The sequence below is a fragment of the Acidobacteriota bacterium genome (assembly GCA_016716905.1).
In the GTDB taxonomy this organism is placed as follows: Bacteria; Acidobacteriota; Vicinamibacteria; order Vicinamibacterales; family SCN-69-37; genus SYFT01.
Map to the genome: position 1 here is coordinate 1 of JADJUS010000022.1, position 57,256 is coordinate 57,256.

53 protein-coding genes and 3 pseudogenes (1 of these 56 cut by a window edge) are annotated in these 57,256 nt (G+C 65.5%); 18 read left to right on the plus strand and 38 right to left on the minus strand.

Annotated elements, in window-relative coordinates:
- Positions 1-802: 802 nt before the first annotated feature.
- The 12 genes and pseudogenes from IPL75_16100 to IPL75_16155 all read right to left on the minus strand — a co-directional run bounded on the left by IPL75_16100 (position 803) and on the right by IPL75_16155 (position 9,617).
- Entirely contained in the window at positions 803-1,195 is a 393-nt protein-coding gene (locus IPL75_16100; protein ID MBK9241728.1) for a hypothetical protein, read from the minus strand.
- A gap of 1 nt (position 1,196) precedes the next feature.
- The gene (locus IPL75_16105; GenBank protein MBK9241729.1) at positions 1,197-2,642 is read right to left on the minus strand and encodes a hypothetical protein; all 1,446 of its coding nucleotides are present in this window, start codon (positions 2,640-2,642) and stop codon (positions 1,197-1,199) included.
- A 122-nt stretch (positions 2,643-2,764) separates the two neighbouring features.
- Positions 2,765-3,616 (minus strand): hypothetical protein, encoded by an 852-nt coding sequence (locus tag IPL75_16110; GenBank protein ID MBK9241730.1) that lies wholly within the window; start codon positions 3,614-3,616, stop codon positions 2,765-2,767.
- A gap of 233 nt (positions 3,617-3,849) precedes the next feature.
- Positions 3,850-4,005, minus strand: coding sequence for a hypothetical protein (locus tag IPL75_16115; protein ID MBK9241731.1), 156 nt, complete (start codon positions 4,003-4,005; stop codon positions 3,850-3,852).
- Between the two features lie 289 nt (positions 4,006-4,294).
- Complete coding sequence (locus IPL75_16120) at positions 4,295-4,660, minus strand: hypothetical protein (GenBank protein MBK9241732.1); 366 nt, start codon at positions 4,658-4,660, stop codon at positions 4,295-4,297.
- A gap of 16 nt (positions 4,661-4,676) precedes the next feature.
- Complete coding sequence (locus tag IPL75_16125) at positions 4,677-5,063, minus strand: hypothetical protein (GenBank protein MBK9241733.1); 387 nt, start codon at positions 5,061-5,063, stop codon at positions 4,677-4,679.
- A 78-nt stretch (positions 5,064-5,141) separates the two neighbouring features.
- The gene (locus IPL75_16130; GenBank protein MBK9241734.1) at positions 5,142-5,987 is read right to left on the minus strand and encodes a hypothetical protein; all 846 of its coding nucleotides are present in this window, start codon (positions 5,985-5,987) and stop codon (positions 5,142-5,144) included.
- Between the two features lie 45 nt (positions 5,988-6,032).
- The gene (locus tag IPL75_16135) at positions 6,033-6,347 is read right to left on the minus strand and encodes a hypothetical protein (protein ID MBK9241735.1); all 315 of its coding nucleotides are present in this window, start codon (positions 6,345-6,347) and stop codon (positions 6,033-6,035) included.
- On the minus strand, positions 6,277-6,729 hold the full coding sequence (locus tag IPL75_16140; protein MBK9241736.1) for a tetratricopeptide repeat protein: 453 nt from the start codon (positions 6,727-6,729) through the stop codon (positions 6,277-6,279). The genes IPL75_16135 and IPL75_16140 overlap by 71 nt, the downstream gene beginning before the upstream one ends.
- 136 nt (positions 6,730-6,865) lie before the next feature.
- A pseudogene (locus tag IPL75_16145) lies at positions 6,866-7,156 on the minus strand (tetratricopeptide repeat protein).
- 597 nt (positions 7,157-7,753) lie between these two features.
- A complete protein-coding gene (locus IPL75_16150) occupies positions 7,754-9,028 on the minus strand; it encodes a serine/threonine protein kinase (GenBank protein ID MBK9241737.1) in 1,275 nt (424 codons plus the stop codon).
- Position 9,029: 1 nt separating this feature from the next.
- Positions 9,030-9,617 (minus strand): sigma-70 family RNA polymerase sigma factor, encoded by a 588-nt coding sequence (locus IPL75_16155; protein ID MBK9241738.1) that lies wholly within the window; start codon positions 9,615-9,617, stop codon positions 9,030-9,032.
- Between the two features lie 112 nt (positions 9,618-9,729).
- Here IPL75_16155 and IPL75_16160 point away from each other — a divergent pair.
- Both IPL75_16160 and IPL75_16165 read left to right on the plus strand, forming a co-directional pair.
- A pseudogene (locus IPL75_16160) lies at positions 9,730-10,791 on the plus strand (glycoside hydrolase family 99-like domain-containing protein).
- Positions 10,792-10,944: 153 nt separating this feature from the next.
- Positions 10,945-12,333: a hypothetical protein gene (locus IPL75_16165; protein ID MBK9241739.1), complete on the plus strand. Its 1,389-nt coding sequence runs from the start codon at positions 10,945-10,947 to the stop codon at positions 12,331-12,333.
- 109 nt (positions 12,334-12,442) lie between these two features.
- Here IPL75_16165 and IPL75_16170 read toward each other — a convergent pair whose 3' ends face one another.
- Complete coding sequence (locus tag IPL75_16170) at positions 12,443-12,691, minus strand: hypothetical protein (protein MBK9241740.1); 249 nt, start codon at positions 12,689-12,691, stop codon at positions 12,443-12,445.
- A 21-nt stretch (positions 12,692-12,712) separates the two neighbouring features.
- Between IPL75_16170 and IPL75_16175 the strand changes: the two genes are divergently transcribed.
- Both IPL75_16175 and IPL75_16180 read left to right on the plus strand, forming a co-directional pair.
- The gene (locus IPL75_16175; GenBank protein ID MBK9241741.1) at positions 12,713-12,940 is read left to right on the plus strand and encodes a hypothetical protein; all 228 of its coding nucleotides are present in this window, start codon (positions 12,713-12,715) and stop codon (positions 12,938-12,940) included.
- Entirely contained in the window at positions 12,927-13,343 is a 417-nt protein-coding gene (locus tag IPL75_16180; GenBank protein ID MBK9241742.1) for a PIN domain-containing protein, read from the plus strand. The genes IPL75_16175 and IPL75_16180 overlap by 14 nt, the downstream gene beginning before the upstream one ends.
- A 12-nt stretch (positions 13,344-13,355) precedes the next feature.
- Here IPL75_16180 and IPL75_16185 read toward each other — a convergent pair whose 3' ends face one another.
- Complete coding sequence (locus IPL75_16185; GenBank protein ID MBK9241743.1) at positions 13,356-15,797, minus strand: ABC transporter permease; 2,442 nt, start codon at positions 15,795-15,797, stop codon at positions 13,356-13,358.
- 126 nt (positions 15,798-15,923) lie between these two features.
- On the opposite strand from IPL75_16185, the gene IPL75_16190 reads away from it, so the two are divergent.
- Complete coding sequence (locus tag IPL75_16190) at positions 15,924-16,139, plus strand: hypothetical protein (protein ID MBK9241744.1); 216 nt, start codon at positions 15,924-15,926, stop codon at positions 16,137-16,139.
- Between the two features lie 21 nt (positions 16,140-16,160).
- Here the strand turns inward: IPL75_16190 and IPL75_16195 are convergent, their stop codons facing one another.
- Positions 16,161-16,499, minus strand: a complete 339-nt coding sequence (locus tag IPL75_16195; protein ID MBK9241745.1) for an FKBP-type peptidyl-prolyl cis-trans isomerase — start codon at positions 16,497-16,499, stop codon at positions 16,161-16,163.
- An 87-nt stretch (positions 16,500-16,586) separates the two neighbouring features.
- Positions 16,587-17,486, minus strand: a complete 900-nt coding sequence (locus IPL75_16200) for a YihY/virulence factor BrkB family protein (GenBank protein MBK9241746.1) — start codon at positions 17,484-17,486, stop codon at positions 16,587-16,589.
- 83 nt (positions 17,487-17,569) lie between these two features.
- Between IPL75_16200 and IPL75_16205 the strand changes: the two genes are divergently transcribed.
- From IPL75_16205 to IPL75_16215, 3 genes are all read left to right on the plus strand, one after another.
- On the plus strand, positions 17,570-19,387 hold the full coding sequence (locus tag IPL75_16205; protein ID MBK9241747.1) for an AI-2E family transporter: 1,818 nt from the start codon (positions 17,570-17,572) through the stop codon (positions 19,385-19,387).
- A 1-nt stretch (position 19,388) separates the two neighbouring features.
- Positions 19,389-19,970, plus strand: coding sequence for a cation:proton antiporter (locus IPL75_16210; GenBank protein ID MBK9241748.1), 582 nt, complete (start codon positions 19,389-19,391; stop codon positions 19,968-19,970).
- Positions 19,971-20,070: 100 nt separating this feature from the next.
- Positions 20,071-22,953: a protein kinase gene (locus IPL75_16215; GenBank protein ID MBK9241749.1), complete on the plus strand. Its 2,883-nt coding sequence runs from the start codon at positions 20,071-20,073 to the stop codon at positions 22,951-22,953.
- 14 nt (positions 22,954-22,967) lie between these two features.
- On the opposite strand, the gene IPL75_16220 is transcribed toward IPL75_16215, so the two are convergent.
- The 7 genes and pseudogenes from IPL75_16220 to IPL75_16250 all read right to left on the minus strand — a co-directional run bounded on the left by IPL75_16220 (position 22,968) and on the right by IPL75_16250 (position 29,410).
- The gene (locus IPL75_16220; GenBank protein MBK9241750.1) at positions 22,968-23,408 is read right to left on the minus strand and encodes a hypothetical protein; all 441 of its coding nucleotides are present in this window, start codon (positions 23,406-23,408) and stop codon (positions 22,968-22,970) included.
- Positions 23,409-23,418: 10 nt separating this feature from the next.
- The gene (locus tag IPL75_16225) at positions 23,419-24,429 is read right to left on the minus strand and encodes a C1 family peptidase (protein ID MBK9241751.1); all 1,011 of its coding nucleotides are present in this window, start codon (positions 24,427-24,429) and stop codon (positions 23,419-23,421) included.
- 23 nt (positions 24,430-24,452) lie between these two features.
- A complete protein-coding gene (locus IPL75_16230) occupies positions 24,453-25,844 on the minus strand; it encodes a serine/threonine protein kinase (GenBank protein ID MBK9241752.1) in 1,392 nt (463 codons plus the stop codon).
- 54 nt (positions 25,845-25,898) lie between these two features.
- A pseudogene (locus IPL75_16235) lies at positions 25,899-25,964 on the minus strand (zinc-ribbon domain-containing protein).
- 13 nt (positions 25,965-25,977) lie between these two features.
- On the minus strand, positions 25,978-27,192 hold the full coding sequence (locus IPL75_16240) for a hypothetical protein (protein ID MBK9241753.1): 1,215 nt from the start codon (positions 27,190-27,192) through the stop codon (positions 25,978-25,980).
- A gap of 4 nt (positions 27,193-27,196) precedes the next feature.
- Positions 27,197-28,858, minus strand: coding sequence for a zinc ribbon domain-containing protein (locus IPL75_16245; protein MBK9241754.1), 1,662 nt, complete (start codon positions 28,856-28,858; stop codon positions 27,197-27,199).
- Between the two features lie 12 nt (positions 28,859-28,870).
- Complete coding sequence (locus IPL75_16250; GenBank protein ID MBK9241755.1) at positions 28,871-29,410, minus strand: hypothetical protein; 540 nt, start codon at positions 29,408-29,410, stop codon at positions 28,871-28,873.
- Between the two features lie 102 nt (positions 29,411-29,512).
- On the opposite strand from IPL75_16250, the gene IPL75_16255 reads away from it, so the two are divergent.
- Complete coding sequence (locus tag IPL75_16255; GenBank protein MBK9241756.1) at positions 29,513-30,271, plus strand: hypothetical protein; 759 nt, start codon at positions 29,513-29,515, stop codon at positions 30,269-30,271.
- The gene (locus IPL75_16260) at positions 30,268-31,041 is read left to right on the plus strand and encodes a PH domain-containing protein (GenBank protein ID MBK9241757.1); all 774 of its coding nucleotides are present in this window, start codon (positions 30,268-30,270) and stop codon (positions 31,039-31,041) included. Before IPL75_16255 ends, IPL75_16260 begins: the two co-directional genes overlap by 4 nt.
- A gap of 15 nt (positions 31,042-31,056) precedes the next feature.
- On the opposite strand, the gene IPL75_16265 is transcribed toward IPL75_16260, so the two are convergent.
- From IPL75_16265 to IPL75_16285, 5 genes are all read right to left on the minus strand, one after another.
- Positions 31,057-32,307 carry a hypothetical protein gene (locus tag IPL75_16265; GenBank protein MBK9241758.1) on the minus strand — a complete coding sequence of 417 codons (1,251 nt, stop codon included), beginning with the start codon at positions 32,305-32,307 and terminating at the stop codon, positions 31,057-31,059.
- Positions 32,308-32,412: 105 nt separating this feature from the next.
- Positions 32,413-33,096: a hypothetical protein gene (locus IPL75_16270; GenBank protein ID MBK9241759.1), complete on the minus strand. Its 684-nt coding sequence runs from the start codon at positions 33,094-33,096 to the stop codon at positions 32,413-32,415.
- Positions 33,097-33,107: 11 nt separating this feature from the next.
- The gene (locus tag IPL75_16275; GenBank protein ID MBK9241760.1) at positions 33,108-34,016 is read right to left on the minus strand and encodes a hypothetical protein; all 909 of its coding nucleotides are present in this window, start codon (positions 34,014-34,016) and stop codon (positions 33,108-33,110) included.
- 9 nt (positions 34,017-34,025) lie between these two features.
- The gene (locus tag IPL75_16280; GenBank protein ID MBK9241761.1) at positions 34,026-34,205 is read right to left on the minus strand and encodes a hypothetical protein; all 180 of its coding nucleotides are present in this window, start codon (positions 34,203-34,205) and stop codon (positions 34,026-34,028) included.
- The gene (locus IPL75_16285) at positions 34,192-34,650 is read right to left on the minus strand and encodes a hypothetical protein (protein ID MBK9241762.1); all 459 of its coding nucleotides are present in this window, start codon (positions 34,648-34,650) and stop codon (positions 34,192-34,194) included. Before IPL75_16285 ends, IPL75_16280 begins: the two co-directional genes overlap by 14 nt.
- Before the next feature lie 34 nt (positions 34,651-34,684).
- Between IPL75_16285 and IPL75_16290 the strand changes: the two genes are divergently transcribed.
- The 4 genes from IPL75_16290 to IPL75_16305 all read left to right on the plus strand — a co-directional run bounded on the left by IPL75_16290 (position 34,685) and on the right by IPL75_16305 (position 39,184).
- On the plus strand, positions 34,685-35,329 hold the full coding sequence (locus IPL75_16290; protein MBK9241763.1) for a cyclic nucleotide-binding domain-containing protein: 645 nt from the start codon (positions 34,685-34,687) through the stop codon (positions 35,327-35,329).
- A gap of 63 nt (positions 35,330-35,392) precedes the next feature.
- On the plus strand, positions 35,393-35,728 hold the full coding sequence (locus tag IPL75_16295; GenBank protein MBK9241764.1) for a PadR family transcriptional regulator: 336 nt from the start codon (positions 35,393-35,395) through the stop codon (positions 35,726-35,728).
- Positions 35,729-35,732: 4 nt separating this feature from the next.
- Positions 35,733-38,390: an ABC transporter permease gene (locus tag IPL75_16300; GenBank protein MBK9241765.1), complete on the plus strand. Its 2,658-nt coding sequence runs from the start codon at positions 35,733-35,735 to the stop codon at positions 38,388-38,390.
- A 50-nt stretch (positions 38,391-38,440) separates the two neighbouring features.
- Positions 38,441-39,184, plus strand: a complete 744-nt coding sequence (locus IPL75_16305; GenBank protein ID MBK9241766.1) for a hypothetical protein — start codon at positions 38,441-38,443, stop codon at positions 39,182-39,184.
- 76 nt (positions 39,185-39,260) lie between these two features.
- Here IPL75_16305 and IPL75_16310 read toward each other — a convergent pair whose 3' ends face one another.
- Positions 39,261-40,055: an FkbM family methyltransferase gene (locus tag IPL75_16310; GenBank protein MBK9241767.1), complete on the minus strand. Its 795-nt coding sequence runs from the start codon at positions 40,053-40,055 to the stop codon at positions 39,261-39,263.
- Positions 40,056-40,078: 23 nt separating this feature from the next.
- Here IPL75_16310 and IPL75_16315 point away from each other — a divergent pair, with 23 nt between their 5' ends.
- Genes IPL75_16315 through IPL75_16325 form a run of 3 tightly spaced genes read left to right on the plus strand, consistent with a single transcriptional unit; the run spans position 40,079 to position 43,981 of the window.
- Positions 40,079-41,242: a glycosyltransferase family 9 protein gene (locus IPL75_16315; protein ID MBK9241768.1), complete on the plus strand. Its 1,164-nt coding sequence runs from the start codon at positions 40,079-40,081 to the stop codon at positions 41,240-41,242.
- On the plus strand, positions 41,239-42,816 hold the full coding sequence (locus IPL75_16320) for a GMC family oxidoreductase (GenBank protein ID MBK9241769.1): 1,578 nt from the start codon (positions 41,239-41,241) through the stop codon (positions 42,814-42,816). The genes IPL75_16315 and IPL75_16320 overlap by 4 nt, the downstream gene beginning before the upstream one ends.
- A gap of 49 nt (positions 42,817-42,865) precedes the next feature.
- Positions 42,866-43,981, plus strand: coding sequence for a glycosyltransferase family 8 protein (locus tag IPL75_16325; protein ID MBK9241770.1), 1,116 nt, complete (start codon positions 42,866-42,868; stop codon positions 43,979-43,981).
- Here IPL75_16325 and IPL75_16330 read toward each other — a convergent pair.
- The 3 genes from IPL75_16330 to IPL75_16340 all read right to left on the minus strand — a co-directional run bounded on the left by IPL75_16330 (position 43,937) and on the right by IPL75_16340 (position 47,042).
- A complete protein-coding gene (locus tag IPL75_16330; GenBank protein MBK9241771.1) occupies positions 43,937-45,112 on the minus strand; it encodes a low temperature requirement protein A in 1,176 nt (391 codons plus the stop codon). The two genes, IPL75_16325 and IPL75_16330, sit on opposite strands and share 45 nt — an antisense overlap.
- Before the next feature lie 36 nt (positions 45,113-45,148).
- Positions 45,149-45,610, minus strand: a complete 462-nt coding sequence (locus IPL75_16335; GenBank protein MBK9241772.1) for a GNAT family N-acetyltransferase — start codon at positions 45,608-45,610, stop codon at positions 45,149-45,151.
- Between the two features lie 67 nt (positions 45,611-45,677).
- Positions 45,678-47,042 (minus strand): sodium:solute symporter, encoded by a 1,365-nt coding sequence (locus tag IPL75_16340; protein ID MBK9241773.1) that lies wholly within the window; start codon positions 47,040-47,042, stop codon positions 45,678-45,680.
- Between the two features lie 135 nt (positions 47,043-47,177).
- Between IPL75_16340 and IPL75_16345 the strand changes: the two genes are divergently transcribed.
- The gene (locus tag IPL75_16345; protein MBK9241774.1) at positions 47,178-47,843 is read left to right on the plus strand and encodes a DUF1080 domain-containing protein; all 666 of its coding nucleotides are present in this window, start codon (positions 47,178-47,180) and stop codon (positions 47,841-47,843) included.
- A gap of 14 nt (positions 47,844-47,857) precedes the next feature.
- Here IPL75_16345 and IPL75_16350 read toward each other — a convergent pair whose 3' ends face one another.
- The 6 genes from IPL75_16350 to rpoB form a co-directional block, all read right to left on the minus strand.
- Positions 47,858-48,223, minus strand: a complete 366-nt coding sequence (locus IPL75_16350) for a DUF2200 domain-containing protein (GenBank protein MBK9241775.1) — start codon at positions 48,221-48,223, stop codon at positions 47,858-47,860.
- Positions 48,223-50,448, minus strand: coding sequence for a metallophosphoesterase (locus IPL75_16355; GenBank protein ID MBK9241776.1), 2,226 nt, complete (start codon positions 50,446-50,448; stop codon positions 48,223-48,225). Before IPL75_16355 ends, IPL75_16350 begins: the two co-directional genes overlap by 1 nt.
- Positions 50,449-50,528: 80 nt before the next feature.
- On the minus strand, positions 50,529-50,948 hold the full coding sequence (locus IPL75_16360; GenBank protein ID MBK9241777.1) for a hypothetical protein: 420 nt from the start codon (positions 50,946-50,948) through the stop codon (positions 50,529-50,531).
- Positions 50,945-51,451, minus strand: coding sequence for a sigma-70 family RNA polymerase sigma factor (locus IPL75_16365; GenBank protein ID MBK9241778.1), 507 nt, complete (start codon positions 51,449-51,451; stop codon positions 50,945-50,947). The genes IPL75_16360 and IPL75_16365 overlap by 4 nt, the downstream gene beginning before the upstream one ends.
- A 341-nt stretch (positions 51,452-51,792) precedes the next feature.
- Positions 51,793-56,016, minus strand: coding sequence for a DNA-directed RNA polymerase subunit beta' (gene rpoC / locus IPL75_16370; GenBank protein MBK9241779.1), 4,224 nt, complete (start codon positions 56,014-56,016; stop codon positions 51,793-51,795).
- A 3-nt stretch (positions 56,017-56,019) separates the two neighbouring features.
- Positions 56,020-57,256: the end of a DNA-directed RNA polymerase subunit beta gene (rpoB, locus tag IPL75_16375; GenBank protein MBK9241780.1), read on the minus strand. The gene runs 3,080 nt beyond the window's last position; the window shows 1,237 of its 4,317 coding nt (coding positions 3,081-4,317); its start codon lies off the right edge, out of view — the gene reads right to left on this strand; the stop codon is at positions 56,020-56,022.

Consider the following 57,256-nt stretch of genomic DNA (forward strand, 5'->3'; position numbering starts at 1 on the left):
TGGTTTGATCGCGCCAGCCAGACGACGCACCGTCGCGGCAGCCGAGCTGTCGTCGGGCTCGACATCTACAGCCGCGATGATTGACGCTCCGGTGGTCGCGCGATTGCGTGCCTGAACGGCGTCCTCTGTCGTCAGGTCGGCGGGGACGCTTGTGACACGCGCGTCGGCTCGAGAACCTTAAGTTGATCGACCGCTGGTTGTGGAGTGCCTGCCATTTCTGATCGACGCACGCGGCCTGGCACGGCGGCGTCTGGGCAGCCGCGCCCCCGGCAGCTGCAGGCAGGACGAGGCGCAACGACGGAGGTCGTCAGGCGGGGCACCATCAACCTCCGCCGTCCCTGACGCGTTCAGCAGTCCTTCTTGCTGTCCGGCTCCAACAGGGTTCTCGAACCGCCGCCGTCATTGACGGTTGCCGTCGCTTTCAAGTCGGTGCGCGTGCCCTGGAACCGGATCACTGCAGCACGTGCGGGGCTGCGTCAGGCGAGCGCCAGCGCAGCACGAATCCGCCTCTCCGGCGCCCTTCAGTGGCCCGAAGTCCCGCTGGCGTCACCGTTATCGGTAAGGCTCGCCAAGGCCGCATGGCCACCTTCCCAGGCGAGCGTCGGCTCAATGTGTCAGTGGGTCCCTCTACGGTGAGCAGCGGTGCGAGCGGCCCAGCGGTTTCAACTTCTTTTGCTTCTTGTTCTTGTTCTTCTTCTTGGGCGCCATCGTTCTCCTCCAGGCCCCGCTTGCAGAAACTGAAGCGTCAATATAGACGGACGCGGCGATTCGTTTTCCAACATCGCTTTCTCCAGACGGCGCATCAGCCATGGAACCAGCTGGCGTCGGGAGTCGAGGCCAAAAGGGCCCGCCGTGAATCGCAGGAACCCGGTGGTTCGGGATGGGCGCGCCTGGCTCGGCGCCAGCCACGCCAGAACAACCAGAGGTTCACGGGCGGGCCACCGGTCGCGTCTTCACGTGACGTTCCAGTCAGGTCTCCCCACGAGGTGGGCGAACGGTCCAACTCCGTCAGCACTTTCGCAGGCACGACCGTGCCGGGGATGTCGGCCACAAGGCGGAGTGCCGACCGCAGCTGGCAGGACAACTGCCGCTGTCGCGCTTGGCCACGACCGCATCCCAGTCCAGCGTGTCGCCGGCCCGATGGAGCATCTTCGACCGCGTCGGCCACCCAAATACCGGCGTATCGCGGCTCCATCTCAGGCCGTGGATGCAGACGTGCAGCAGTTGATCGGCAGGCTCTGCACAAGCCAACGTGTCTGGTCGTCCTCGATGGACACCGTGCGTCGCCAGAGCCCCGCGTCCACTCCGGGCCATGTACCTTCGAGCACATGATGAATGTCAGGGCGCCGCCGTCTGGCGACGAGTAGCTGAAACTGTGCTGGCCTGGTCCGAGCCAATGCACCCGGTGTGTGGGGACACGTCCACCCCAGTTCGGCGAGGATCGGCCGCGCCGCATCGATCGACGTCGGTTCGATCAACGCGTCCACCGTCGCCAAACGGCCGCGCCCCGCGATCGGGGTACTGGCCAGGGTGAGAGCGCGGCGCCCTTTGAGCACGGTGCGGATGCGGCGCGATGGAGGGGTCAGCGCAGGCCCCGGCCGGTCAGAAGATGAGTTGGTTGCTGGCCCACGCCTCACGGCGCGCCCGTCGCAAGAGCTCGTCATTCGCCTCAGGTGCACCAAGTCTCGCGAGACGCGCGACCAGTGGCAGCCAACGCGCCTCGATTCCAGTGCGCGCGGCGGCAGCCCGGCGGCGTCGGACCATTGTCTCCACGCGCGAACGGCCTCATCGCCCTGCGCGAGCGAAGCCGTCATGAGCCAGTCGCGGACGACATCTGGACCACCCAGCACCTCCCGGACGTTCTTCATCGGACTATCGGCCGTCGAGCTCTTGCAGCAGCAGGGGCGCGACGACGTTCGCCTCACCGCGTTCGCTTTCGATTGCATGGGCGCCAAGCACAGCCGGCGCAGGATCGGCATGGTGGACTCAGGCTCGCGTTGCGCCGCAACGGCGTTGTCCATGCAGGCAAGCAGCGCGACCGCCGGCGAAAGCGGGAGCGGGCACCACGTGGCCGTGGGTGCATACCGCGTGACGACGATCAGCCCGAGCGGAAGTGGTCCGGTGCCGGCCTGCCCGCCCAGCGACTCGACCGGAGTCCGCACGCCGGGCTCGCCAGCAGTGCCCCGCACCGACAGCGGAACCGGATACGGGTGGACCTGCCCGGCCTTGTCCAGAACGGCGAATTCGTCGGAGTAGATACCGGCGCCCGCGCGCACCAGCGCGCTCACGAGGGTCGTCTTGCCGGTCATCGATCGACCGGGGATGATCAGTGCGCGCCCTCGCCAACCGACGACGCCGGCATGAAGAAACACGCAGTTCTGTGCGCGAAGAGCCGTCAGCAGTTCGGCGTGGCGGTGGAACGCGGTGAAAAGCGGGGCCAGATCGAACGAGCGCGCAATGAGTCCAGAGCCGCAATAGAGCAGGTTGAAATTGCGCTGTCCTCGTCGCGGACTCGGTGCGGCCACGCGAAGCGAGTACAGGATGTCCACCACCTCCATTGGACTGGACTGCCAGCCCAGTGGTGCGTGTCGTGTGGCCTCGGTCAGCGCCGATGGGTCGTTGCTGCGGAGACCAAAGCGCAAACCGAACGCCGAATAGGTGGTTCCTTCGGTCCAGCCGAGCCGGTCGACCTTCTCCTGGCAGACCGTGATCTGTGGCAGGGGTGGGCAAGGGCATCGACTCAGTCGCGTGCCTGCCGCTGACATCAGTAGGCAATACAGAGGACGCGTCGGTTGTTCACGCTGCAAGGCACGGTGAAATCGTTCATCCAGCCGGAAGTGGTCAACGTGCTGTTTCCACCGTCAGCACCAACGTCGACCGAGTTCGTCGTCCAACCGATGCAGTGGTTTGAGCTCAGCTGTCCGTTGGAGCTGCTCCCACTCCACCACCGCTGGTCGCCTGGAGAGACGCCTGCGGCGCTCAAGGTGGCGTCGATGCCGCCGTCGAGCAGGTTCGCCCAGTCGGAGGCGACCTGCGTGAAGCCCGGACCAGGTCCTGTGATCGGCAGGGTGGTCGGCACGCTGTAGTTCGCGGGCATGTCGCGGATTTCATCGGTCGCGCTCGTCGAGATGAACGCGCGGTAGTTGGGGTAGCCGGAAGGCTTGTTCGTGCTGTTGGCGCACAACGCGTCGGCACCCGCGCGGCCACCCAGGTTGCCGTCAAAACTTGCGCCGTCATTCGCCTGGTAGAGGATGATGCGCGTGCCGGCCGACTGCGCTGCCGCGGGAGTTGGCGCAACAATCGAGATGAGGACCGGCACCAACCCGGCGATCAACCCTGTCTTCATCACTTCCCGCCGTGACCACACCGCCTGGGCTGACGCCGGGGGCAACTCGCCTTGCAGCAGCTGCGCCGCGCCGAGTTGCGACAGGCCGCTCCACACCAGGGCGTCGGCCTCGTCAGCGCTGACCTCCGGTGCAAGGTCAACGCGCAGGCGGTCGGCCATGTCCGCCGGACTCGTCTGTCCATCGCACATGTCCCACACCCGCGCCAGAGAGGGATTGAGCGCGTGGGCGGTCCGGCGTGTCCGGTCGTGCAGACACAACTCGTCGTTCAACACTTCGGCGTAGACGTTGAGGATCGTTGCGGATGCTGCATAGGTGGAGCCTCGCTTTTCGCGGGCTAGGGCACCACAGTGGCCGGAGGTGGCGCGCTACGCGAGTGGCATCGCCGCTTCTGCGGCTGTCGCCTTCTGGAATCTCGGAAGCGGGGGCGGCCTGACACGGCCGGGTAATCCACCCCGCCACCACCGCTGGCCAGGGCCTGTCGGGCGCGCGGCTCCCCGCCTTCCTACTTCTTCGGCGTGCAGGGCAGCACGTTCTCCGTCGTGAAGTACACGTCGCTCAGCACGAAGATCGGGTCAAGAACGGGCGCCAGACCGGTCAGCACGAGGTGATAGCAGCCGTTCTTGTAGCGCAACGACACCCACTTGTTCTTGTCCCACACGGCGGCCTCGTATTCCGTGATGTCACAAGTGCAGCGGCAGCCGACGGGCCGAAGAGGGTGACATACGCCGCGCGCTGCTGCGCAGAGCATTTCGCCGGGGGCGCCGGCAGATTGGTGAGATTCGGTTCGAGCACCATCGGAAACGCGAGGCCCATCGCTGCCGATGGCGGCGGCAGCTTCGTGGGCAACTGCACGGACCGGCCGTGGTAGATCGGATCGCTGTCGCGGATGAGCGTCGGGCGCGAGGGCAGCGTGTCGAAGAGCTCAGTCGTACGCTGGATTCTGAGCGTCAGCACGGCTGGGTTGAAACGAATGTCGGGCACCAGCCACGGCGGGAGCTTCGGAATGCTGTGCGGCCGGCCCTGCATATCCTGCACGGCCTGCTTGATGAACTTCGGGCTTCGTCCGAAGCAACATCAGCAATGACACTCGGCACGCCGACCTGTGACGCCAGTTGCGCGGCGGCGTAATCGAACCCCTGGTCCATCAGTTGATCGAAGTTCGGAATCGACGGCGGTACGCCCATGGTGGCGAGCGCGACTTCAAGACCCATCTCGAGGGCGGCCTGGCACGGTGTCGGCGGACAGTTGACGCCCGGAATCACGTTCAGCCCGGCAGCCACCGCCTGCACGGCATAGTCCTGGATCTGCTCCACAGTTCGCTCGCGGAATTCACGAGCTTCGCGATCCGTCTACCAGGCCGGTCAACACGGCGCCGACCGTATTGGTGAACGATTCGAGCCAGCCATCATCATCGCTTGCGGCAGGCACGCAGAACATGTTGTTTGGAAACGTGGATGAGGCGGTCTGGCCGTAGCTCACACCAGACATGTGTGCATCGACCATCATGTCCCAGACCGTTCCGAATGATCCCGGGGTGGGTGGGACGACGTAATGGTCCTCAGTGACGCGATAGCAAGTCTCGCCCGCCTTCGGTCTGGCGCCAATGAACGGCTGTGCGTAGATGATCTCAGTGATCGCGAAGACAGGTCCCTCCGGTGGCGGAGCCTGGTTCTTCTTCTTCGGCGGTTTGGCGACCAGCACTTCCGCCGCACCCACGTTCGGGATCGCAGGGCATCGGCAGCACCCGGACGCAGGGACGGCCAAGCTCGAGGCGGGTCCGCATGTTGTCGTCGATCACCGGGCCAGGGCCGGTGTCACCATCATCCGGGTCGAGGCCTGCACCCGGCAGGTCCGTGCGGCCTCCACCTCCGACGATGGCTTCGAAGTCCACGGGGACGATGGCCCAGGCGCCGGGCTCGGAAGTGAAGTCCTGTTGATAGACGACCGCGGTTGGATCTGCCGAACATGGATTGAATGCCCGGCTGCCCACTCTCGGGAATGGCGCGGTCGACACCTGCAATCGCCCTTCGGCGACGTCGGATCGACCGAGCGCCACCGGAACCGGCGCATGGCGGTGGTCGGGTCGTCAAAGTCTACGAAATCAGCGGCCACCCAGGCGGCGCGGGATCGGCCCTCCTGCGCCGCGCCCCAGATCGCCAGTCTCGAGTTCACGACGTAGGCATCGAATGCCAGCGGCTCGGAGTCAGCTAGGACGAGCGGATCGCGGGACGCGTCCCACACCACCTGGTCGCAGCGCCTTGCGCTCCGGCCCATCAGCTTCACGCCCACGCGGTACGGCGTGAACGGGATCAGGCCCTGGAACGAGAACTCGAACTGGCCAGGCGCCGTGGCGCGCACTCTGACGACCTGCGAACCAACTCTCGCATCGTCGGGCTGGCGCAGACCGCCCGGCGCCACGGGATTGCGCGGAGAGACCCGCCGCGCCCGCACCATGAGGTCTTCGGGCGTCACGGTGCATCCGTGGACGGCAATGGTCCCCGAGAAACTCCCCGCCCCCCGGAGTTGCGGCATCGCGGTGCGCGCGGGTGCCGGCGCAGGCGCCGGCGCGGTGGCCAGCGTCGCTGATCCGAGACACGTGACCACAGCAACGCCGGCAAGTAGCACTTTTCGGATTCCCATTCCAGGCTTCATAGGTTCCTCCACCCCGAACACGTGACGGGTTGTTCAGTACGGAGAACGCAAACCGGCCGCGGGCGGGGCCATTGGAGCTTCGAGCCTGAGCGCCAGCCGGATGGACTGTGTCAGGTAATGGCGGGGGCCGAGGGCGGCTTCAACCTCCCCCAGGCTCTGTGTGAGCAGGCGGCGGCCCGCGGCCTCGCGGCCCACTTGAATGAGGCAAGCGCCTTCGGCCGCGCGTGCTTCCGCCGTCCGCCAGGCCGGCAGCGACGGCTGGCGGCTGAGAGAGCTCTCAGCCGCGCGAATGAGCGCCAGCGCTTCCTCGGCCGTCGCCGGTGTGCATGTCGCCGCGCCCAGGAACATGCGCGCCTCCGCGGTCTGCCACGCGTCGGGTCCGATCTTCGATTCCCTGATGTCCAGGGGCCTCGCGAAACGCCGGCACCGCCGCGGCCGGGGCGTTCTGCGCCTGGCGCAATCGCCCCCACGCGACGAGGGCTTCGGCCAGACGTGGATGCGCCGGCGGATAGACGCGCCGCGATCGCGCCACCACGTCCGTGAGTACGCGATCGGCTTCCACGAACGCCCGGCGATCGGTCAGGATCAGGCCAAGCGTGCGGAGTGACTGGGCGACTTCCGGGCTGTCTTCGCCACGCGTCGTGCGACGCAGGGCGAGCGCCCGGCGCGTCATGACCTCGGCATCGGCGGTCGCACTTCGCTCCCGCAGGACGACGCCGACGTTCGCCATCGCGGTGGTCGTGTCTGTGGCCGGAGCCGAGGGTGCGTTCGAAGAGCGCAAACGCTTCGCGAAACCCTCGCTCGGCGTCCTCGAAGAACCCCAGCCGATAGGAAAGGACCGCGAAGTTGTTGACCGACAGTCCCAGATCGGGATGATCGACCGGCAGCACCCGGCGCCGAATGGCGAGGGCTTCGCGTGCCGTCGCGACCGCGTCGGCCAGGGCCCCACGATGTTCGAGCGCGACCCCGAGGTTGTCCATGATGTGCGCCACCTTGCGATGGTCGGGCCCCAACACGCGCTGGCTGATCGCCAGCGCCTCGCGCAGATCGCGCTCGGCCTCCCTCGTAGCGGCCGCCCCTCGAGCGCAGCACGCCAAGCGCCAACAAGCTGTCGGCGACGTCGGGGTGATTCGGACCTCCAAGTCGCCGGCGGACATCGAGTGCGCGGTGATGCAGTTGTTCGGCTTCCTCCATCGCGCCGCGTTCCTCGAGCTTCGTGGCGAGATTGGCCGCGCTCGTGGCGGCATCGAGCGACTCGTCGCCGTACCGCGAACGGTCAATGTCATACGCCTCGCGGTGCAGTCCTTCCGCTTCGTCATTCCGGTCCAGATCGGAGTACACCGACGCCAGCGAGCCCAGCGTCGAGGAGACTTCGGCGCTGCGCGGTCCGTAGACCCTTCTCCGGATGGCCAGCGCTCGCTCGAGCACCCCGGCCGCCTGCGGATATTCGCCGCGATCCCACAGCAGCACGCCCCATCGATCGAGCGCGGCGCCCGCTTCAGCGCTCTCGGGGCCCTGCAGCGCGCCGGCGAGGGTGACGGCCCGTTCCAGCAACGGCGCTGCTTGCTCGAGCAGGCCCAGTTGTCGATACAACTCGCCGGTCACCCGGTACATCTCGGCCTGTACTTCAGGCTGGCTGGCCAATTCGTGTTCGACGCGCGCCGCGCCACGGTCGAGCACCTCGCGGGCCGTGACCGTGGCGCCGCGGGCTGCCGACGGGTCTGACTCCTGGAAAATGCTGGTCAGAAACGCCGTCACCGCCTCCGCGCGGCTCGCGGCTCGGGCGGCCTGATTCGCCTGCCAGAGCGTCGCGACGATGCCGGCCGCGATGGCGAGGCAGACGAGGCCCGTGGCAGAGACGCCGATCCAGTGACGCGACACGAACTTGCGCATGCGCAACGACACATGCGCGCGACGCACCTGCACCGGCAGACCGTCGAGGTGCCGATTGATGTCGGCGCAGAGCGCGGCCACTGACCCGTACGCGCCTCCGGCTCGCGTCGAAGCGCCGTCAGGACCACCGCATCGAGCTCACCGCGGAGCCGCCGGCGCCCAGCGCCCGTGAGTCGCGACGACGGCGCAGCCGGATCCCGTTCGAGGATGGTGCGCGCCAGCGTGAGCGGACTCTCGTCGGGCGCGTCGAGGGCGCGGCAACCTGCGAGCAACTCGTACAACACGCCGCCGAGGCCGTACACGTCTGTCGCGGTCGTCGCCGGCTCGCCGCGAATCTGTTCGGGCGCGGCGTAGGCCGGGGTCAGCGCGGCCATCCCCGTGCCGGTTGCGTCCGCCCCCTCGGTCCCATCGCCGGTCAGCAACTTGGCGATGCCGAAGTCGAGCAACTTCACCGCACCGTCGGCCGTGACCATGATGTTCGACGGTTTCAGGTCGCGATGCACGACGAGATTGCGGTGGGCGAACTCCACACCGACACACGCGGCGAGAAACAGCCGGAGGCGTTGCTCCACCGAGAGACCGCGGCGGTCGCAGTACGTGGTGATGGGCTCGCCCTCCACATACTCCATGACGAAATAGGGCCGGCCTAGATGGTCGGCACCGCCGTCGATAAGGCGCGCGATACCGGGGTGCTGCAGTCGCGCCAGGATCTGGCGCTCGCGCAGAAACCTCGCCAGCACCTCGTCGGTATCCAGGCCACGCCGGATGCACTTGACGGCGGCACATTGGTCGAACCCGCCATCAGCGCGCTCCGCGAGATAGACGACACCCATGCCGCCGCGGCCGATTTCCCTGATCACGCGCCACGGGCCAAGACGGATGTCGCCCGCGCCGGACGCGTCGCCCTCAGCCATCGCTTCAAGCTCATGACGCACGCTCGCCGCCGCGTGATGGACCAGCCGATCGTCTCCCAGATCCGTCGGGTTCTCGATCATCCTGCGAACGGCCGCGAGGATCGCCGGATCGTCGCCGCGACATTCGCGTTCGAGCCACGCGTCGCGCTCTTCGACGGGACGGTCGGCGGCACGATCGAAGAGATCGAAGATCCGGCGCCAGTCATCCGATGAATGCGGCACGTTACCCTCCGGACGGATCGCCCAGTTCCCCGGCCAGGAACGTCCGGGCCTTCTGCCACTCGCGTTTGACCGTGCGGGCGGACACATCGAGCAGGGCGGCGGCCTCTTCGACCGACAGACCGGCGAACACCCGTAAATCGACAAGACGCGCCAGTCGCGGGTCAATGGACTCGAGACGGCCGATCGCGACGTGCATCGCGATGACGTCGATCGGGTGGTCGTCCACTGCGAGATCGGCGTCCTCGAGCGGCCAGAGGCGGCCGCCGCCGCGTTTGCCGGCGTTCCGGCGCCTGGCGTAGTCCACGAGAATGTGGCGCATGGCTGTGGCCGCCACCGACAGGAAATGCTGCCGATCGCGCATCGTCGCCGGCGTGTGGCCGACGAGTTTCAAGTACGCCTCGTGGACGAGGGCGGTCGTGCCGAGCGTGTCGTGCGTGGTGCGCCGCTGGCGAAGTTGCCGGCGGGCCAGGGATTTTAGTTCATCGTAGACGATGGGCAGGAGACGGTCGAAGGCGCCATCGGCTCCTGCCTGCCACTCTGCGAGAATTCGCGTGACATCTGAAGGACGTCGCCTCGTGTCTTCTGGCACCTGCCCGCCTCCGAGTGCGCATCATACTATCGGGTGACCCTTGGCGGCAGCGTCCACAGCCGGGTGATTTGTGACAACATCAGCGCCGGTGCCGGACGAACGACGCGCGCGGTTGCTGGCGCTCTACCTGCCGCAATTCCATCCGATTCCCGAGAACGACACCTGGTGGGAACCAGGGTTCACGGAGTGGACCAACGTGTCGCGGGCGCGCCCGCTCTATGCGGGTCACCTGCAGCCGCGACTGCCCGGGGAACTCGGCTTCTACGACCTGCGCGTACCCGAGGTCCGCGCGGCGCAGGCTGCGCTGGCGCAGACCCACGGCATCGAGGCGTTCTGTTACTGGCACTACTGGTTTGCGGGCCGGCGGTTACTCGAACGGCCGTTCGACGAAGTCCTTCACACCCAGACGCCAGACTTCCCTTTCTGCCTGGCGTGGGCCAACCAGACGTGGTCGGGCATCTGGCACGGGGCCCCAGGACGCGTCCTCATCGAACAGACCTACCCTGGCGACAACGATCATCGCGCGCACTTCGCAGCGCTGCTCCCTGCATTCGCGGATCGCCGCACGTCCGAGTAGATGGCCGTCCTGTGTTCTTCGTCTACCGGCCGGCGCAGTTGCCAGAGCCGCACCGGTTCGCCGCCCTCTGGCGCGACCTGGCCAGGCAGCACGGACTCGGCGGCCTGTTCCTCGTGGGCCAGCATGAAGCCGACTGGGATCCGATCGCGAACGGCTTCGACGCCCGTGTGCCGCTCGAGATGCCGAAATGGCGGCCGCCTGATACCTCAACACCACTGGGCCGAGTCGCGCGTCGCCTTCGCCGCGGCGTGCGGCCGCGCCCGCTGGACGAAGGTCCGGCGGTGCTCGACTACGCCACCGTATTCCGGAATGTCTATGAGGGCCGGCTGGCGTCGCACGAGTTCCCTCTCGTCATGTCCAACTGGGATAACACCCCGCGATGCGGACGCCGCGGGTCCGTGCTGGCCAATTCCACACCCGAAGCGTTCGCCGCCTATCTACGGCGCGCGATCGCGCAGGTCAGGGGACCGTCCGCTGGACCAGCGGCTTGTGATGATCAGGTCGTGGAACGAGTGGGCCGAAGGAAACTACCTGGAGCCGGATCAGAAGTTCGGCCGCGGCTATCTGGAGGCCATCCAGCGGGTGCTTAAAGAGTGACCCTCGCCTGCGTGGTCATCAGTGTTGGTAGCCCGCCCCGCCTCGCCGACGCGGTGCAATCACTCCTGAATCAGGACTGCCCCGTCGAAATCCTCGTCGTCAACTCCGGGCGGAGGCTGGCCAACCGAGACGCTCGGCGAGGCCGCCGCCCGCGTGCGCATCGTCAACGTCGAGGATCAGTTATCCGCGGGCGCTGCGCGCAACATCGGCGTGGCGCAAACGCGCGCACCTTTTGTGGCGTTCCTCGCCGCCGACTGTGTCGCTGAACCAGGATGGGTGAGCGCCAGGCTGAAGCGGCACGCAGGTGGGGCGCTCGCCGTGTCGAGCGCGATTACGAACCCGACGCCCGACAACTTCTCCGCGTGCGCGTCGCAGGCGCTGGTGTTTGCGCGACACTACGGGGTCTCGTATGCCCGAACGTTGTTCGATCGCTTCGGGCGGTTCCGCGAGGATCTGCGCTCCGGTGAAGACACGGATTTCAACGGCCGGCTTTCCGGTACCGTGCCAATCGAGTGGGCCCCCGAAGTCCGAACGGCCCACCAGCATCCGACGACAGTGGTATCACTCGCACGCGATCAATACCGGCGCGGCAACGGGCGAGCAATCGCGAATCTCCAGACGACAGGGCGGACGCGACGATGGCGGGAGCTTCGGAAGGTCGGGGCCGGCGCGCTGCAGTCGATGAAGCTGGCTTGGACCGCCTCGCCCTGGATCGTCCTGGCGGCCTGCGCCGACGCGCTCGGCGTGCTGAGCGCGAGTTCGCGGGGCGTGTCGAATCCTTATGCCGTTGCGCCGACGTCGCAGCCGCCGCGGATCATCGCGCTCCTCGCCTTCCGCGACGAGATGGCCTACCTGCCCGGGTACTTTGCGAACGTGTCGCGACACGTGGATGGCATCGTGGCCCTCGATGACGGGTCTGTAGACGGCTCAGGGGATTTTGTGGCGGCGCAGCCCGGCGTGCTCGAACTGATCAGGCTGCCGCCGCGCAGTGACCATGAGTGGGACGAGCCGCGAAACCAGCGGTTGCTCATCGAGGCGGCGCTGCGCCACCAGCCCGACTGGCTACTTGCGCACGATGCCGATCAGCGGCTTGAGCGTGATTTCCGCCGGCGTGCGCTTCGCGAGATCGCGCGTGCCGATCGCGAGGGCCACCGTGCCTACGCGTACAGGTTTCTTGAGCTGTGGGATCGTCCCGATACCTATCGTGATGACGGGGTATGGGGACGGAAGCGAATGGCGTCGCTCTTCCGCGCACGCACCGACCACCTCTTCAACGATCGGGCGCTGCACGGAACCTGGGCGCCGGCCGACGCCCGCGAGAACGGCGCGTTCCCACACGCCGACCTCATCGTCTATCACCTGAGGATGATCGACCCGGAGGACCGCCGGAAACGGCACGAGCGTTACGTGACCATCGACCCCGCCCACCAGTGGCAAGCGATGGGCTACGACTACCTGATCGACGAGCGCGGCTGTCAGCTGAAGCCGCTGCTACGCGGCCGCGGCTACGAGCCGCTGCACCGGCGCAGGCCTCGGCCTTGAGAACCAGGCCGAGCTACGTACGGGAAGACATCGAGCCGGCACGTAGCTCGGGCTGTTCCTCAAGCCCGAGTCCTACTCACTCACTCCGAGCGCAGCGCGTCCATGACGTTCACCGTCCGACCGTCAGCGTAACGGACGCCTGCCGGCCGTCGCGCACATCGATCGGCGACGCAGCGGCCGCCAGCGACTCGAACCACGCGGCGGTCTGCGCCAACGCGGCTGGAATTTCCGAGAGCGCCGTCACGAGGTACGCGCCGTCAGGGAGTCCGCGCAACGACGCGAGTCCATCAGCGCCAGCGCGGGTGAACTGGTAGGGCCCCTGCAGGTCACGGACAGGCGTGTGTTTGACACACGACATGTGCACACATATTATGTGTAAATGAAGAACATCACCCTGGCGCTCGATGAAGAGACGCTCGCGGCGGGCCGGGCGTACGCCGAGCGGCACCACACGACGCTGAATGCGCTGGTGCGCGATCTGCTGGCCAAGACGGTCAACACCAATCGACAGGCGACCGCGGCCGAGATGTTCCGCCTGATGGACGATGCGCCTGGCCGTTCGCGCGGCAAACGCTGGACCCGCGACGAACTCCATGCCCGCAGGTAAGGTCTTTCTCGACGCCAACATCCTGGTCTACGCGCAGGACAAGGACTCGCCCGCGAAACGGCGTCGCAGCCGCGAGGTCATCGCCGCCTTGGCGGTGTCCGGCACCGGTGTGATCTCCACGCAAGTAATCCAGGAGTTTTACGTCGCCGCGACGCGCAAACTCGGCGTCGCGCCTCTGGCCGCAAAGAGCGTGCTGCACACGTTCAAGGTGTTCGAGATCGTCCAGACGTCACCTGACCTCATTGAAGACGCCATCGACTGCTCGGTCCTCAACCGAATCTCCTTCTGGGACGCGCTCATCGTCGCCGCTGCGGCGTCCAGCGGGTGCGAGGTGGTGTACAGCGAAGACCTGAATCCGGGGCAGACGATTCAGGGCGTTCGAATCGAAAACCCGCTGGAGTAGGCCCGAAACCACCTACTCCGAGCGCAGCGCCTCCATCACGTCCACGCGTGCGGCCCGCGCAGCCGGCACTACTGATGCCAGAACGGCCGCACCCGCCAGCAGAATCGCCGCGCCCGCGATGGGCAGCGCGCCTGGAATGTGCACCTCAGGAACGACGGCGCCCACCACCTGCACAAGGATCAAACCGCCCACCACGCCCGCCACGATGCCAATGCCGGCGATCACGGCGCCCTGCCGCAGCACACCCATCAGCAAGTGACGCGGCGACGAACCGATCGCCAGACGCACACCGAACTCACGCGTCCGCGCGCTCACCGAAAACGCGAGCACACCGGCCACGCCCACCACGGCGATCATCAGTGCCACGCCGGCAAAGCCGCCGAACATCAGCGCGTTCAGGCGATCGGGTGCCAGCACCTCCGCACGCACGTCTTCAAGCGTGGCGGCGCGCTCCACCGGCTGCTCCGGCTTCAGGCCCTGGATGATGCTTGTGATCGGAGCCACCAGCGCATAGGGATCTCCCTTGGCGTGCACGAACAACCGCCCGCCGCCAATCTCCTGCTCGAACGGGTGATACACCGTCATCGCTGGTCCCGGCACCACATTCTCATCGTCCACATCCGCTGCGATGCCGACGATGCGGCGTCCGGCCGTGGAGATGCCGACAAACTCCACCACGGGATCGGTCCACATGAGGTTGCGATCAAGTACGTCGCGTGACCCGAACATCCGTTTCGCGATGCTCTCGCTGATGATCACGACCGGCGCCGTGTCGGCGCGATCGGCGGCCGTGAAATCGCGGCCGGCGACAAGCGGGACGCCGAGGGCGGCAAAAAATCCTGGGGACACCGTGCGGAAGCGCGCACGCGAGTCCTCTTCGCCGTTGGCCCTCGTGTACCCCTCCACCTTGAACTGGAAGCCGGGGCCGAAGACGCCGGCATCACGCCACGGCACCGCGGTGCCGACGGCCACCCGCTCCACGCCAGACAATTCCCCAACACGCCGCATCACCTCGCGATAAAACGCGCGGGCCTCCTCGGGCGGGCGATCGAATGACACGGGCACGTGCAGCGCCAGGACGCTGCTCAAGTTGTAACCGGTTGGCGCATTCTGCAACGCGATGAGCGCGGTCACGAGCGCACCGGCGCCGGCAAGCAGCACGAAGGACGCGGCAATCTGCGTCACAGCGAACACGCGCAAGCGCCGGTTGGTGCCGGTGGTGAGGCGGAGGCTGCTGCTGGAAAGTCCGAGGCCGTTGGTGGCGTCGGCCGAAGGCAGGCGCGGCACAAACGCGAGGAGCACGGCGGCGGCCATGGCCAGACCCACGCCCACCCACAACATGCTGGTGTTCACGGTCAGGTCGAGTGCGCGCACTGAGAAGCGCGACGCGTAGCGCGCCAGCACGTCCACCATCGGCCGCGCGAGCGCAATGCCCAGCACCGCGCCTCCTCCGCACAGCAGCAGGCTCTCGGCGAGCAGTGTCCGTCGCAGCGCGGCTCGGCTGGCGCCCAACGCGGCGCGGATGGCGAGTTCGCCTTCACGGCGAACCGAGCGCGCCAGGATCAGGTTCGCCACGTTCGAACACGCGATGATGAAGATGAGCGCGGACGCGGCCAGCAACACCAGCAGGACGGTGCGCGCGGGCGCCGTGATCTGATCGCGGAGCCGGACGCCGCTGATCTCGAACCGATCCTGCTCCGGATATGCCTCTTTGTGACTTGCCATCATGGCCGAGTGCGCCGTCCGCAACTCCGCGATCGCGGTCTCGGGCTCAACGCCTGGCACGAGACGGCCAAACAACTCGGTCATCCGGTGCACTCGTCCGTCCACCATGGTGGCGTCCAGGTGATGCGGACTCGTCACCACGTTGGCCATGATCTCCGTCTCGGACGGATACGGCACAGACGGTTCCAGGACGCCGACGATGGTGGCCGCGCGGTCGCCGAGGCGGACGGTCTTGCCGATCACCGCCTCGTCGGCCTTCAGGACGCTGGTCCAGAACCGGTGCGTCAGCACCACCACTCCTGCGGCGTTCGGGCCGTCGTCGGACGGACCAATCAGACGGCCGACCACCGGGCGCAGGCCCATCACGCCGAAATACGATCCGCCCACGACGCCGGCGCGTACCACGCGCGGATCACCAAGGCCCAGCAGCGTGAACTCCAGCGTCGAAAAGTCGCCGAAGGCCGCCACACTCTTCACGCTGGCCTGAAGGTCCCGCAGCTCCGGCACAGAGAAGTTCGCGTTCTCCACCTTGATACCGGGAGCGCTCTGCCGGATGTAGATCAGCCGATCTTCATCCCGGTTCGCCAGGGGGCGCAGCAGAACGCCTTCCACCACCGTGAAGATGGCCGCATTGGCGCCGATGCCCAGCGCCAGCGTGAGCATGACGGTGAGGGCGAGGCCCCTGACGCGGACGAGCGACCGCGCGGCGTGACGAAGTTCTTTGAGCATGAGGCGCCGATTTTACCGCAGCGGAATCGGTCATGCAGGCTCAGCCGATGGTGTCCTTTGACTCGACATGGCCCGGCGCGCATACTTGAAAACAGCCGTCCGCTCCACGCGTTTAGAGGAGGCCCCATGACCGGCTGTTTCCCCGCCCGCCAGATTTTCCCGTTTGCCCTCGCGCTTGCGGGAGGGGCGCTCGTGGCCGGAGCGATTCTTGGGGGTGTGATTGGCGCCGCCGTCGGTACCTCCCAAACGCAGGTGTATCAGGCGCCGGGCGCGGCGAGGATCACCCTGGCTCCCCACGTCTCCCGCGGCCGCAGCGGCATCACTGTCGTGATTGCGTTCTGACGGGTGCGGCACGTCGGGAGTTCAGGCCACGCCAAGTAGTTCCACATCGAAGACCAGGGTTGCGTTCGGCGGGATGACGCCGCCTGCTCCCGCCGCGCCATAGGCGAACTCTGGAGGCAGCACCAGCCGACGCACACCGCCGACTTTCATCCCCTGCACGCCCTGGTCCCATCCACGGATCACGCGGCCCGCGCCGATCTTGAACGAAAACGGCCCCCGCCCGACGGAGGAATCAAACTTCGCACCTTTGTGCTCGGGCGCATCCTCGGAATACAGCCAGCCCGTGTAATTCACCGTCGCCGTCTGGCCCGAGTTGGCCATGGGGCCCGTACCGTCCTGCAGATCAATTTGTGAGTACATGATTGCGCACCTGCACTCAGGTTACGACAAAACGCACCGAAGCCGGAACAGCGGGCCGGACACTTCACTCGGAGCCCCGCAGTGCTGTCAGGTTCCCTTGATCGCGTGAGGGTCCTTCTCGGCGAACGGCTCCGGCTTGGGCTTCACCCCGCGCCAGTCGGCGTAGACCCGCGTGAACTCCGCACCGAACAGCAGGATCTGGCACGAGTAGTAGACCCACAACAGCAGCACCATCATTGACCCGGCCGCTCCGTAGGCCGACGCCATCACGCTCTGCCCGAGGTATAAACCGATCAACTGCTGCCCCACCGCAAACAGCACCGCCGTCACGAACGCGCCCGTGCTGACGTCCCGCCAATGCAGCCGGACGTCGGGCAGGAACCGGAACAACAGGGCAAACAAGCCGGTCGTGACCACGAGCGACACCAGCAGGCCGATGGCGGTCCAGACGATGGGGAGTTCGGGTGACAGGCGGGAGATCCACTCGTTGAGCGCCGCCAGCGCCGCAGTCACCGCCAGCGACACCAGCAGCAGGAAGCCGACGGCGACCACGAGCCCAAACGATCGAAGCCGGTCGAGCAGGAACGCCTTGACGCTGACGCCGGCTCTCACCTTCACGCGCCAGATGGTGTTGAGCGCCATCTGCAACTCGAGGAACGCCCCCGTCGCGGCAACCAGGAAGGTGATGCTGCCAATGACACTGGCAATGGCACCGGCGCGCCGTTGGCTGGCGCCCTCGAGCAGGCCCTGCACGGCCAGTGCGCCCTCGCGCCCGACCAGCGAGTCGAGTTGGCCGACAATTTCGCCGCGCACCGCCTCCTGACCGAACACGGCGCCGGCAATCGCCGTCGCCACCAGCAGGATCGGCGCGATCGCAAACAGCGTGAAATACGCGAGCGACGCGCCCAGCCGGGGCGCGTCATCGTCCCACCAGGCGCGGGCGGCGACGCCAAACAGGCGCAGGATGACCATCACACTGTCCAGCATCCTCATGACCGTGTCGCGTCGCTATCCAATTGTGCACGCCGGGGCCGCGCGGCCACACGCTACAGTCGAAATGGACAAGCACGATGAACGAACCGTCGAACCCGCTGACACCGTGGATTACCTTCGCCGGCAGCGTGCTGATCATCGTCGTTTTGTACTGGGCGCAGGCGGTGCTCGTGCCGGTGGCGCTCGCCGTGCTGATCTCGTTCGTGCTGACGCCGCCTGTGACCTGGCTCGAGCGTTGGATCGGCCGCGTCCCGGCCGTGCTGATCGCCGTGACGCTGGTCTTTGCCGTGCTGGGCCTGGCGGGCTGGGGCCTGGTGCGGCAGATGGAAAATCTTGCCGAAGAGCTGCCGGGTTATCGGGTCAACATCCTCGCCAAAATCGCCGACGTGCGCGGGGCGGGCAAGGGCGGCACGGTCGAGAAGCTGCAAGAGACAATCGAAGAGATCAAGACGGACCTGGGCAAGACCGACGCACCGGCAGGCCGCGCCACGGCGCCGGTGATGATCACTTCGGAACTGGTCTCGGGCTTTCCCGCAATTGCCTGGCTTGGCCCCATCGTTGGCCCACTCGGTACGGCGGCCCTGGTCGTGGTGCTGGTGATCTTCATGCTGCTCGAACGGCGCGACCTTCGCGACCGGCTGATTGGCCTGTTCGGACAGGGCCGCCTGACGGTGACCACCAAGGCGTTTGATGAAGCAGGCAGCCGCGTCAGCAGGCAACTGCTGATGCAGTCGCTGGCCAGCCTTGTGTACGGCGTGGTGGCGGGACTGGGCCTGTATTTCCTGGGCGTACCGTATCCACTGGTCTGGGGTGCGCTTGGCGCGGCGCTTCGCTACGTGCCCTACGTCGGCCCGGTGATTGGCGCCGGCGGCCCGATCCTCGCAAGCCTCGCTGCTATGCCTGGCTGGGCCGGGCCACTCTCCGTCATGGGCATGTTCGTGGTGCTTGAGTTGTTCACGAACCTGGTGCTTGAGACCGCGCTGTATGCCGGTGCGGCGGGCGTGTCGCAGGTCGCGCTGCTGGTGTCGGTGGCGTTCTGGACGTGGCTGTGGGGTCCCCTCGGCCTGCTGATGGCGACGCCTCTGACCGTGTGCGTGGTCGTGCTCGGACGGCATGTGCCGGGGCTGTCGTCGCTGGGCACGCTGATGGCCGACACGCCGGCGCTGGCGCCGGAATTCAACTACTACCAGCGGCTGCTGGCGCGCGACCCCAGCGAGGCCGCCGACATCATCGAGCGGCACGTCAAGAACGAGTCCTGGGGATCGGTCTATGACGCCTTGCTGCTGCCCGCGCTCAACTACGCCGAGCGCGATCGGCTTGAGCGCCGGTTGTCGGATGACGAAGAAAGTGCGGTGATCGACGCCACGCGCGAGTTGCTGTCGGACGCCGCGGAACTAATGCGCCGGCAGCAACCACCGGCCCCGCCTGCCGAAACGCCGGTACTGCCGGCCCCGCGCGAGCCGCTGCGTGTGCTGGGCTATGCCGCCAACGGCGCAGCCGACGAGTTGGCGCTCACCATGCTCGGGCACGTCCTGGCCGACCAGCCCGTGGTGATCGAGACCACGAAGACGCGCGTGCTGGCGTCGGAACTGATCGCTGTGGTCCGAGCGCAGGGCGTATCCGTGGTGTGCATCGCCGATCTGCCCCCCAGCCCACCGTCGAAGACGCGGTATCTGGTGAAGCGCCTGCATGCCGCGCTGCCCGATGTGCGAATTGTTGTGGGGCGATGGGGGCCGCCGGCGCTGGCGGATGACGCGACGCCGGCGTTGCGCGACGCCGGCGCCACGCTGGTGTGCGCGACGCTGGTCGAAACCCGCGACTATCTCGGCGGGCTGGTCGAGATTCCCCGCATCCCGGCGCCGGAGGTCGGCGTCGTGCCGGTCGTGGCCTCCTAGGATGGCGGCTGCATGGTTTCTGATTACCGGCGCACTCCTCATCGGCTTTGCACTCTTCGGCACGCTGCTCAAGCGGCTGCCGGTGACGCCGTCGATGTTCTACCTGGCGGCCGGCGCCTGGCTGGGTCCGTGGGGTATTGGACTGCTGCATGTCGATGCGCTCAACGACACCGACGTGCTCGAGGGGCTGACCGAAGTGGCGGTCGTCATCTCGTTGTTCACCGCCGGATTGAAGTTGCGCCTGCCTTGGTCCGATCGCCGGTGGCGGGTCGCGCTGCGGCTATCGGCGGTCGCCATGCTCCTGACCATCGCCGGTATTGCCGCGATTGCGTTCGCCGCCGGCATGGCGCTGCCCGTGGCGCTGTTGCTGGGCGCCATCCTGGCACCGACCGATCCGGTCCTCGCGTCTGACGTCCAGGTCAGCCACGCGCACGACGGCGAACCCGTGCGCTTCAGCCTCACAGGGGAAGCGGGCCTGAATGACGGCACCGCATTCCCATTCGTCATGCTCGGCCTCGGCCTGATGGGCGCGCACGATCTGGGCGCGTCGCCATGTCGATCGTCCTGCATGGCGTGTCGGTGACGCCCCTGATGCGTAGGTACTCGGCCCGCCGCCGGTAGCGTTGCGCACGGAGTAGCGAAACGTCGCTCGGGCTCGGTCTAACGTAGGGCACAATGCCCTGATGGCGATCGAGGACGACGACCATACGCGACTGTCCGACGGGACAGCCACGCCTGCACCACTTTCGAACAGTGAGCAGGCGACCATGCTGTCGCCTCTCAGCGGCTCAGGCAGCGTGCCGAGCGAGCAGCCCGGGCTCGTGGATGGACAGCCGTTTGGCCCCTACCGCATCGTCCGGCTGCTTGGCCGAGGCGGCATGGGGGAGGTGTACGAGGCCGAGCACCTCGACACAGGCCGGCTGATTGCGCTGAAGCTGCTGCGCGGCCGGATCGATAGCTTCGAGGATCGCGAGCGCTTCCTGCGCGAAGGGCAGATGGCCGCGTCGGTGAGCGACCCGCACACCGTGTACGTCTTCGGCAGCGAAGAAATCGATGGCATGTCCGCGATCTCGATGCAGCTGGTGCCTGGGGGCACACTCAAGGATCGAGTGACCGAGCAGGGCCCGCAGCCGGTCTCGGAAGCGGTCTCGGCGGTTCTCGACATCATCAGCGGCCTCGACGCGGCCCTGGCGGCGGGCATCCTCCACCGTGATATCAAGCCGTCCAACTGCTTCATCGACTCCGATGGCAGCGTCAAGGTGGGAGACTTCGGTCTGTCCATTCCCTCGACCGGGCGAAGCGCCGACCGGACGTTCATGGGCACTCCGCAGTTCGCCTCGCCGGAGCAGTTGCGTGGCGACGCGCTTGACGTGCGTTCCGACATTTATGCCGTTGGCGCCACCCTCTACTACCTGCTGACCGGTGCGCCGCCATTCGAGGGCAAGGACTTCACGGTGCTGATCGATCGCGTGAAGCACGAGCCGCCACCGATGCTGCACAAGGTCCGGTCCGGCGTCCCGGCTGCGCTCGGCACGCTCATCGCGCGCTGCCTCGCCAAGGACCCGGCCGATCGCCCGGCCTCGTATCAGGACCTGGCTCGAGCGCTGCGGCCATTTTCCCTTTCTGGCGCACCCGCAAGACTCGACGTGCGGCTCCTGGCGGGCGCCGTGGACTACCTGCTGATCGCCATTCCCGCCGGCATCCTCAATACGTCCTTCGGTCCGCCCGCGGTCCGACGCGGCTCGACATCTGTGGACCTCGACCCCTGGACGGTCGTCGTCGGGGTGTTGTATTTCGTGCTCTGCGAAGGACTGTGGAGCAGAACACTCGGGAAGCGGCTGCTCGGCCTGCGCGTGTTGTCTCGCACGGGTGCGGTCTCGTGGAGGCAGGCCATGGCGCGGGCCGTGATCTATTACGCCCCCGCCCTGCTGATGCTCGCCCCGACGCTTGTGATGGGCGCGCGTCCATTCGCCGAGTATCTCGTGGCCAACCCTGGCCTGTCGGCCTCGGTGGCCTTTGTGCCAGTCGTTTTGACGCTCCTGTTGTTCTCCACCATGCGCCGGAAAAACGGTTACGCGGCGGTGCAAGACATTCTCACCAAGACCCGCGTGGTAAAGGTCGTCTCGCGCGAACTGCGGCGTCGGGATGCTGGCGAAACAATGGGCGTGGCGCCCGATGCCCGCACGTCGGATTCAGCGCAGCGCCGCCTCGGCCCCTTCATCGTCGGCCGCGAGTTGGCAGTTCTCGAACACGCGCGGCTCTTCGACGGTGTGGACCCGGTACTCAGGCGGCCCGTGTGGCTCGTCGAATGGAGCCCCGTCGAATTGAGTGACGAAGCGCCGGAGACCCCCAGGGCGAGGCGCGATGTGAGCCGCGTCGGCCGATTGCATTGGCTGGCGGGCCGGCGTGCGCCTGGTGACAGCTGGGATGCGTTTGAGGCACCGCAGGGCGCGCGCCTGCAGGCCGGTGACCCTGGCCCAGCCTGGCCAGTGGTACACGGCTGGTTGAAGGACCTCGCCACCGAACTCGCCGCCGCTGAACGCGATGGCACCACACCGCCGCTCGGCGTGGACCGTGTGTGGATCCGGCCCGATGGACGGGCGGTGCTGCTCGATTGGCCGGCCCCGGGTACCGGGGCGCCGGCAGGTCCAGGAACGGCCCAGCAGTTGCTGACGGCGGTGGGTCATTACGCGTCTTCACCGCCCGCATCGGCGGTGGCCATGCTCGATCGGTGGCAGAAGAAGCGGGCTGTTCCCCTGGCGGAACTCATCGGCGATCTGTCAGTCGTCACGGCGTCGGGCGGCGCGGTCACCCGATCGCGGCGGGCCTGGCCGCTGGTCCTTGCCGCATCGCCCGTGATCCTGATGCTGGTGATTGCGGCTGTCGCGATTCGCATCAACGTGGTCTTACCGCACGATCGGTTCGTAGCGGACAAGCTGCTTGACGACCTGACGGATGAGCGCGAACCAGCACGGCAGCAGGCCCTCAAGGTGTACCTGGCGGGCGCCTTGCGGCCAGAGCTCATGGCCGCCGACGCGCCCTGGCGATCGGCCGACGAGGATGATAAAGACGCGCGTGCCCTCCGCGCCCTGGCGGACTCGGCGGCTGCACTGACACCGAGCGAGGCTGAGGTTGCTGAGGCAAAGACGAAGCTCGCGCCAGCGCTACAGCGCGCCGAGAGGCAGTTCCTTGCGCAGGACAATTCGACGACCATCTTCGTCGCGTTGTTGCTCGTGGGCGCCGGAATGTCATTCTTCGGTGGGTTGGTGTCGGTCCTGGTGCGTCCAAGCGGCTTCGTGCTCGCGTCGCTCGGGATGGCGGTTGTCACCGGGCGTGGGCGCGAGGTCGGCCGCGTGCGAGCGGTGTTTCGTCTGATCCTGGCGTGGTTACCGCTGCTGATCTACGGCGCGCTTCTGGCGTGGCCAGTCACCCGCGCCGCAGTCTTCTCGATCGCCGTCGCCTCCCTGGCTGCGGCTCCGACGATCCTCGGGTTTGTGTGGGCCCTGCTGCGTCCCACACGCGGACCACACGACATGATCGTGGGGACGTCGATTGGATCCCGCTGAGGGGCAGCGACGACTTACTCGGCAGCTCGCAGTGTGGCCGAAGTCAACCCCACGGTTTTCATGAACGCCTGCCTGTCGGGAATCTGGCCCAGGAGATCGAAGTAGAGGGGCAGGCTGCCTTTCACCGGCACCCAGGCCCGAGGGGCGTCAAAGTCGAGGACGGCATCGTGATATTTCCTGCGGACCACCGGTGCCCCCAGGCGAGACAGTTCGATGCGGCGGCGGAAGAACAACAGGGTGCGAATCTCCAGCGTCTCGCCGACGGTCTTGTCTGCCTGAACCACAAGGACCGCTCCGAAGAACAGTGACGGCGCGATCAGCGCCAGCCCGCCGACGAACAGCCAGAGACTCCACGACGCCAGACCAGTGAGCAGGAACCCGGAGGCGAGGAACAGGCCGAACGCGATGAGTCCGCGCCAAACCCACGCCAGGACCCCGTACTTGTAGAGCATCATGCGGGACTGCCTATCGCTTCATCCGGTCTTTGATGTCCTTGAACGAATCTCTGATGTCCTTCGTGAGGCTGTCGCGGATGTCGTGACGCATCTTCGCAGCCATGTCGCGCACGCTGCCGTCCACCGCGCCCTTTCGCTCGGGACGCGTGATCGCAAGGGCCGGCGTTGCCGCGAGGTTGCCCAGAATCCACGAAGCCTCCGCCCTTGTCGCCGCTTCGAACGTGTCGAACGACATGCGGAAGTAGCCGTTCTGGCCCCAGTCCTGGCCCCAGCTGTTGCGAACGGTGAAGTATCCGCCATCGAGGTCGTAGCCGACGAGCAACATTGAGTGACCTGTCTCCCGCTTGGCTTTGTCAATTTCCGCCAGTGGCGCGTCCGGCATAACCCCGGTCTTGCCCGCTTCCTGATAACACCACTGCGGTATCGACACGCCGATGACGACGGGATATCCCGACGCCAGCGCGCCTTTGATGTTCTGCATCCCGTCAACGCGGGCGTACTCGATTGGCGTGTTTGGCGACGCCTGGTCATATGCCTGGCGGCTGGGTTCTGTCTTCAGCAGGTCTGGATCGTAGGGCCAGACGTTCTCCGGGGGCGCGCCAAAGGCCAGAAACGCAGCCATGCCCTGAGCCGTGGTCGTGCCGCCGTCTTCGCGCTCGTTGCCGCTCATGCGCCGCGCGTTGAAATAGACAAACATGCGGCTGAGTTCGACGACGGGTTTGCCGGCCTTGCGCTGCTGATGCTCGAGCGCGCCGACCGCCGCGTTGGCGACGCAGCTGCCGATCTGCCCCTGATCTTCGACGGCGCCGAGGTTGTCGCGCAGGTCCGTCTGGCGCGGCAGCGTCCTCACGTCGAGTGCGGCAAGATGATCCCGTTCAGAGACCGCGCCCGCCAGGAGCCCATCGAGCCGGCGTCCCATCGCGATGCCTGGACCTTGATGCGTGGTGTAGACCGCCTGGCCGCAGGACGTGCAGTTGGACTGTGCCGGGGAGAGCGAGTTCTTGCAGCGATAACACTTCATTCACATACTCCAGTCGCGAGCCGCTAATGCAGGTGGTCGAAATGCAGCTGGCCTGCGCTTCGCCCAAATCCGTACGTCATCTGATCGAGGTTGATGTGTCTTCTGTCAGGCTGCAGTTGTCCGCCGCCCTCCGCAATCGCCTGCCGGTTCATCGTCGAGTAGACGACGTATCTGAGAACGGCGCCATCGAAGGTCCCCTTGATGACCACCGGCCCCATGCCCGTGACCAGGCCGGTGCCCTCGACGTTGGTGCCGTCCTGGCGGAAGTCGAGTCGATCGCCGCCGTCATTGAGCCAGACGCCGGACATGTTGAACGAGGCAGGCTGCACTCCGCGCCCCTGATTCGGATCGACCGGTTGGACCGCATTAAATTCAGGTCCTGACAGATCCTCTTCCGGGCGATCACTCATCCAGGCCATCACCGCCAGAACGGCGATCCCGATGCCCAGCCACATCTTGGTGCGCGCCGGCATGTTGGTGAAATATGCCTGCCACACGTTCGGCCCCGGCGGAGTCGGCGGCGGACCCGGCGGCGCGGGCGGGGGCACTGGAAGGGGCGGTGGGTCCGGCATCACCGGAGTCGGGCGCACGCCCTTGACGGCCGCTCCGATGGCGCCATCGAACTCTGCCGCCGATGCGAATCGATTGCGTGGCCGCGCCGACAGGCCCTTTTCGAGCAGCTCATCGATCGCCTTCGGCACATCGCGGCGGCTCGTGCTCACCATCTCCCATCGTCCCAGCGGCGGCGCCTCCATCAGCAGTTCGTAGAGCATCACCGAGAGCGAGTAGAAGTCCGCCGTCGGGCCGACCGAGTCTGCCGACGTGTTTTGCTCGGGTGCCATGTACGGCGGTGTGCCGAGCGCGCCACCGGTGGCCGACGCGGCCCCCACGGCTTTCGCAATGCCGAAGTCGAGGATCTTCAGATCAAAATTACCGGCGTCCGGGTCGCCATCCAGAAGCACATTCTCAGGCTTCAGATCCCGGTGAACGAAGCCGAGGCGATGCGCTTCGGCCACGCCCGCCAGCATCGCTTTCATGAGGCCGGCTGCCGTGTGGACGCTCACCTCGTTTCCGCTGCGCTTGGCGGCGTTCATCCACGAGCGCAGGGTTCCGCCCTTGACGTACTCCATCGTGAAGTACGCCTGCCCCTCGCACAGCGACACGTCGTAGACCGCCACCACGTTGGCATGCCGGATCTGGCGGGCGGTGCGGCCTTCGCTCATCAGCCGATCGAGCGCCTCTTCACCAGCGACAAGAGAGGGATGAATGAGCTTGAGGACAATCTCGTCTTTGGTATTGGTATCGGTTGCCACATAGACGATCCCCATCCCGCCTTCGCCGATCTTGCGGACGATCCGGTAGCGCTCGTCGAAGAGCGTTCCGGGCTCGAGCACCGATGCCGACGCTTCTCGCATGGGCGCCACAGTATTCAGCCCGCTGAAGGTCTTGGGCCCTCGGGCCGGGGTTGCGGTGCCGCAGTTCGGGCAGAATGCCGCACTGGCGGAAAGAGGAGTCTGGCACTTCGGGCACTTCATTGTTGGTGGGCCTTCATGGCGTCATCGCGGGGCTGCGACGAATCTCAATGCGATCGACCGAGCCCAACGATGAGGCAAAATGCAGCTTCAGCGCAAATTTGTCCGGACGGCCGGAAATTGGCACCACGCGGTCTGCAGGTGTGAGCGATGCGACGTCGCCCGACAGGAGCGGCGCGTCGTTCACACTCATCCCCTGGGTCGCGCGCGCCTGAAGGCAGAGCCGGTCATTGACGATCAGAAGGTCGAAATGGTGACGCGAAATCGCCATCGTTGCCGGTTCATCAACGGCCCCCTGACGATCGTAGGCACGCAGGCAAAGGTCGTTCGCGATCGCCGTCGCGTCGGCAGCACCCGTCCGTGAGTTGCGGCCGCACGCCAGCCGGCCTGTCCGCGTCGCGGTCATGGGTGTGCCGGGCGCGTCCTCCGCGCGAAAGCCATTAAACGTGAATTCGACGTGGCGCGGCACGCGCACACCAAGTTCCCGGTATCCCCGGATGCCGTTCGCGAGTTCCCACTTCTCCGCGCGTTGCAGATCAAGGGGGGTACGCGCGCGCTCGGCGACCGCCGCCGGCGACGCGCCTTCTTCGGGACCACTCTTGTAGAGCAGTGCCTTGTCGCCGCTGATCGCGTGTCCGCCCTCGCTGATGGTCGCGTTGTCGCCGCTGACCACGTCGCCGCCGCTGGCCAGGCCGTGGATCGTGCCGCCGCTGATATTGATGGTGGTCTGATGCGCGTCCTCGCTCGACACGGTCAATGTGACCGCCGACGAAAAGGCGTACTCCTCTTCGAGGCCTTTGTAGCGCGATGCGATCACCATGATCATCGACAGGGTCTGGGTGCCGCCCTCGATGAGTGGCGGGGCATCCAGCGTGAATCGGCGCTCGGTTCCCGCGTCGAGGTGTTCCCAGGTCAACGCGACCGGCTCCTGCGAACGGCCGTCGCCTTTCACCATGTGTTTGACCCAAATCGGCCGCGCGGCGGACGACGCGTTGCGCAGGATGAGTGGCACGGACACGCGCTCGCCCTTTTTCGCCCGCACTCCCGCGCCGGCGTCAATCATCAAACGGGGGCTCACGCACGCTGCACACTCCCCGTTCGGAGTCACCAGTCCCTTGCACTCGCTGAACGCCATGCAGCGCAGCAATGCATGCCCGCACTCGTTGCAGAACGCGCGACTGCTGGCGGCGGCAGCCGTCGCGCAGCACCCTTGGTACGGACGCCACTCCATCGCGCTACTGTCGCATCTGACGGCCGCAATTTTCGCAGAAGCGATCGGTAATCGGAACGGCGGTGTGGCAGTTTGGACACTCAGTCAGTCCGGTTCCGCCGACGATAGGCACAACGCCCATTCCACCCATGCCGGCACCTGCGGCCGCCATACCGACACCCTGCGCCACCCCGGTCGCCCCCTGCATGCCGGAATCAAACAGATGACGGGCCTGTGCCTCCGACGACACCTTGGCCTCATTCGCCTGCTGAACCATTTCTCGCATCAGCGCGATGCGGTCCACGCCCTCGGCCGCCCGGGCTTTCGCCTGTTCGACCATCACGTTCGCCACCTCAGGCGAGAATCCCGCCTGAATGGCGATGATCTGCTCCGGCGTCGCATTGCCCAGCGCCTTGATTCTGGCCAGCAACGTCTCGCTTTCCAGCCGGGCTGCGTCCATCGCCCGCCGGTGCTCTGCATCGCCGCCCTTGATGGTGATGTCGGTTTCGCGATCCTTGCCGTCAAGATCGACGTCCTGCAGGTCGCGGAGAGTCTTGATCCGGTCCGCCTGCTCCTCGCGATCGAACTGAAGCTTCAAGCGCCCCAGCGCCAACCCCTGCTGGCCGTCAGCCAGCTGCCCTTCACGCTGGACCGCGAGAATGTCCTGATCGATACGGACGATGGCCAACTGGTGCTGTTTTTCGCGCGTCGCCAGATCCATCTCGACGTCGCGACGTTGGCCGCCCGTGCGCGCCATCTCGATCAGGTGCCGCTCGGCCTCGAGCTGCGCCTGCAACCCATCGAGCCGCTGTGTGCGGTTGAGGTCGAGTTCGTGTTTGAGCGCCGCCATCTGCTGCACGCGGATGCCGGTTTCGCGCGCATCGATGAAACCCAGCTCGTTCGCCAGAATGAACCGGCGGAGCTCGTCTTCGCTGGCCGCCTTGACCTTCTCGACGTCGAGATCGGTTTTCAGGCTGATGATGGTCGATTCAGCGTCACGCGCGACTTCGCGGGTAAGGATCTGGAATTCGCGTTCAAGCGCTTCTTGTTCACGCTCGAGCTGCCGCTTGACGACAAGCGCCTGCTCTTCCTCATTGAGCGCCCAGGTCACCGAGACCACGCGCGCCAGGAGGCCCAGATCGCCGGCGATGCGCTCCACTTCCTTCATGGCATCGGCTTGAACCTTGTCCTGCAGGCCGATGTTGCCGCGGAGTTCAAGCGCGTCCACCTGCCTGATCGTCGCGCTCAAGACACGTTCACCAATGTGGGGCGACAAGCGGCTGAGGATGCTCGTCTTGGTGACCGCGGAGTGCTCCTTCATCAGCCCGAGGATCCCGGCCGGTCGTTCGGGATTGACCTGCAGTTCGATGGTGAACTCGCCGGCCACCGGTACGTTGTCCTTGGTCAGCGCCGTGGCCGGCACCGTCAGCTGGAACGGCTTCAGGTCCGCAATCAGCATCCGCAGCGCGTGCTTGCCGCCGATCGCGTCCTTGAGGGAGCGCCAGACGCCTCCAATTGAAAAATGTCCGCCCGGCGCCGCCTGGGCGATCTGCCCGTCGCGAATCAGCATCGCCATCAGGTCCGGACCGACAGCCAGCCGCTGCTCGATCACGCCCTGGAATTTGTCGAGGGAGATGTACTCCCCCAGCAGGTTGTCGTCGCTAAGTCTGATCTGAGTCGTCGCCATTCATCGTCTCCGTTATCGCTTTGCGGTTGCCTGGGCTTTCCGCCACTTCTTCGACCCTTCGGCGAAGACGATGACGTTGGCGGCGATGACGATAAGAGCCACCACGGTGCCGGCCATGTGCTCACTGACGAGCTGGCTGAGCGCTTCCCAATTGGACAGTCTTTCAACTCCCTGTTGCAGGGCACCGATGCTGTTCAGAGTGCCAACGATCAGGGTGATCAGGGCCAGAACCGCCGTCGTCATTGCGGCAAAACGTGACCAGAGGCTGGCAGTCTCCACAGCGCTCGTGGGGCCCTCCCCCTGCAGGACCTTGTCGTAGGCCTCGCCACGCTCGATCGCCTGCCGCCGCTTGTCCTTGTCGACGGTCAGGAAGTCTGGCTTGATGTGCTGCGAGCGGCTCGATTCGGCCCGCGTCAGGTTGTACGCGCGGCGATGAAAATACGCGATCGTCCCAGTGACCGCCCACAACGCGGTGAACGAAAACAGGCCCCATGAGAGGAGGCGCAGGACGGTATCGATAGTCTCTGGATTTGTCGCATCACTCGTTTGCATGCTTCGTCCGATATTCACGCAGCCGGCCGGGGCGTCCGGGGTGGGCCCACGCGGCTAGGATGTGCATAATACTGACAAACCCGCGTGCGCCAAAGTCAATTTGTGTCACTCATCGCTGTCTTCGTCATCTTTGTCTGCCTGCCCGTCGGCGCGGCCAGGGAATTCGAGGACACACACATCGAGTTCCGGATGACCGAAGGATCGTTCGGACTCACCTCCATCCTGCTCGCGGGATCGCGGATGCGCACCGATGTGGGTGCCGAGAGCCTCATCGTGGAGTCCACGTCCAGGACGGTTGTGATGCTGAATCATCAGCGCAAGACGTTCTCCCGGATCACGGAGGCCAATCGCGAGGCCTTCTTCAAGGCGATCGCCGGGATGATGGCCGAGTTCAGGAAGTCGTTTGAGGACCTTTCGCCTGCAGAACGAGCAGCACTGCTGGCCCGCCAGCCGGAACTGACCCCACTCATCGACGGCGGAGCCACGACCGTCGAACCGGGCGGCGTCAGCACCGTCGCCGGCCGCACGTGCACGGTGCACCGATTCACGTTGAACAAGGTTCCGTCGGGTGAAGCGTGTGTGGTGACCGCCGAGAGCCTTTCGCTCCCCGAGAAGGACGCGGCCAGTTTCAAGGCGGCGCTGGCGGTGCTCTCGGGCTTTACCACCCAACTCCAGAAGCTGCTGCCGCCGGCGCCGTCGAACGCGAGCGTCCTGTCCGAGTCCAGCGTTCCTCTGCGTCAGACGACAATCGCGCTTGGAGTGCGGCACACCTCTGAGTTCGTCGGGGTGTCTCACGGCGCGATCTCGATGGATGTCTTCTCGATTCCCGCCGGCTACACGGAGGCCACTCCGGGAGGATGAGGTTCGGCCCCCTGCTCATCCTCGTCGGCATTGTCGCCCTGGCCCAGCACGAGTATCGGCTCGAGCGGGCGGACACCCTGGCCGTCGTCTACGTGTTCTGCACCGCTGCGGGACTGGCACTCAGCTTCCGGCGGTACAGCGTCCTGAGGTGGCTCGCCGCCAGCTTGCCGTTCTGGAGCCTGGCCAACGCCGCAGGGTGGTCGATGTTTCTCGCGCTGGTCCTGTCGATCGGAAGCATCGCGGTGCTCGCCGTCGGCCCAACACTTCCGGGACGCCGAAACCGGCGCGACGTTAAGCCCCTTCCCCACCTGGCCCTCGGTCCCGTCGCGGTGATCCGGCCGGCGGCCTATTCGGGTGGACGGCGAAGCCGGGGCGTCGGAATCGCAGCGTGGGTCTTTGCAGGGCTGATGGTAGTCTTCGCCGGCCTGGCGGTGTTCACGGCCTCACGCGACGTTGCCGCGGCGCTGGCCATCTCGAGCGCGATCATTGCGGGCACACTCGTCTTCAGCAACTGGTTCGCCGACCGCGTCAGGCTTCGCATCGACGAACGCGGGCTGCACTCCCGCGCGCTGTTCCGGGAACAGACGATCCCCTGGCCTGAGGTGGCTGGCCTGACGGTCAGGCACGTGTACCTGCCCGCCTACGGAATGCGGCTGAGGTACTTTGTCGTGTTCTCCCCGTCGCGGGAGTTTGCGTTTCTCGGCACGATGCACGGCGCGGAGGAACTGAAGGCATCGATTGAAACGGCGGTTGGGCTGAAATGGCCGTAACCAGAGCGCCTCTCTTTACGTCCCGCCCGGCCGTTCGCGCTTCATTTCGGTCCAGCGCTGATCCTGAAACACGCTGCTGGGATCAAACGTGGGAGAGTTGCTGAGAATGTAGCTGCCGTTGCCGCGGCTCCACGCCTGACCGTAGCCGCTGCTGAGTTCGACGGGACCGCTCGAGTCGCGCCAGGTCTCGACCTCGCGAATCGTCTGGACGAAGGCCTTCTGTTGCCGGTCCTGGGAGTCCTGCCGGAGTTCCCACGATCGCATCTGCCGATCCTGAGCCTCACTTTGTGCTTGTGCGTAGGACGCGGCCTGCTCACCCTGCAGCCGCAGTCTATCCATGCGGCCCGCGTGCTCGATATTGCCCAACTGCGTCATGAAATTGGTCTTCACCTGTTGCCACACGGGGTTCTGCCGGTAGCTGGATTGAATGGTGTGAAACAGTTTCGCGCCTTCGTCGCGGCGCGCGGCGGGAAAGCGCAAGAGCACATGATAGAGGACGCTCGTCGTCCAGTCCGACGAGGCGCCACCTGTCACCATGTTGGGCTTGCGAGTGAAGCGTTGGCTGACGCCGACTTCCATGACACCTTCGTCGCCATTGGGCCACGTGACCTTGCCAGTCACATACGAGGTCTGCTGCTGCATCTGGTTGCCGTACTGAGCTGCGACCTGGTTCGCCTGGGCGTCAAGCCTCCGCGCGAACGCCACCTTGGGCTCATCGACCGTGATGTCGGATGCCGTGGCCTGCAAATCACGCTGGGCATAACCCTTCATGTAGCGCTCGGCGTCAAACGTCGTGCTCAACTCGCAGCCGCCGGACTGTGCGCCAGCCTGGTAGATCTGCATCATCGACTGGTCGTCTGAGTACAGGAAAGACCGCGACGGCATGATCTGGTAGCGGAACGTCCCGTCCGCCGACGTCGCGGTGACTTCGTTACTGGCGCCGTCGGCCCGGCAGCCGTTGACCAGGTTGACCCACTTCACGCCACCTTGAATCGTCCAGCCGCGCGGAAACAGCATGCTGAACGCCTCGACGGGTCGATCGAAGCCTGCTTCGTCGAGGAAGAGGCGCCGCTCGAGGACGAGGTAGTCTTTGCCTTCGACGAAGTTCGAGGCCGCCGCTTGACTGGGAGCCGGCGCGGCCGCGCCAGGCGCCGCAGGCGCGCCGGACGCCGCGGGCGCACCCGCGGTGGAAGCGACGTCAGTGCCGCCGCCACAGGCCACGGACATGCAGATGAGTGACAGGAACGCGGCAAGTTGGGGACGCATGGCAGCGGATTATAAAACAGCCCGCCTTCGCCAGGCAGTCGCTTCGCTTCTGGCTACGGCGGGGCAAGCTCTTCGGAGGCCGGGTCTTCAGACCCGGCGAGGGCGCTACTTCAGTCCCGCGTTATCTACGACCCAGCCGCCGTCCGAGCGGCGGAGGCGTGCGACGGCCTCCTTCGGCGCCGGAGGCATGTAGCCGACCACCTCGGCCATCTTCGTCGGCTTCCACGCCCAGGTGTATTTCACAGCCACGGTCCCGCCGCGCTCGGTCCGGACGTCGGTCACCTCCAGCACCTCACGCGTGGCGACTTCGACGGGCGTGTCAAACTGGACGCCCGCGGCCGTGGCTTTCGGCGTCAGCGTGGTGCGCACCATCGCGAGTCGCACCTGACGGCTCGTCAAGCCGTTCTGTTTGGACTGTGCGTGCACCGCGTCACACGACGGATCCGGCGAGCGCCCGTCTGGGTCGAACCGAAACTCCTTGAGCTCGATGCGGACGACGCCGGCATTCACCGCGTCGTACAGAGGCCCCTTGTCTCTCAGGTTCTGAAACGTCTCCACGAAGTCCGGCTGGCCCATGGTCTCGAAGGAAAAATCCGGATTCGCCGTCATGCAGTACGTTGACGCCGGCAGAGTCCTGGTGAGCTTCGAGGCGAACGTCGGATCGGGGGCCGCGGACAACGCCGCGGCCGCTTCTGGTTTCGTCGGGAGGTTCGCGCCGCACGCGACGATAGTCAGCGGGACCAGCGACGTCGCGGCGAGCATGAAGAGCGGTGAGTGTCGACGTGTCATGGTCGGATGGCTCAGCGGGAGGCGACGGTGAAGCGGATCATGACGTCCTCAACGAAGTCCGCCGTGATGCGTGAATCGCCACGAGTGAAGACAAGAGTGACCACGCGCAGCGTGCCTTCGCGCCGCTCGGACACGGACTCCGGCCGGCCGAACTGTCGCTCGGCATCGGCGCGCAGCATGCCCTTGCGCGGCAAGCCGTCGCCTCCGCGCGCGCCACTGGAGTCGTCCGGGCGAGCCGCGGTGACGCCGCCCTGAGGCGCCGGCGAAAAATCCACGAATTCTGCGAGCGCGGACATGATGTCATTCGGATTCAGCGTCGCGGGGACGTTGGCGGCAAACCGCACGTTGAAGCGCGACCCGCCCTGAAGGCGTCGTTCAGCCACCTGCGTCCGCTTGCGTTCCTCCGCGAATGACCGGTCGACGGCGATGCGGCGATTCTCGCGCTCCCGGGCATTGCGGACGTCGTCGAGCTCGCGCTGGAGTTCGCGCTTTCTTGCGGCGTCGGTCTCCCGTTTGACCGCCGCTTCCAGATCCTTCTCGCGGTTGGTCTTCTGCACATCCGGCATGTTCACGGACAGGCTCGTGTCGTCGCCGAATGTGCCGTACCCTCCGCCGTCCAACTGGAACTCGACCATGTCCTTCTTGACCTTGATGGTCGTGATCGTGGCCGTCTCCCCGCTACGGATCGACGTGCCGAATCGCCGCAGGCGATCGCCATACTGTTTGGCATCAAAAGGACGGTCCACCCGGATGTCCACGCCCTCGGACGCTCCGGGCATATCGATGCGCAGGGTGACACGCTTGCCTTCGAAGTGCCGCTTGATTTCTGCTTCGTTGGGACCTTGCGCCTCGGCGCGCGGAGCCGCCAGCGCGATTCCAAGCAGGACGGCGATAACCAGAGAACCGGGTCGAAAAGTCATCGGCGGATGTTATCGCACGCGGACGCCGCTCACGCCGTCCATCAGCCACAGATTGGTCGTCGTCCTGGCCGTCGCGAAGGTGAGGCTCTTGCGGTCAGGCGTCCATGACAGGCGGAGCGATGGATTAAACAGCGCTGCAGGCAAACACTCGCGCGGGTAAAGCCAGACCACTCGGCTATCGCTCTCCATACCCGTCACGATAGCTGCGCCGGAAGGCTTCCCGATAGCCCGCCTGGTACTCGGGCCGCGGGCCAAAACGGGCCTCGTAGCCTGAGTCGGATTGTTCGAGCTCGCGCTGACCTTCGAGGTCCCAGGCGCCGGCCTGTTTGTCCTCGCGTCCGGCCTGGCGGCCTTCGATGAGCCCGCGCTCGTGGCCGGCCTTGAACGCGGCGCTCCTCACCGGCTGCGACGCCGCGCCATTAAACTCCTCGCGCGTGAGGCGGCCGTTGCGGTCGAGATCCCGCGCGTCGAAACTCGCGCGTGACCAGTGCCATTCATCAGACGTGATGACACGGTCGCGGTTGTGGTCGAGGCCGGTGAACCCGCGCGCGGTCCAGTCATCGAACCGGCACTCGCGCTCGTCCGAGTCGAACGCCCGCATTGTTGCGTGTGCGCCGGATGGGCGCAGTTTCATACAGCACACCCACTGAGCAATACTGACGGGGCCCATGGAATACCTGATTCATCTCGGCTACGTCATCACCCTCTGCGCCCTGCTGGCCCGCGACATTCTGCTACTGCGAACCCTGCTGGTCGTCGCGCAACTCATCGTCGGCACCTACGCCTTCTCCCGCGGCATCCTGCCGATCGGATTGTGGAACTCGCTCTTTGCGTGCATCAACGTGGTCTGGGTCGTCGTGATCCTCCTTGACCGCCGCCGAATCCAGCTGCCGGCAGGCCTTCAGCCTATTTATGACCGGCACTTCACCGCGCTCAGCACCCGCGAATTCCTGCGGTGGTGGGCGCTGGGCACACGCGACACGATGCGCGACGCACGGCTGGCGTCGAACGGCGTCCAGCCAGAGTCGCTCTACTTCCTCCTCAAGGGTACCGTTCGGGTGCAACGCCGGCAGACGATGGTGACGGAGCTTCCGGCCGGGTTTTTTGTGGCGGAGATGAGTCTCTTGACGGGCCACCCGGCCAACGCCGATGTGGACGCCGTTGGAGAGATCGAAGTCATGCGCTGGCCGGCGCAGGAGTTGCTGGCTCTCCGGGACCGCAGCCCCGGACTGTGGATCAAGATTCAGTCGGTGCTCGGATTCGATCTGGTGGAGAAAATTCTGCGCGGCGACGAGCGGCTGGCGTCACATTAGGGGTGTCATCGGTCATGGTGTTGACAGTCGACACCAACAGCGCTATTGTCGGCAGGCGACATCATGACCAAGACCGCTGCTCCGGACCTATTGCCAGGCACGCTGGATTTGCTGATTCTCAGGACGCTGCAGACCGAGCCTATGCACGGCTGGGCCATCTCGGAACGCATCGAGCAGATTTCCAGGGACGTCCTCCAAATCAACCAGGGCTCGCTCTACCCTGCGCTCCATCGTCTTGAGCACCAGGACTGGATCGAGGCCGAGTGGAAGACCTCGGAGCTGGGGCGACGCGCGAAGTACTACCACCTCACACCCTCGGGCCGCCGCCAGCTTGCGAGAGAAGCCGACGAATGGACGCGCCTCGCAATGGCGATCGACCGCGTAATGAAGCTCGCCTGACGCCATGACCCTCAGAGACCTGTACCTGCGCCTTCGCGCCATCGTCCGGCCTCAGCCGGTGGAGCGGGAACTCGACGAGGAACTGGCGTTCCACATCGATCGCGAGGCCGCCAGACTGGCCGCCGCCGGTGCCGACCCCGCCGAGGCTCAGCGACTCGCGCGCCGGCGGTTTGGCTCAGTCGCGCTTGTGGCGGACCAGTGCCGCGACGAGCGCCGCACCGCCTTTGTGGATACCACCGTCCGCGACGTCAAATACGCGTTCCGCGAGTTCAGGCGCGCGCCGCTGACCGCATTCACCATCACCGCCACGATTGCGCTTGGGCTCGGCATCGTCGCGGTCGTCTTCATGTTCTATTCCGCCATGTTCCTCCGTGCCGACGACGTGCCGGAGCCCGACCGGCTCTTTGAGGTGCGGCGGCCACCTGAGCCTGGCGCGGGAGCCTGGGTGGCCTTCACCCGGCCCGACTACGAGGCGCTCCGAAGCCAGACCACAGTCTTCACGGACTCGGTCGCCATGCTCAATGGCGTCGCGGCTCGTGTGGATGGCCGGACATTCAACGGCACGCTGGTCACCTCCAACTTCTTCGAGACCATTGGCGCCGCCCCATTGCTGGGCCGCACCCTTGGCCGCGGTGACGATGAACAGCCGGGCAGCGAGCCGGTGATCGTGCTGAGCCATCGCGGCTGGACGCAGTTCTTCGAGCGTGACCCGAACGTTGTAGGCCGTTCCGTGGAACTCAATGGACACCCGTATCAAGTGGTCGGCGTGATGGCTGCGGGCTTCCGCGGTCTGGGAATCACACCTCCCGACTTCTGGACTCCACTCGGCCGCCTCTCGCACCTTCGTCAGTCGTCGTCCGGCAAGGAAGATTCGTACGCCATCGACATCGTCGGCCGCCTGAAGCCGGATGTCTCGGTTGAGGCCGCCACAGCGGCGCTCTCCGCCTGGGCGGTGGCCAATCCCGCACTCAAGGAAGCGGGGGGCCGTCCGAAGTCGATCAGGCTGGTGGCCAGGCGAGGGTCGCTCCCAATCAGCGCGCTCGACGGCCTGCTGGGGTTCGCGCCACTCTTTCTCGCGTTCGGGCTCATCCTTCTTATCGGTTGTGCCAACGTGGCCAACCTGTTGCTCGCGCGGGGGCTCGCGCGTCAGCGCGAGATCGGTATCCGCCTCTCACTCGGTGCATCGCGACGGCTCATTATCCGGCAGCTGCTGACCGAGAGCCTGCTGCTCGCGTCGGTGTCGGCCGCGGGCGGCCTGCTCGTGGCAAGGTTGACGCTCGACGCGGCGGTCCGCGTGGCCACGGCGGTAATGCCGCCGGAGCTCAGCGAGCTCATCAGCCTTGCTGCCCTGGCAGCCGACTGGCGGGTGTTTGTGTTTCTTGCAGGCGGCGCGGTGTTCGCCACGGTGCTGTTCGGTCTGGCCCCCGCGATTCAATCCACGCGAGTCGAGCTGATCAGGACGATGCGCGGAGAGATTACGAGGGATGCGCGACCAGGCCGGGCGCGCAACGCGCTGGTCGCGGTTCAGGTGTCGGCGTCTGCGCTGCTGCTGATTGCAGCGGCCGTCTTCCTGCGCGGCATGATGTCGGCGTCGGCAGCGCAGCCAGGACTTCGGACGCAAGACACCGTTCTTCTCGAGATGACGAATGAACACCGCCGTGCGGGGCTGCTGCAAGCGGTCGGGAGCGATTCGTCAGTGGCACTCGTGGGGGCCGCGTGGCCGTTCGGCATCGGCGGCACGTTGGCAGAAGCGAATGGAGTGCCGGTCGAGTTCAAGTTCGCCTCGCCTGAATACTTCGAGGTGTTCGGGCTTACCGTCGTACGCGGACGCCTCTTCACCAAAGCGGAACGTCAGGCATCGGCTGGCGTTGTGGTCATTTCCGAGACCGTCGCCCGGAGAATCTGGCCCGACCGCGATGCCGTGGGCCAGACGATGACGCTTGACCCATTTGAGCGAAAGGGCGTCGAGCGGCTCGGCCAGGACGTGGTGACGCCCGAGTTGTCGAGCCGATCCCTCACGGTGGTGGGTGTGGTCCGGGACGCACGGGTCGGCCATGGGATGTTCGAGATGGTGGATGCCGGCGTCTACGTGCCGATCGACGCGAGCAGTGCCGGTGCCTCGCTGGTGCTGCGCGTCAACGGCGACCCCGACCAGGCGCGTCGCGCCCTGATCGAGCGGCTGACACCGGTCGATCCCGCCATGGGACGTATCACGACGGTTCGAACCATGGCTGGATTCGCGGGTAACGTCCTGGCATTGGCTTCATCAGTGGCCGTCGCCCTCGGCGTGTTGGCCCTGGGTCTGACGGTGTCGGGCCTCTACAGCGTGCTCTCGTATGTCGTGGCACGACGGACGCGCGAAATCGGCGTCCGTATGGCCCTGGGTGCGACGAAGGGCCGCGTGGCGCGCCTGGTGCTGTCGCAGTCGTTCGGCCCCGTCGGTGTTGGCATTGGTGCGGGAGCCGCTCTTGCGGCTCTGCTGGCCGCGGCGTTGCTTTCGACCTCCGCGTCTGCCGAGATCAACGGCATGGTTCGCGTGTTCGACCCGCTGGCCTACCTCGGCAGTGCGGCCGCGATCGTGGTGGCCTGCGCGATTGCCGCGGCGGTCCCCGCCATTCGCGCGGCCAGGATCGACCCCATGACCACGCTCAAGCAGGAATAGGGTCGCCCCAATCACTGAGATACGCTAAGCCGGACCAGGAGGAGATTCCGGTGAATGTCGCGACACTCAAGACCTTGCTTCGCCGGTTCGCCGACTCCGTCCTTCACCAACCGGCGACCGCCCTGGCTCTGAGCGCAGAGATCGACCGCCTGAGAGCCAGTCCGCGATTTCAGGACCGGAAGTGTCTCATCCCATTCGGTCGCAAGATCTACTCGCAGACCGACGAAGACGGGATCATCCGGGAGATCTTCTCCCGGATCGGCGTCACCAACCGGACCTTCGTCGAATTCGGCGTGGGCGACGGTCTGGAGAACAACACGCTGGCCCTGCTGTTCGACGGCTGGAAGGGTCTGTGGATCGAAGGGTCGGCTTCTCTGACCAGACGGATCCGGGCGAACCTCCCCTCGGTGATTCGCGAGGGACGTTTGAGCGTGACCACCGCGTTGGTCACACGCGACAACATCGACGCGCTGATCGCGGCCGCCGTCCCGAGCGGGGAAATCGATCTGATGTCGGTGGACATCGACGGCAACGACTATCACGTGTTTGAGTCCGTCACCTGCGTTCGCCCCCGGGTGATCGTCATGGAGTACAACGCCAGGTTCCCGCCGCCGCTCGAGTACTGCATGGCCTACGACGCGGCGCACGTCTGGAGAGAGGATGATTGCTTCGGGGCTTCGCTCAAGTTTCTGGAACTCGCTCTCGCCAGGCGGGGCTATTGCCTGGTGGGCTGCAGCCTCAGTGGCGTCAATGCGTTCTTCGTCCGTCAGGACCTGGCCCAGGGCAATTCCTGACTCCCTTCACCGCCGAGCAACACTACGAACCCGCGCGCTACTACCTGGGGGGCCTGCCGTCTGGGCACCCCGCGTCCTATCGGACCCTGGAGCGGTCAGCGAGGAACATTCTCGGGTGATCGAGGGCGGCAACGGTGAACCCGAACGGAGCCAAGTCGCGGATGAGCAACTTCAGCCCATAACCCGAGTGGACTTCGCCGATGATGCGGTTCACCCGGGTCAGCCAGACCGGCCGATCAGCGAACAGGGTGCGCTCGTACCCCTCGATGTCGATCTTCAGCAGGTCGATTCGATCCCACCGCAGCCGGGCCATGAGCGTGGGAACGCTCCAGCCGTCCACCGTGATCGTGCGGGAATCGCCTTCGCACCCTGGTGACATCAGTGTGTGGGTCAGGCTCGTCGAGACAACGAGCTGGCACGGCCCATCTTCGGACGCGGCCGCGCCCGGGATCATCGTCGCCTCCACGCGATTCAGTTCGAGGTTCTTCCGCAACGCCAACACGTTCGCGGGGTGCGGTTCGACCGCCGCAATGCGGGCGCCGGGGAAGCGGGCGGCGAACAGCAGAGTAGCGAATCCGCAGTTCGCGCCAAGGTCAAGAATCGTGGCGGGCTCCCCCAACGGCGCATCGTAGTAGCGGTAGACGAAGACCTCCTGGAAGGCGAAGAAGTCGTCGGTGTCCATCCGCATGGAGAGGGTCAGGAACCGCTGCGGCTCACGAATGGTGAGCGTCGACTCCTTTTTGCTCGCGGATCTCCAATACCGGTGCCACCGATGCCGCAGCAACAAGGCTGGCGCCTTGAGTTTCTGAGAGAGCGGCCACGCACTGCGGACGTAGGCCGCCAAGTCTCGCCCGAACGCGTGCAGATCCAAGCGTCATACTATACTGCGACGCTGTGCCGTGGCTCGTTTCTCCCGCCGGCGTCGAGGCGTGGACCCGGCTCGTGCCCGCCCTGCGTCGCCGCCTCAACGAGGCGCCGCTGAACGATCTGACTCAGGTGCGGCGTCTGGGAGTGCTCCGGCCGGATGGCATGGGCGACATCGTGCTGACCACCGGCCTGCTGCATCAACTGCGCATCCAGTTGCCGCAGGCGCGCATCACCCTGATCTGTCAATCGGAGTGGGCCGAGTGGATGCGCACCTGTCCGTGGGTGGATGACGTGGTGGCTGTCGAGGTGACATCGTCCGGGCGCTTCCGCGCGCCGAGGCGCCTGTGGGCCCTGCTCAGTTTCGTGAGGCGCATCTGGCCGCTGAGACTTGAAGTGCTGCTGCAACCCGGCACCCTGTTCGAGTACGTCCCCTCGCGCACCCTGGCCTGGTTCACAGGCGCACCGGTGCGGGTGTGCTGGGAGGACGCCGGCGCGGGCGTGGACACCGGCGCCTTGCTCCACACGCGGACCCTGGATCTTCCAAACGAGTGGCACGAGACCGAGAAGTGTTTCCGGCTGCTCGATGTCATGGGGCTGAGAACGGACGGGAAGCGGCTTGAGGCCTGGTGGACGAGCGACGATGGCGCTCGAGCAGACGAGTGGGCGCGGACGGCCCGCAGGGGGCGGAGGCGACTCATCGCGCTGGGCCTTGCCGCAAGCGAGGAGCGCAAACGTTGGCCTGCCAAACGTTACCTGGAACTCGTGCGCCGTGTGCGAACGAGCCACGATGCCGCATTTCTTGTGCTGGGAGGGCCCGATGTCGGCGCGGCCTGCCGGTGGCTGGCCGCTCAGGCGCCCGACGATGTCACGTACCTTGGCGACCGCCTCCCCCTTGGGACCGTCTGGGCCGCCATCGCGAAGTGCGACCTGTTCGTGGGAAACGACACCGGGTTCATGCACATGGCCGCCGCCGCGGGAATCCCCGTGGTCGCGGTGATCGGACTCCCCCCTTCGGCCCCGCCCGGTTCACCGCGTGCGCCATCGAGCACCGGTCCGTTGGGAGATCGCGCGACGGCCAGGGTCATCCAGCCTCCTCCCGACACTCCGGCAGACGCGGGGCTCGACGCTGCGCTCGTACCGATCGACCCGGTTGTCGGGGCGGCGCTGGAGCTGCTGGGAGGCGCCTCGTGATCGTCGACGGACGCGGCATCCCCAACGAGTCCATTCAGCGCGCCGACATCTGTGTGATCGGGGCGGGACCTGCCGGGCTCTTTCTGGCGGATCGGCTCGCCCGCCTTGGAGGCTTCACAGTTGCGGTTCTCGAGAGCGGGGATCTGGCGTTTGATGCGACTTCTCAGGAGCTCGCGCAGGGCCAGGTCGAGGGCCAGTCTTACTTCCCGTTGCACGAGACGCGCATTCGCTGTTTTGGCGGAGCCTCCTGGTCGTGGGGCGGCTTCCTGGGGACGCTCGATCCGATCGACTACGAAGTGCGGTCCTGGATCCCCGACTCGGGCTGGCCCCTCTCGGATGGGGATCTGACCAGATACGTGGACGAGGCGCTCGAGTTGTGCGGATTCCCACGCCGCTCGGCGTCCGCCGCCAACGCCGACACCGACACGAACACCTCGAGCATGGTGACGGCTGTCCCGCTTCATTGCCGCGGGCCCCTCAGGTTCGGCAGGGAATTCGCCCGCGCCTTTCGGGACTCGGAACGGATCTCCGTCTACCTCCGGTCCACAGTCTGCGAGCTGATCGCTCACGAGTCAGGGGCTGCGGTGTCCGGCGTCCGGGTGGTCTCGCGCGAAGGAGTGGGGTGGACGCTCTCGGCCCGGGTGTACGTGCTCGCCTCCGGAGGCATCGAGAATCCCCGCCTCCTGCTCGCGTCGAACCGCGTCCATTCGAAGGGCCTTGGCAACTCGCGCGATCTCGTGGGGCGGTACTTCATGGAGCATCCCCGGATCACGGATCGCGTGTCTCTGCCCCCGGGGGCTCGCGCTCTTGCCGAGTTGCCGCCGCCGGCCGCCGAGGGGATCGACTTCACCCGACTGGGCCTCACGGCTGCGGCTCAGCGCCAGGAGAGGCTCTTGAACTCCTGCGCGAACGTGTCGTTCGGGTTCGTGGGCCAGGACGGGCCGCAGTGGGAGTCGGTGCGGCGCCTGGTCCTCTCGCTGCGCGCTCCCTGGAATGAGAGCCCCTACCTCCAGTTCGCGGGGGGCGGGCCATCGGGCGTTCGCGGTCGCGACCTGATGACTGCGCTCGGGCATCCAGTGAAGTCGATGCTGGCGCTTGCCGGCGGCGCCGTACGGCCGCGGGTGCTGCGCCGATATGTGGCGATTGAGAGCGCGTTCGAGCAACCCCCGACGCCGGGAAATCGAGTGGTCCTCGATGCGCGACGGGACCGCCTCGGCATGCCGCTGCCCCGCCTGCAGTGGACGCTTGGTGAGTCGATTCGCCAGACGTACGAGCGGGGCCTTCCGTTGTACCTTCACCATCTCGAACGGTGGATTCCGGGCTTGAGCAGGCAGCCGATCGTGAGGGGCGCGTGGCCAGGAGAGGTGCTTGGCACCTGGCATCACATGGGGACGACCCGAATGCATCCGGACCCCGCGAAAGGAGTCGTCGACGCGAATTGCCGGGTCCATGACCTCGCCAACGTCTACGTCGCGGGCAGTTCGGTCTTCCCCACCGGGGGGGCGGCGGCTCCCACACTCACCATCATCGCGTTGGCGCTGAGACTGGCCGAGCACCTGGCGGCGGCGCCCTAGCGCCACGCGCTGCGGCAGCCGGTACGCTCCCTCGGCTATGCTGAAACTGATGCCCGATCGCCGTCAGCGAGACCTTACCCCCGTGGCCGGTATGGACCGTGAAATCGCGATCCTCATGGCCGCAGACGAGGCCTACGCCCCACCCCTGGCGGTTTGCGTCGCTTCGTTGCTTGAACACCTGGCCGCCGACTGCACCGTCGATCTTTATCTGATCGGACCGGGATTAACCGCGTCCACCCAGTCTCGCCTCGAGGCGTGGTGGCGTGATCGCGTCAGGGTCAGGGCGCTCGCGCCGCCCCCGGAGCGGCTCGCGGCGCTTCGCGAACTCGCAGGCGGCCAGAGCCTGCCCGCCCACCTTCGGGCCCTTCTGGGATCGACGCTGCCCAGCGAAGTCTCGAAGGTGATCTACCTCGACGCCGACATCCTGGTGCGGCGGGACGTTCGCGAACTCTGGCAGCAGGATATGCAAGGGAACATCCTGCTCGCGGCGCAGGACAGCTACGTCCATCAACTCCCCGGCCACTGCGTGCCGCCACGCCTGGCGAAACACGAAGATCGACCGTATTTTAATTCTGGCGTCATGGTGATCGATGTCGACGCGTGGAGATTGGCGGGAATTGAAGAGGCCTACCTGGAAGCGGTGCGGAGGGTCGGAACGCACTCGCGATGGGCGGATCAGGATGCACTGAACGCCTGCCTCGTGGACCGGTGGGGAGTACTGCCGCCCGTGTGGAACCGTCAGTTCGCCCTCTGCCTGTACCCGGACTGGCGCTGCACTCCGCACCGCGAGGAGGAGTTTCTTCGGGCTCGATCAGAACCGGCCATCGTCCACTTCTGTTCGCGGACCAAGCCCTGGCACCGTTTCTGCGATCATTCGGATGAAGACGTGCGCCGCTTTCGATCATGGCTGCAACGTGTGCCGCTGGAGGTCGGCCGGGCGGATCCGCCGACGCTCCTGGAGAGGACGATCGAGCGCCTGTCGGCGCCCCATCGACGCCTGCTCGACACGATCGCCGCCGCCCTCAAGTCGCGACAACGCAGACACGCGGTGGCGGTGATGCTCCCAGGCATTCTCGGGCAGGCCGCGGCGCACCCGTGGACGCTAGTCTCGGTCCCAGTCTCAGGCCTGACCAGTTGGGTCTCGCGGTGGGCGGCGCGCCGCTGACCCGGTCCGCTTCCACGTCCGGCGCGGAAGTCCCGATAGATTCACCGTGAGCATGGCCACCAGCAGGAGGCCGACCACGAGTACGGGCTGGCTCGTCAACGGAGCCGCCATCACCAACACGGCAGTGATTGGGCCGAGCGCGCCTGTGCGCGGATTGTCGGAGCGGGAGTGCAGGGCCCAGAGGCAGACCAGATACAGCGCGACCGGTATGGCGACGGCATACCCGGCGGCTCGTGCGGACACCTGCCCGTGGCCGGTGACCTGATCCACCGAAACCGCGATGCCCGCGCCGACGGCGGCGACCGCCGCAAAGATCAGGTAGTGCCCGTATCCCCACGTCAGTGCTTTGCGCAGTGACGTGAGCAGGCCATGGGCGGGCCGATCGAAGTACACCCACCACATCGAAAACGAGATAAGCAGCGCGCCGCTGATGATGGGCGTCAGCGCAAGGACGGTTTCACCTGACTTGAGCGCAGCCTGGACCGCAAGGGTTGATGCCAGAATCGATTCACCAAGCACAATGACCACGAGCAGGCCATACCGCTCGGCGATGTGGTGGGGGTGCCACGTCGTGGCGCCCGCCCGTTCGGCCCACGCGGGCACCGCCAGTTCGAGCGCCACCAGCATCAGGAACACGGGCCCCGACCACACCGCGGCCACACCTGCAGCGACCCAGGCGACCTGCGCCACTGCGACGCCACCGGCATATCGAAGTGCCGTGGTGCGCCGCTCGGCGTCGGCCGCTGCTGCGCGGAGCCACTGGGTCACCAGAGCCAGGCGCATCACGACGTATCCGCCAAGCGTGGCAACGTTCGGGGCCTGATGTTCAAACATGTCGGGCACTCCGGCCGCCATGATGAGGGCACCCGTGATCTGCACAAAGACCAACACGCGATACGGTGTGTCGTCACTATCGTACGCGGAGGCGAACCAGGTGAAATTCATCCACGCCCACCAGATCGCGAAAAACACCATCAGGTAGCCGACGAGTCCGTCCAGGGCGTGCGCGTCGCCGATGGCATGGTGCAACCCCGCGGCCGCCTGCGCTATCGCGACAACAAAGACCAGGTCAAAGAAGAGTTCAAGCGGCGTGGCTACGCGGTGAGGCTCATGCGGGCTGCGGGCGATCATCGGCGTTACTGTATCAACGGCGGCCCCAAAGTCGTCTCAGCGGCGTATTCGCGCCGAATCGCTTGCCCTCGCCTGGGACTCGTTCGACGATAACTCGCGCGTCATCTCGACCATCGTCGGACTGAAGCCGTGGGCGGCGAAGAGCTTGCGCGCCTTGTCGTTGGGCGCGGCGGTCCACAACAGCACGCGAGGGACGCCTTGTTCGCCCAGCCAGGCGACGGCCGCTTCCAACAGACGCGGTCCCACCCCGCCACCGCGCGCCTCGTCTGTCACCAGCAGATCGTGAATGTAACCAGCGCGCTCGCGCAGTTCCTTGAAGGACTGCGGTTCGACGCCGGCGTAGACGTATCCGAGAATTTCGGTTGGTGCACGTTCGGCCACAAGCACAAGCATCGCTGGGTCGGCCAGTTGCGCGTCGAGGAACTGCGCGTAGCCGTGCTCCGGATGTTCACCTGGCGACATGAACCTCCGCTCGTCAAACGCGAAGTGGATGCGCATCAAGGACGCGCCGAGGCTGCCAAGTGCCGGCAGGTCGCGGCGTTCGGCGCGACGAATGATGACGCTGTCAGACTCGCTCACGAAATCCTCCTGCCAGATACAACACCACCGATGTGCCCAGCGACGTGATGAACGGATACGGCATCTCGAGCGCCGTGGCTCCGGCGTACGCAGCCAGTCCCCCCAGCAACGTGAGCGCGGCGGCTCGGGCACCACCGTATCGTGTGAACAACCCGAACGTCACGACTACCAGCGTGCCCGCCGTTCCAAACGACGAGGACTCCTGAACCAGTTCGGCGACTCCCCGCCCACCCAGTGCGAGGTAGAGCGCGATGATGCCGAAGAGCAGCACGCCCATTCGCGCCAGTCGGAGCTTGGTGCGCTCTTCAGTCACGTTGAACAAGGGCCCGACAAGGTTGTGCGCGAGCAGACCGCCGGCCACAAGCAGGATGGTGTCCACTGTCGAGAGAATCGCGGAGATCAGCGCGCCGATGAACACGACATACCCGGCCGTCGGCAGAAGTTGGAGCGCGAGAGCCGGAAGGAACTGCTCGGCATCCGGCAGGTTCGGCACCAGGCGGGCCGCCGCGAGCCCCAGCACGACAGGAATCACGCCGATCAGGATGTACAAGCCGCCGGCCATGACCGCTCCGTTGCGTGCGACCTCTGGGGTTCGTGCCGCAATCACCCGGCTCAGCAGCTCCACAGCGACCACCGAGCCGGCGATAGGAATCGCGTACTCCTCAAGCATCCCGAAAAACGTCGGGGTCACGCCGGGACTGACGAGGGTGATTCTGGAAGGGTCGATGGCCGCGAGCGTCGCGGCCGGTCCTCCCAATGTCAATACAACCGCCACCAGAAGAACAACGAGCCCGAGAATAAGCACAGCACCCTGAATCAGATCCGTGAGCGCATCCGCCAGCAACCCGCCGAGCACGGTGTAGACGATGCAGAAGGCGGCGGCGATGGTGATGGCGACCCCAATCTCCATCGTGGTAACTGTGGTCAGCACCTGCCCGAAGCCGCGGAGCTGGGCGGCTGCCCACAATACGCCTGGAGGGATCAACATCAGCGCCGCGATCTTCTCGACGCGAGGGTCGTACCGCTGTCTGAAGAAATCCGCCATCGTCGTCAGCTTCATGCGCCAAATCGGGACGGCAAAGACGACGCCGGTGAGCATCAGCGTGATGCCGTAGGCAAAGGGCTCAGCCGAGGTCAGCGAGAAACCCTCTTCCCAGGCGCGGCCGGCGGACGCGATGCACGTCTCGGCACCGAACCATGTCGCGAAGATCGAGAAGATGGTGAGCGGGTATCCGAGCCGACGGCCCGCGATGAGATAGTCGGATTCCGTGTGGATCTTCGGCGCCAGCCATGCACCGATCGCCAACTGGATGGCCAGATAGCCAACCAGGGCCAACAACACCCAGTTCACGCGGGCTAGTCTACTCTGCCCGCAGCGATGCGAGGGGGTCGCTCGCGCACGGACATGGCCGGGGCGTGGGGAGTTCGCTTGACCGAGGGACGTGAGCGAGGCGACACTGAGCTCACAATGAGAATGCGGATCACGGTGTCAGCCCCGCTTGCGGTCATGGTGGTCGGGCTGCTGACTTCACTCTCTGGGCAGGCGACGCAACCGCAGTGGGTCTCGCTGTTTGATGGGAAGACGATCACCCACTGGCGTGGTTTCAAGATGACCACTGTGCCCGACAGTTGGGTGGTCGAGGAAGGCGCGATTACCTGGACCAAAGGGGCCGCGGTCGATCTGGTCAGCCGGGAGCAGTTCACGAGCTTCGAGTTCGAGTTCGACTGGAAGGTGCCGCCCGGCGGCAATAGCGGCATCATGTTCCGTGTGACCGAGGACCTCGAGCGCACGTATCACAGCGGCCCGGAGTTTCAGATTCTGGACAATGCCCGCCACTCCGACGGCAAGAATCCGATGACGTCAGCCGCCGCCAACCACTCGCTCCACGCGCCAATCAGGGACTTGTGCAAGCCCGTGGGCGAGTGGAACCAGGGCCGGCTGATTGTGAACGGCAACCACGTCGAACACTGGCTCAACGGCGTGAAGGCCGTGGAGTACGACCTATTCAGCCCCGACTGGACCAAACGCCTGCTCGCGAGCAAGTTCAGGGACATGCCGCGATACGGCCGCGAACCGCAGGGACACATCGTCCTGCAGGAGCATGGGTCACGGGTGCAGTACAGAAACCTGCGTATCCGGAAGCTGCCATAACCCGACCGGCGGGTTCATCCCTTCCGCAGGATCTTCTCCATGGGCCGTCCTTTCGCCAGCTCGTCGATCAACTTGTCGAGGTAGCGGATTCCCTGCATGACAGGGTCTTCAATGTCTTCGACGCGGACACCGCAGATCGCCCCGGTGACCAACGTGCGCGACGGATTCATCCGGGCCTTGGTAATGAAGGTCTCGATCGTGGTCCGCTTCTCCAGAATGCGGTCCAGCTGTGGCTGGGTGTAGCCCGTGAGCCAGCGGATGATCTGATCGACCTCGGCCTTTGTGCGCCCCTTTTTTTCGGCCTTGGCCACGTAGTGCGGATAGACACCCGCAAGGCTCATGGCGTAGACGCGCTTCAGTGTGGCAGCATCGGTCTTCATCAGGCCCCTCCTGCCGGATAGGTAATCCGGAGCCGCTTCAGGGTTGTCAGATCACTCGTGAGCCACTGGTTCTTGTTCTGGCTCACATGATGCTCACCGGCGCCGTCGGCTGTCTCGACGGCGACCCCACCGTACTTGGTGCTGAACGGGAACATCTTGAAAATGTTCTCGAAGCCCGACAACTTCTCGGTCAGCGTGATGTCAAAAGTGTTGCCCTCGACCGCGTTGACGCGATAGCGCGCGTTTCGGCCCATCAATAGTGGGCCGCGATAGATCAAGCGCGCCATGCCGTAGTGGTTGCCCTTGATGGACGCCTTGAGCCTGATGACGCCGTTGGCATCGGCCAGGTCCACGGGACTCACCGGAAACTCGCGCGTCTGGAATCGCTTCAGGGTGCCGGCCACCGCATAGGGCTTGTTGTTGAGCATCACGCTGAAATTGTCGGTGGTCTCGCTCGTTTGCGTGCGCTTGATGCTGAAATACGACACGTCGATTTCGTTCTCGAACTCCAGGCTGCCCTGCACGAACCAGGCATTGTCGTCGGCAGGCGCCGTGTAGACGCCGGTGACGGTGACGTAGTCGGCACCGAAGGTGTGCGCGATCACTTCGCGGGCGCTGCCGGCCAGCGTGCTGTACTGCGACTTCGTGCCCCAGTCGCTGCAGCTCAGCGTCACCTTCACCCGACCGGCACCCGCGCGCGCCCTCGCCCTCATCGTCACCAGGTACGAACCGCCCGGCGCCGCAGCAGGGGTGGTGCCGCACGCAAACATCCGGTACGGCGGTCCGCCGTGCCCGTCGTGGCAATAGCGATCCCACTCGGTCTTGGGCGGAAACTTGAGCGTGTGTGGACCATGCACGGTCATGCCCGGCGTGGTCGGCGTCACCTTGCCATTCACGTCATCGTCGAACGCCAGCACGTTCTCGTTCGTGTGTATGCCCTTCGTCTCCATGTAGGGGTCGTAGAAGAGCTCCATCGGCGCCGTGCCCACGAGTTGCAGCGTGGTCTTGCCCGAGAGCACCTTCATGTCGGTCTGCTGCGTTTCGCCGTCCTGAATGAGGAATGGAAAGCTGTACCAGTCTTCGGCGTTCGGATCGAACGTGGTGTCGGTGGCCCAGGTGTGGTCGAACCCGCCGCTCCACTTGCCCTGGGTGCCGTTCTGTTTCCACGCCTTCGCGGTGATGAAACCGGCCGCAATCGTGAAGATGGCTACCGCGTCGACCTGGTTGTGGTCAGTGATCCAGCTCATGCCCGGCATCGGGGCCGCAAACACCATCTCGTGCCCAAAGTCCTGCACCGGCTGACTGAACCCGCTGCTCCGGTTGCCCTGGTACCAGGCCGTCAGGTGATTGTGGCCGTGCATGTACATCTTGATCTGCGGATTGCGCTGGAAGAGGCTCGCCCACCAATCCTGGTCCTGCTCTCCGCGGTAGGAGTTCTGCGCCCCGTCGGCCGGCGTCGTGTCTTCGATGGCCTGATGCGCCAGGATGATGGTGGTGGCGGCGTGATAGTGCGTCGTCATGAACTCGAGCCACTCGCAAGTGGCAGGCCGCGTCCATGGTTCAAAATCCATTTCCGGCACCGCCAGAAACAGGATGCCGTTGCGCATGAACGCGTAGGGGTAGTGGTTCAGCTCCGTTTCGTTGATGTACGTCTTCATCAAGACAAACGGATCGTGTTCGTGCCCCTTCGGGCCCGGATTGTTGCTGTAGTCGGTGAGGTCGATGTTGCCGCCCACGTAGTGGAAGGGCACGTTGACGTGGCTGATCAGGAAGTCTTTCAGGTTGTTCTTCTTGTCGCCCTGCATGTTCTCGGGCAGGCCCACGCCGTTGACGTGCGCGGTACTGTTGAACGCGCCGTCGCCCAGGTGGACGACGAACTCACAGGGCAGGGCGCTGTCCATGATGTCGTCGGCCAGCTTGTCGAGATGCTGCGCGAAGTCCCACTGAGGCGACCGGTTGTGCTGCCCGACGTGAGTGTCGGTGAACACGGCGAAGTGCATCTTCGGCGCGGCCTCGGGCACTGGGTCGAAGTTCCGCCGAAACTGGGAGCCCCGCCTGGCCGCCGCCTGCCCCGCGGCGCCCTGCTCAGGCGCCACTCGCTCACCGTCGACCGATCCACGCCCAGCTGCCCCGGACGCGATCGCGGCAGCGCCAAGTCCACCAACCTTGATGAACGTCCTGCGGTCGAGCGACTTCCGGTCCTTGTCGTCCGTGGAGTGGCCCATGGGGACGCAGACTAACAGCGACGATCGGTCACCGCAAGCGGGCAATGCCCACACTGAGCGCTCACACGTGTGGTGTGCATCTACAGTCCGGTGACCCTCAGCCGCCGGGCGACAAGTGCGTAGGCCGACCAGAGGACAACCGCGCCCGCGATGAAGGTCCAGCCGACCTGAGGCGCGTCGCGCATCATCAGGAACGTAATCCCCTGACCGCTCTTGCCTGCGACCGAGAGCGGCATCACCGTACAAACGATGGCTCCAGCCATCAGGCCCATCCGGACACGAACCAGTCGTCGCGTTCGACTGAGCAGCGCCCGATCCGGCGCGGGCTTCGGCTGCGCAGGTCCCGGCGCCAGCACCTCAGGCAGGAACGCGGACAGTTCCTGTTGCAGCGACGGGTCCGTGCGGACCCAGTGTTCAACCAGCAGGCGGGTGGCAGGGCTGGCTTCTCCAGCAGCATAGAGGGGAAGCAGATCCCTGATGACATCGGACGTGACGGTCATGACAACTCCTTCTGAGAGACGGCGTGTGAACGAGCAAGTCGCAGTTCGGCCAGACGTCGACGTGCGCGGTGAACCTTGACCTTCGCAGCGCCGACACTGACATGGAGCGCTGCGGCGATTTCTTCGTAAGGCAGCTGTTTGGTTGCCCGCATGAGCAAGGCCGTGCGATCCACTTCAGGCAACAGTTGCAGATCCCCAAGAACGGCGTCGAGTTCGTGACGCCCCTCGAGACGGGCATCGGCGCCGGGCCTCTGGTCGGCCGGTTCCTCGACCAGATCAGATCGACGGGCATGGTGTCGTCGTCCCTGCAGATACAGGTGCCGGGTAATCGTGAGCAGATAACCGATGACGGTGGTCAAATCAAGGCGCTCTCGGGCGGTCCAGAGTCGCACAAACGTCTCCGACGTCAGGTCCTCAGCGGTCGTGCGGTCGCCCGACAAGGACAGCGCAAACCTGTACACGGCGGAAGCGTGCTGGCGATAAAGAGCCTCAACGTCGGTCATCTGTAGAGGAATATCCACCAGACTGACGAAAGTTACAGAGCCGCTGGTCGCTCACGGCGTCGCCGCCCGACAGCGTGACCTTGACGCCGGCCGCCTCCAGTCGCATCACACCCGCACGGCTGAGTGGATGATAGCTGTGCGACGACCCTTAAAAGTTCTTTTCGCATTGAGAACGCTTTGTTGGCTGATGTGCCTATTCGTCAAATCACTTTCTCCATAGGTGAATCTTGTTAAGGAGCATCAAAACAAAACGGGCGCGGAAGGTGTCCCTTCCGCGCCCGTGCAATTCAATCCAAGTTCGGCGGCCTTGAGAACCAGGCCGCCCTACGAGAACCTAAGCCCTACTCCCCTTCGTCGCGGAACATGTAGTCCGCGTCGGTGAGGTCGTCCATCTCACGCTGCAGTTCCAGTTCTTCCGGAGACGGCGGCGGCGGTGGCGGCGGTTCGTCCGGAGCGACGCGGACTCGACGATACACGTCGAAGCCGGTGCCGGCCGGAATCAGGCGGCCCATCGTCACGTTCTCCTTCAGGCCGCGCAGGTAGTCCACCTTGCCTGAAATTGACGCCTCGGTGAGCACGCGCGTGGTTTCCTGGAACGACGCCGCCGAGATGAACGAATCCGTCGAGAGTGACGCCTTCGTGATCCCGAGCAGCAGCGGCCGGCCCTTCGCCGGCTGCAGCCCGAGCGTGAGCACACGCTCGTTCTCTTCCTGGAACCGGATCTTCTCCACCTGCTCGTCGATCAGGAAGTCGGTCTCGCCCACATCCTCGACCTTCACCCATCGCATCATCTGACGGACGATGACTTCGATGTGTTTGTCGTTGATGCCGACGCCCTGCAGACGATAGACCTCCTGGATCTCGTTGACCAGGTACGACTGCAGTTCCTTCTCACCGAGCACCGCGAGGATGTCGTGCGGGTTGCGCGGTCCGTCCATGAGCGGCTCACCCGCCTGCACGCGATCGCCTTCCTGCACGTTGACGTGTACGCCACGCGGCAGTGAGTATTCCCTGGCCTCGCCACCGTCATCCGGCACGACAAGAATCTTGCGCATGCCCTTGACGATGCCGCCCTGGCGGACGACGCCGTCAATTTCGGAGATGACGGCCGTTTCACGCGGCTTGCGCGCTTCCACCAGTTCGACCACGCGCGGCAGACCGCCCGTGATGTCCTTGGTCTTCGTCGTTTCGCGAGGAATCTTCGCGATGACGTCGCCCGGCATGACCATGTCGTTGTTGCCAACCATGAGGTGGGCGTTGGACGGCATGTGGTACCGGTTGAGCACCTTGGCGTGTGCGTTCGCGTCGCCGGCTTCGGCGGCCACGATTTCGATCGCCGGCTGCTTCTTCTCGTCCGGCGAGTCGACAATGATCAGGCGCGACATGCCCGTGATTTCGTCCACTTCTTCGTGGACGGTCACCTTGTCGATGATGTCCTTGAACCGCACCTGGCCCGAGGCTTCGGTGAGAATCGAGAACGTGTAGGGATCCCACTCGACCAGGACCTGGCCCTTCTCGACGTGCTGGCCGTCGCGCACCTTGAGGCGCGCGCCGTAGACCACCGAGTAACGCTCGCGCACGACGTTTTTGTCGTCCACGATGTTGATCGAGCCGTTGCGGTTCATGACGATCAGCGTCTTGCCCGCGGCCGTTTCTTCGCGGCCCGCCACCGTCTGCAGACCGTCGAACCGGACCGTGCCCTTGTGACGCGTCTCGACCGTTGACTGGTCGGAGACGCGCGACGCCGTGCCGCCGATGTGGAACGTCCGCATCGTGAGCTGCGTGCCGGGTTCGCCGATGGACTGCGCCGCGATGACGCCCGAGGCCAGGCCCATCTCGGCCATCTTGCCCGTGGACAGGTCGCGACCGTAGCACTTGGCGCAAACGCCGCGGCGAGCCGCGCACGTCAACACCGACCGGATCTTGACGCGCTCGATGCCGGCGTCTTCGATCAGGTCGGCCAGCTTCTCGTCGATCTCGATACCGGCGTCGACGATGACTTCGCCCGACGACGGGTCCGCGATCGCTTCGAGGGCCACGCGGCCGATGATGCGGTCGCCAAGGCGTTCGACGATCTCACCGCCGGAGTCGATGATGGCCCGGGCTTCCAGCCCGTCGAGCGTGCCGCAATCGACTTCCGAGATGATCACGTCCTGCGCCACGTCCACCAGACGACGGGTCAGGTAACCCGAGTCGGCGGTCTTGAGCGCGGTGTCGGCCAGACCCTTACGGGCGCCGTGTGTGGAGATGAAGTACTCCATCACGGTGAGGCCTTCACGGAAGTTCGCCGTGATGGGCGACTCGATGATTTCACCCGACGGCTTCGCCATCAGGCCGCGCATGCCGGCGAGCTGACGAATCTGCTGCTTGCTGCCTCGGGCGCCTGAGTCGGCCATGACGTAGACCGGGTTGAAGCTGCGTCCCGACTTGTCGAGCGCCTCCATCTCCCCGAACATCGCGTCGGCAATCGTCTCGGTCACTTCCGACCAGATGGCGATGACCTTGTTGTAACGTTCGCCGTTGGTGATGGCGCCATCCTGATACTGACCTTCGACCTTGATCACCTCGGCGCGGGCCTCTTCGACGAGTGCGCCCTTCTTTTCCGGGATGATGAGGTCGTCGATACCGATCGAGATGCCGGACTTCATGGCGTACAGGAAGCCCGTGCTCTTGAGGCTGTCGAGCATCCGCACGGTCGGTTCCAGGCCGTACCGCAGGTGGCAATAACGCACCGTCTGCTGCAGGCCCTTCTTCTTGAGCAGGCCGTTGATGAACGGCATCTCCGGCGGCAGCGCCGAGTTGAAGATGACGCGTCCCACGGTGGTCGTGATGATGCTGTTCGTCACCACCGTTTCGGCGGCGTCGAGCACGTCCTGCGAATCGCGCGCCACGGTCAGGTCGATCAAACGACCCGTGTACCGCAGGCGGATGGGCGAGAGCGTCTCCACTTCACCGGCGTCGAGCGCCAGCAACACGTCATCGGCAGTCGCGAACGCACGGCCTTCGCCCTTTGCGCCCACCTTGGCCTTGGTCAGGTAGTAGCAGCCCAACACGATGTCCTGCGAGGGCACCGCGATCGGCTGGCCTGAGGCCGGCGACAGGATGTTGTTCGACGACATCATCAGCACCGAGGCTTCAATCTGCGCCTCGGGTGACAGCGGCACGTGCACGGCCATCTGGTCGCCGTCGAAGTCGGCGTTGAAGGCGGTGCAGACGAGCGGATGAATCCGGATCGCCTTGCCTTCCACGAGCACGGGCTCAAACGCCTGGATGCCCAGGCGATGCAGCGTCGGCGCGCGGTTCAACAGCACGGGATGCTCGCGAATGACCTCTTCGAGCACGTCCCACACTTCAGCACGCTGCTGCTCAACCATTTCCTTGGCTTGCTTGATGGTGGAGACAAGGCCCCGCGCTTCGAGCTTGTGATAAATGAACGGCTTGAACAGCTCAAGCGCCATCTTCTTCGGCAGGCCGCACTGGTGCAGCTTCAGTTCGGGTCCGACGACGATGACCGAACGGCCGGAGTAGTCCACGCGCTTGCCGAGCAGGTTCTGACGGAACCGGCCCTGCTTGCCCTTGAGCGTGTCCGAGAGCGACTTCAGCGGACGGTTGTTGGCACCGCGCAGCACGCGGCCACGACGGCCGTTGTCGAAGAGCGCGTCTACAGCTTCCTGGAGCATGCGCTTTTCGTTGCGGATGATGACATCCGGCGCCTTGAGTTCCATCAGCTTCTTCAACCGGTTGTTGCGGTTGATGACGCGGCGATAGAGGTCATTCAAATCCGAAGTCGCGAACCGGCCGCCATCCAGCGGCACGAGGGGACGCAGTTCGGGCGGAATGACCGGGATGACGTCGAGAATCATCCACTCGGGCTTGTTGTCCGACTTCTTGAAGGCGCTGACCACCTTGAGGCGCTTGGCGAACTTCAGCTTCTTCTGCACCGAGGTTTCCGAGCGCATCTTCTCGCGCATTTCCTCGGCCAGCCGGTCCACGTTCACGCGACGCAGCAGTTCCTTGATCGCCTCGGCGCCCATCTGCGCCTTGAAGCGGAAGCCCCACGTCTCGCGCTCCTGGCGGAACTGCTCTTCGGTCAGCAGCTGCTTGTCCTTCAGCTCCGTGTCGCCACAGTCAACAACGACATAGGCTTCGAAGTAGAGGATGCGCTCGAGGTCACGCAGCGTGATGTCGAGCAGGTGGCCGATGCGGCTCGGCAGCCCCTTGAAGAACCACACGTGGCTCACCGGCGTGGCGAGTTTGATGTGGCCCAGCCGTTCGCGACGGACCCGTGCCTGCGTCACTTCGACGCCGCACTTGTCGCACACCACACCGCGGTGCTTCATGCGCTTGTATTTGCCGCACAGGCACTCCCAGTCGGTGACGGGTCCGAAGATCTTCGCGCAGAACAGGCCATCCCGCTCCGGCTTGAACGTCCGGTAGTTGATCGTTTCCGGCTTCGTGACTTCGCCGTGTGACCACCGGAGGATGGTCTCGGGCGACGCCAGGCTGATTCGAATCGAATCGAAGTCGGAGGTGAGCTGACCCTTGTCCTGAAGATTTGGTCGCATTGATTAGGCTCCCACCGGCGTTTCCGGAGTTGGTTCGGGTGTGTCCTCAAGCGGTGGTTCCGCTTCAGGACTCGGTTTGGTTTTCAGCAGCTGCACGTCGAGGCACAGTGCCTGCAGCTCGCGGATCAACACGTTGAACGATTCGGGCAAGCCGGGCTCGAACGAGGCGTCGCCCTTGACGATAGCCTCGTAAATCTTCGCCCTGCCAATCACGTCGTCGGACTTCGCCGTCAGCAGTTCCTGCAGGATGTGCGCGGCGCCATACGCTTCGAGCGCCCACACTTCCATTTCGCCGAAGCGCTGTCCGCCGAACTGGGCCTTGCCGCCCAGCGGCTGCTGCGTGATCAACGAGTACGGTCCGATGGACCGCGCGTGGATCTTGTCGTCAACCAGGTGCGACAGCTTGAGCATGTAGATGTAACCGACGGTCACATCCTGCTCGAACTGCTCGCCGGTCATGCCGTCGTGCAGCTGGGTCTTGCCGCCCTTGGGCAAGCCGCCCTCGTCGAGCCACTTCTTGATCTCGTCCTCGCGTGCGCCGTCGAAGACGGGCGTGGCGAAGTAGAGGCCCAGCGCGTGCGCGGCCCAGCCGAGGTGGGTTTCCAGAATCTGCCCGACGTTCATACGCGACGGAACGCCCAGCGGATTCAACACGATCTCCACCGGAGTTCCGTCCGGCAGGTACGGCATGTCTTCTTCCGGCAGGATGCGCGCAATGACGCCCTTGTTGCCGTGGCGACCGGCCATCTTGTCGCCGACCGACAGCTTGCGCTTCATCGCCACGTACACCTTGACGAGCTTGATCACGCCAGGCGGCAGTTCGTCGCCACGGCGGATCTTCTCTTTTTTGTCCTCGAACTCGCGCTGGATGACGTCCACACGCTGTGCGGTGCGGTCTTCCATGCGGCGCAGTTCGTCTTCGAACCCGAGGTCTTCGGTTTCGATCCGCGCGCGCACCAGCGACGAGAACGGCACGCCGGCCATCGCCTCTTCGGTCAACACCGAGCCCTTGCGCATCACACGCTCGCGGCCGTCGTTGTCGAACAGGTCCGACCGCAGCGTCCGGCCCAGCAGCAGCTGCGTCAGGCGCTTCTTGGTCTCTTCGTGCAGGATGCGGATCTCGTCCTGGAGGTTCGTCTCCATCAGGTCGAGTTCGTCCTGTTCGATCTGCTTGGCGCGGTCATCCTTCTCGATGCCCTTGCGCGAGAAGATCTGCACGGCCACCACGATGCCCTCGATG

Excerpts from the sequence above, each read along its gene's own strand:
- IPL75_16100 (MBK9241728.1), bottom strand. The coding sequence starts at position 1,195 with ATGGAGCCGCGATACGCCGGTATTTGGGTGGCCGACGCGGTCGAAGAT.
- IPL75_16130 (MBK9241734.1), bottom strand. The coding sequence starts at position 5,987 with ATGGGAATCCGAAAAGTGCTACTTGCCGGCGTTGCTGTGGTCACGTGT.
- IPL75_16135 (MBK9241735.1), bottom strand. The coding sequence starts at position 6,347 with ATGTTCCTGGGCGCGGCGACATGCACACCGGCGACGGCCGAGGAAGCG.
- IPL75_16140 (MBK9241736.1), bottom strand. The coding sequence starts at position 6,729 with ATGGCGAACGTCGGCGTCGTCCTGCGGGAGCGAAGTGCGACCGCCGAT.
- IPL75_16170 (MBK9241740.1), bottom strand. The coding sequence starts at position 12,691 with ATGTCGTGTGTCAAACACACGCCTGTCCGTGACCTGCAGGGGCCCTAC.
- IPL75_16175 (MBK9241741.1), top strand. The coding sequence starts at position 12,713 with ATGAAGAACATCACCCTGGCGCTCGATGAAGAGACGCTCGCGGCGGGC.
- IPL75_16180 (MBK9241742.1), top strand. The coding sequence starts at position 12,927 with ATGCCCGCAGGTAAGGTCTTTCTCGACGCCAACATCCTGGTCTACGCG.
- IPL75_16185 (MBK9241743.1), bottom strand. The coding sequence starts at position 15,797 with ATGCTCAAAGAACTTCGTCACGCCGCGCGGTCGCTCGTCCGCGTCAGG.
- IPL75_16190 (MBK9241744.1), top strand. The coding sequence starts at position 15,924 with ATGACCGGCTGTTTCCCCGCCCGCCAGATTTTCCCGTTTGCCCTCGCG.
- IPL75_16195 (MBK9241745.1), bottom strand. The coding sequence starts at position 16,499 with ATGTACTCACAAATTGATCTGCAGGACGGTACGGGCCCCATGGCCAAC.
- IPL75_16200 (MBK9241746.1), bottom strand. The coding sequence starts at position 17,486 with ATGCTGGACAGTGTGATGGTCATCCTGCGCCTGTTTGGCGTCGCCGCC.
- IPL75_16205 (MBK9241747.1), top strand. The coding sequence starts at position 17,570 with ATGAACGAACCGTCGAACCCGCTGACACCGTGGATTACCTTCGCCGGC.
- IPL75_16210 (MBK9241748.1), top strand. The coding sequence starts at position 19,389 with ATGGCGGCTGCATGGTTTCTGATTACCGGCGCACTCCTCATCGGCTTT.
- IPL75_16215 (MBK9241749.1), top strand. The coding sequence starts at position 20,071 with ATGGCGATCGAGGACGACGACCATACGCGACTGTCCGACGGGACAGCC.
- IPL75_16220 (MBK9241750.1), bottom strand. The coding sequence starts at position 23,408 with ATGATGCTCTACAAGTACGGGGTCCTGGCGTGGGTTTGGCGCGGACTC.
- IPL75_16225 (MBK9241751.1), bottom strand. The coding sequence starts at position 24,429 with ATGAAGTGTTATCGCTGCAAGAACTCGCTCTCCCCGGCACAGTCCAAC.
- IPL75_16230 (MBK9241752.1), bottom strand. The coding sequence starts at position 25,844 with ATGCGAGAAGCGTCGGCATCGGTGCTCGAGCCCGGAACGCTCTTCGAC.
- IPL75_16240 (MBK9241753.1), bottom strand. The coding sequence starts at position 27,192 with ATGGAGTGGCGTCCGTACCAAGGGTGCTGCGCGACGGCTGCCGCCGCC.
- IPL75_16245 (MBK9241754.1), bottom strand. The coding sequence starts at position 28,858 with ATGGCGACGACTCAGATCAGACTTAGCGACGACAACCTGCTGGGGGAG.
- IPL75_16250 (MBK9241755.1), bottom strand. The coding sequence starts at position 29,410 with ATGCAAACGAGTGATGCGACAAATCCAGAGACTATCGATACCGTCCTG.
- IPL75_16260 (MBK9241757.1), top strand. The coding sequence starts at position 30,268 with ATGAGGTTCGGCCCCCTGCTCATCCTCGTCGGCATTGTCGCCCTGGCC.
- IPL75_16265 (MBK9241758.1), bottom strand. The coding sequence starts at position 32,307 with ATGCGTCCCCAACTTGCCGCGTTCCTGTCACTCATCTGCATGTCCGTG.
- IPL75_16270 (MBK9241759.1), bottom strand. The coding sequence starts at position 33,096 with ATGACACGTCGACACTCACCGCTCTTCATGCTCGCCGCGACGTCGCTG.
- IPL75_16275 (MBK9241760.1), bottom strand. The coding sequence starts at position 34,016 with ATGACTTTTCGACCCGGTTCTCTGGTTATCGCCGTCCTGCTTGGAATC.
- IPL75_16280 (MBK9241761.1), bottom strand. The coding sequence starts at position 34,205 with ATGGAGAGCGATAGCCGAGTGGTCTGGCTTTACCCGCGCGAGTGTTTG.
- IPL75_16285 (MBK9241762.1), bottom strand. The coding sequence starts at position 34,650 with ATGAAACTGCGCCCATCCGGCGCACACGCAACAATGCGGGCGTTCGAC.
- IPL75_16290 (MBK9241763.1), top strand. The coding sequence starts at position 34,685 with ATGGAATACCTGATTCATCTCGGCTACGTCATCACCCTCTGCGCCCTG.
- IPL75_16295 (MBK9241764.1), top strand. The coding sequence starts at position 35,393 with ATGACCAAGACCGCTGCTCCGGACCTATTGCCAGGCACGCTGGATTTG.
- IPL75_16300 (MBK9241765.1), top strand. The coding sequence starts at position 35,733 with ATGACCCTCAGAGACCTGTACCTGCGCCTTCGCGCCATCGTCCGGCCT.
- IPL75_16325 (MBK9241770.1), top strand. The coding sequence starts at position 42,866 with ATGCCCGATCGCCGTCAGCGAGACCTTACCCCCGTGGCCGGTATGGAC.
- IPL75_16330 (MBK9241771.1), bottom strand. The coding sequence starts at position 45,112 with ATGATCGCCCGCAGCCCGCATGAGCCTCACCGCGTAGCCACGCCGCTT.
- IPL75_16335 (MBK9241772.1), bottom strand. The coding sequence starts at position 45,610 with ATGCGCATCCACTTCGCGTTTGACGAGCGGAGGTTCATGTCGCCAGGT.
- IPL75_16350 (MBK9241775.1), bottom strand. The coding sequence starts at position 48,223 with ATGAAGACCGATGCTGCCACACTGAAGCGCGTCTACGCCATGAGCCTT.
- IPL75_16355 (MBK9241776.1), bottom strand. The coding sequence starts at position 50,448 with ATGGGCCACTCCACGGACGACAAGGACCGGAAGTCGCTCGACCGCAGG.
- IPL75_16360 (MBK9241777.1), bottom strand. The coding sequence starts at position 50,948 with ATGACCGTCACGTCCGATGTCATCAGGGATCTGCTTCCCCTCTATGCT.
- IPL75_16365 (MBK9241778.1), bottom strand. The coding sequence starts at position 51,451 with ATGACCGACGTTGAGGCTCTTTATCGCCAGCACGCTTCCGCCGTGTAC.
- rpoC (MBK9241779.1), bottom strand. The coding sequence starts at position 56,016 with ATGCGACCAAATCTTCAGGACAAGGGTCAGCTCACCTCCGACTTCGAT.